This is a genomic window from Micromonospora sp. M71_S20 (genome assembly GCF_003664255.1).
GTDB lineage: Bacteria > Actinomycetota > Actinomycetes > Mycobacteriales > Micromonosporaceae > Micromonospora.
On the sequence record NZ_RCCV01000001.1, the window covers coordinates 1 to 56450 of the forward strand.

Sequence of the window (56450 nt, forward strand, 5' to 3'; positions counted from 1 at the left end):
CGGACCCCGGCGATGGCGCGGTGGTCGATGCGGGTCACCTCCAGTTCCCATCCGTCCACGACGACGCTCTCCCCCGCCACGGTGGGGATGTGGCCGAGGCAGGCGAGCACGAGACCCGCGATGGTGGTGTAGTCGCCGCCGGGGCGGCCGGGCAGTTCGACACCGAGATCGGCCAGGTCGTGCACGGGGAAGGTCCCGGGGAGCCACATCGCGCCGTCCGGTTCGGTGCGCACGGAGCGCACGTCCCGGTCGGTCTCGTCGTAGATCTCCCCGACGATCTCCTCGAGGATGTCCTCCAGGGTGACGATGCCGTCGACGGCGCCCCGCTCGTCCACCACCAGGGCGATGTGCTGGCGTTCGGCCTTGAACTGCCGCAGCGCGTCCACCACCGGCAGGGAGTCCGGCAGCAGCATCGGCGGGCGCGCGCACTCGTCGACCGGCCGGTCTTCGGGGACGCCGACGAGGTCACGCAGGTGGATCACGCCGACCGCGTCGTCGAGGCCGCCGTGCCGGACCACCGGCGCCCGGGAGTGGCCGGTGGCGGCCAGCAACAGCCGCGCGGCCTCCGCCGTGGTGCCGCTGTCGAGCGTGAAGACCTGCAACCGGGGTACGAGCACCGCCCGCAGCTGCCGGTCGGCGATCTCGACGGCGCCGGCGATGATGGTCCGCTGCTCCTTGGTGAAGCCGTGGTTGCCGGCGACGATGTCCCGCAGCTCGTCGGGGCCGATCTCGTCGGGCTCGTGCTTCGGGTTGAGCCCGACCAGGCGTACCACCAGGTCGCTGGTGGCGCCGAGGGCCCAGACGGCCGGCCGGGTCACGGACGCCAGCAGGTCGAGCGGGCGGGCGACCAGCAGCGCCCACCGCTCCGCGGCCTGCATGGCGATCCGCTTCGGGGCGAGCTCGCCGAAGACCAGGGTGACGAAGGTCAACGCGAGGGTGACCACCACGATCGCGACGGTCTCGGCGGCGCCGCCGAGCGCGCTGAGAAGCGGCACGAGGGGCTTGGCCAGCGACACCGCCGCCGCGGCCGACGCCAGGAAGCCGGCGAGGGTGATCCCGATCTGGATGGTGGCCAGGAAGCGGTTCGGGTCCTTGGCGAGCCGGGCCAGCACCCGGCCGGCCCGGCTGGTGCGTTCCAGCCGCTGGATCTGGCTGTCCCGCAGCGAGACCAGTGCCATCTCGCTGCCGGCGAAGACCGCGTTGAGGATGACCAGGACACCGACCAGGGCCAGTTGGGTCCAGATGCTCTGCACGCCCGGCTCTCCTCACGCGGGACAGGTGCCCGCCGGCACGACGGGCACCGCCGGCCGAGGGTCACGGCCGGCGTAGGCCAGTCTGTGCCCACCGGGCCGACCGGCGAATCCTCATCCGGTCCCCGATGTGATCAGGCCCGCCGGGCGACCGGCGGAGCGGGCAGGTCGAGGACGTACGAGCGGCCCTCAGGGCGGAAGCCGAGCCGGTGGTAGTACGGGGCGACCATGCCGGGCGGGGTGATCACCCGGTGGAAGCCGCGGTCGGTGAAGAGGCTGCTGCGCCGGTAGACGAACTCGCCGGGGGTGAAGTCCCGGAACCGTCGGGTCACGTAGTCGAGGTCGACCTGCGCCACGCCGTCGGCCTCGGCGTGCGACAGCACCACGCCGACCACCTCGTCGGCGCGTACGACCAGGAACGCCGAACGCTCGGCGGCGGTGCCGGGGGGCCAGCGGAAGCCGGGGTTGAACCGGGCGATGTCGGCGGCGTGCACACTCAGCGTGTGGGCCAGGAACTGGTCGTCGACCCCGACCTCGACCACCTGGTAGGTGGCCTCGTCGTGGCGGGTGGCGAGCATGGTCCGCAGGTACCAGACGTTGATCACGGCGAGCACGACGTTCAGCCCGACCATGGGCCAGACCTGCACGGCGGCGTTGTAACCGATCAGGATCAGGCAGCCGACCAGGTTCAGGGCACGCAGCCGGAGGATGCGCGTCTGCAGCAGCGACCAGACCAGCAGCGCGGAGCCGGTCCAGCCGATCAGTTCCAGCCAGTTCACCCCGCGAGAGTAGTGCTCGCGCGGACGCGGTGACCCGGCGGGCGGCGGCGGGTCAGTCGCCGGCGAGCTCCAGCACCCATTCCTCCACCTCGGTGCCCCGGCCGTTGGCGTACCCCTTGTCCTCGCCGGTGACGACGAAGCCGCACTTGCGCAGCACGGCGAGCGAGGCGCGGTTGTCCTTGGCGGCGCGGGCGTGCACGGGCCGCTGGGGCAGCTCGCGCAGCAGCGCGGCGAGCGCCGCCGTGGCGTGCCCCCGCCCCCAGCGTCGCGGGTCGATCCAGTAGCTGACCTCGGTCTGCTCGCCGACGGGGAAGGCCACCACGTGGCCGACGACCTCGCCGTCGACGACCACCGTGCGGGGGACGATCCGCTCGTCGGCGCGCACGCGCCGCCAGTGGGCGTCGAACCGCTCCCGGTCGGCCGGGTCCTCCGGCCCGAACGCGGCCATCCAGTTGGCCTCCGCGTCCTGCTCGTGGGCGAAGAAGAGGGGCAGGTCGTCGTCGCGCACGGGACGCAGGTGCAGCTCGGCGGTCACGGGCCCGAGGATAGGACCCACCACCGACAATCGGATCGCGGGTCGGGTGCGCACGATCCGGTCGCACGGCGCCGGCGGTGCGCCGACAATGGCGGGATGGGACGAACGGTACGGAGCGCGCGGGTGGTCGGGACGAGCGCCACCGGGGCGGCGGCGGCGGGCGCGCGGGCGGCGGGGGCGGCGTCGGTCGGGGCGCTGGCCGTGGGGGCGCTGGCCTGTGGTGCCGTCGCCGTCGGCGCGCTCGCGATCGGGCGGCTGGCGATCCGCCGGGCGGTCGTCCGCGAGCTGCGCATCGGCAGGCTGGAGGTCGATGAGCTGGTGGTTGGCGGCCGGCCGGTCGGCGAGGGATGACGGACAGCGTCCACAGTGGCGCGGGCCGGACGGATCAGCCGGCGGGCGGGGCGCCCACCGGGTAGCCGTAGAGGTCGAGCAGCCGGCCCCGGGCCGCGTGCAGCCGGTCCACCACGACGCTCATGAAGCGGGTGGTCAACTGCCGGCCGAGCGCGTCGTCGGACTCCATCAGCCGGCGCACCCCCTCGGCGGTGAACTCCACCGCCGTGCTGCGCTGCGCGGCCACCGCCCCGAACTGCCAGCGGTACGGCGGGAACAGCCACGACCAGCCAAGCACCCCGCCCGCGCCGATCGTCTCGATCTCCACGTCGCCCCGGCCGGGCACCGCGAAGTCGAGCGCGACCCGGCCGGTGCGGACCAGCCAGAAGCGCTCCGCCGGCCCGTCGGCCCGGAACAGCCGGTGCCCGGGGTGCCAGACCACCGGCCGGGCGTGCCCGGCGAGCCGGGGCAGCCACGGCTCGGGCAGCCCGGCGAGGAACGGATGCGCGCGCAGTACGTCCAGAGTGGTCATGCGGTGCCCCTCTCGTCGAACCGGGCCGGCGGTGGCCGGATCCTGCGACGGGTCGTGCCGGCTCCCATCGCACCGCATGCCGGCCGTGGGCGGCAGGGCCGTTGGTCCCGGGTCGCACGGCGCGCCGGCCCGCCGTCACCTGGGCGGCCGCGTCCTGCACCAGCTCAGCGACCCGCTGGTGGCGTTGCTGCTGGCCGCCGCCGTGGTCACCGCCGTGCTGCGCGACTACCCGGACACCGCGGTGATCGTGCTGGTGGTGCTGGTGAACACCGCCATCGGCGTCTTGCAGGAGGTCCGCGCCGACCGGGCGATCGCCGCGTTGGACCAGCTCGCCGCGCCCACCGCCCGGGTCGTCCGGGACGGCCGGGACGTCGTCCTGCCCGCCGCCGACCTCGTCCGTGGTGACCTGGTGCGGGTCGAGGCCGGCGACGTGGTCCCGGCCGACCTGCTGCTCGCCGAGCCCCGGCGGACACCACCTCGGGGGACGCTGCGCCCCGGGACGCGGCCCCACGGCACCGCGGCGGACGCCGCCCCGGGCCTGAGTGCTGCGGCCGGGGTCGGCCGGAGCGGGCGGCGCGCGCCGGGGGCGGATAGCCCGGCCGGTGACCGTCGGTCTGCGATTCGGGACCAAGGTCCCGCTGGTCGGGACGACCGCCTCTGACCGGTAGCGTGCGGATGGAGCATGCTGAACGTGGACGAAGGAGGAGCCGATGACCATCAACACCGGTGCCCCCGTCGTGGTGGGTGTCGACGGCTCGGCCGCCGCGCTCGACGCGGTCCGGGTGGCGGCGCGGGAGGCGGCGCAGCGACAGCGCCCGCTGCGGGTCGTGCACGCCTTCATCTGGCCCCTGACGCGCGCCCCGCTCGGTGCCGCCGAGGGCGCGCCGGCCGGCGCCGGTTTACGCAACCAGGCCGAGCGGTACGTCGCCGAGGCCATCGCCGAGGCCAACAGGACCGCCCCGGACGTGCCGGTGACCGGCGTGGTGGTCGACGGCGCGGCGACCCCCGTCCTGCTCGGGGAGTCCCGGGACGCCGCCCTGCTGGTGCTGGGCCACCGGGGCCTGGGCGGTTTCGTCGGGCTGCTGCTCGGCTCCGTCACCGTGCAGGTCTCCGCCCACGCGCAGGTCCCCGTCCTCGTGGTGCGCGGCGAGCAGCGCGCCGACGGCCCGGTCGTGGTGGGTGTCGACGGCTCCGAGTGTTCCCTCGAGGCCGTCGCGTTCGCCTTCGAGGAGGCGAGCCGCCGGGGTGCCCCGCTGGTCGCGGTGCAGGCCTGGCTCTACCCCACGCCGGTCGGCCCGGGTGACGTCCTGCCCCTGGCGTACGACCTGGACGCCTTCGCCGCGGACGAGGAACGCGCCCTCGCGGAGGCCGTCGCCGGCTTCGCCGAGCGCTACCCCGACGTGCCGGCGCAGCACCGGCTGGTCCGGGGCTCCCCGGGCGGCGTGCTGGTCGAGGAGTCGAAGAACGCCCAGCTGGTGGTCGTGGGGGCGCGCGGCCGGGGCGCGCTGGGCGGGCTGCTGCTCGGCTCGGTCAGCCACGCGGTGCTGCACCACGCGCACTGCCCGCTGGTGATCGTGCGGCACCCGAAGCGGGCCGACGCGTCCTGACCCGGTCACCGCACCGCGACGCCGTCGCGCCGGCCGCTCCCCCGGCCGGCACGACGGCGTCGACGCAAATGCCGGCGGGTCGGCGGTGCCGCGCCGACAATGGCCTGATCGATCTCTGGGAGGGCTGATGAACCGACCCGTGGTGGTGGGTGTGGACGGATCGCCGGCGAGCCTGCTGGCGGCGGAGCACGCCGCGCGGGCCGCCGTGCTGCGGTCCCGCCCCCTGCACCTGGTGCACGGCTACCTGCACCCGCTCGGTTACGGCGTGCCGCTCAACCCGTACGACGTGGGGTTGCCGGCGCCGACCGAGGAGGCGCAGAAGATGTTGGAACGCACGGCCGCCGACCTCGCCGGGCGCTGCCCGGGGCTGACCGTCGAGGTGCGCCAGGTGGCGGGCGGGCCGGGTGCGACGCTGGTCGAGGAGTCCCGGCGGGCCGAGCTGGTGGTGGTGGGCAGCCGAGGGCTGGGCGGCTTCGCCGGGCTGCTGCTCGGCTCGGTCGGCACGCAGGTGGCCGCCCACGCGCACTGCCCCGTGCTGGTGGTGCGCCCCGCCGAGGAGCCGATCCCGGTCGCCGGGCCGGTGCTGGTCGGGGTCGACGGGTCGGAGCCCGCCGAGCTGGCGGTCGGGTACGCGGCCGACGAGGCGGCCCGCCGTGGCGACGGGCTGGTGCTGGTGCACGTCCAGCCGCCGGACGGGGACCGCCCGGCGGCGGACGAGGTGACGGAGACGCAGGCCGCCGCGCACGCGGACTCGGCCGAGCTGCTGGCCACCGCCGCGGCGGCCGTCCGTGGCAGCCACCCGGGGCTGGCCGTCGAGGGGCGGCTGCTCCGGGCACCGAAGGCCGAGCAGGCGCTTGTCGAGGCCAGCGAGGACGCGGCGCTGGTGGTGGTCGGCTCCCGGGGCCGGGGCGGGTTCGCCGGGCTGCTGCTCGGCTCGGTCAGCCAGGCCCTCGTGCAGCACGCGCACTGCCCGGTGCTGGTGGCCCGCCCGTACGGTCACGCCCGCTGACGTGCCCCGACCCGCCGGCCCCGGGCGGGGTCGGCGGGCCGGCGGCGGTCAGTGGTCCCGACCCCCGAGGAGCTCGTCGAAGCTGGTCGTGAGGGCGAAGGGGTCGGCGGGGCCGGTGGACGGCGGGCGTCGGTGGACCTGCTCGGCCAGCTCGCTGCCGGCGCGGACGATCCGCGCCCGCAGCGCACCGTCGGCGGCGCCGGCGGACCAGTCCTCCGGGGCGGCGAAGACCGCGGTGGGGACCACGACCGACCGCAGGTGGGCGAACATCGGCCGGACGGCGTGCTCCAGCGCCAGCGAGTGCCGGGCCGTTCCGCCGGTGGCGCCGGCCAGCACCGGCCGGTCCGCGAGCGCGCCGGATTCGACCAGGTCGAAGAACGACTTGAACAGCCCGTTGTACGAGGCGTGGAAGATCGGCGTGACGGCGATCAGCCCGTCGGCGCCGGTGACCGTGTCGAGCACCTCCCGCAGCGCGGGCGACGGGAAGCCGGTCAGCAGGTGGTTGACGATGTCGTGGGCGTGCTCGCGCAGCTCGACGGGGCGTACGTCGACGTCGTCGCCGCGCCGGGCCAGCTCGTCGCGGGCGGCCGCGGCGAGCTGGTCGGCGAGCAGCCGGGTCGACGAGGGCCGCCCCAGCCCGGCCGACACCACGGCGAGGGTGCGGCGGGTCATCGGCCGGCCTCCGCCCCGGCCCGGTCGGCGGGGGTCCCGGCGGCGTCGCGCAGGGACGCGTGGGTGGGCGCGGCGGGCACGTGCGCCGGGCGCAGCGACTCGAACTCCTTGCGCAGCACGGGTACGACCTCCTCGCCGAGCAGGTCGAGCTGCTCCAGCACGGTCTTCAGGGGCAGGCCGGCGTGGTCCATGAGGAACAGCTGGCGCTGGTAGTCGCCGACGTAGTCGCGGAAGCCCAGCGTGCGGTCGATGACCTGCTGCGGGCTGCCCACGGTCAGCGGGGTCTGCGCGGTGAACTCCTCCAGCGACGGGCCGTGCCCGTAGACCGGGGCGTTGTCGAAGTACGGCCGGAACTCCCGCACCGCGTCCTGCGAGTTGCGCCGCATGAACACCTGCCCGCCGAGGCCCACGATGGCCTGGTCGGCGGAGCCGTGCCCGTAGTGCGCGAAGCGCTGCCGGTAGAGCCCGACCATCCGCTGCGTGTGCTCCTTGGGCCAGAAGATGTGGTTGGCGAAGAAGCCGTCGCCGTAGTAGGCGGCCTGCTCGGCGATCTCGGGGCTGCGGATCGAGCCGTGCCAGACGAACGGCGGCACGCCGTCGAGCGGACGCGGCGTCGACGTGAACGACTGCAACGGGGTGCGGAAGCGGCCCTTCCAGTCGACCACGTCCTCGCGCCAGAGCCGGTGCAGCAGGTCGTAGTTCTCGATGGCAAGGGGGATGCCGTTGCGGATGTCCTGGCCGAACCACGGGTAGACCGGCCCGGTGTTGCCGCGTCCCATCATCAGGTCCACCCGGCCGTCGGCGAGGTGCTGGAGCATCGCGTACTCCTCGGCGATCTTCACCGGGTCGTTGGTGGTGATCAGCGTGGTGGCGGTGGAGAGCAGCAGGCGCTCGGTGCGGGCCGCGACGAAGCCCAGCATGGTGGTCGGCGACGACGGCACGAACGGCGGGTTGTGGTGCTCGCCGGTGGCGAAGACGTCCAGGCCGACCTCCTCGGCCTTGAGCGCGATGGTGACCATCGCCTTGATCCGCTCATGCTCGGTCGGCTCGCGACCGGTGGTCGGGTCGACCGTGACGTCGCCGACGGTGAAGACTCCGAACTGCATGACCAGCTCCTCGCGTTGTCCCGGCCGGGGCCGCTGCGGCTCCCGGACGCACCGCACAACATATTTGACGAGTCAACTATTCCGCCGCCGGAGGCACCGCCGGTGGCCGCCGTCACGCCCGTCACGCCGTCCGCGTCGATCGCGCGGCGGGTACCCCCGGCCAGGTCAACGGCTACGCGGCACGTGCCGGCGGTAGGCGCTCACGGTCGGGTCGCCGGCGATCCAGAACCGCCACGGCACGTCGTGCGCCCCGGTCACGCCCACCCGGGGCCCGGCGGCGACCGCGTCCGCGGGCACCGGGGCGTCGGCCGGGCCCAGGCGGACGGGGCCGTCGCCGAGCAGCCAGCGGCCGTAGGCGCTCCGGTCGATGCCCAGCGCCGCGCAGAGCCGGGCGGGCCCGCGCGCCAGGTCGACGTTCCGGCGTACGGCGGGGCGCCTCACCCGGGCCGCCTCGACGCCGTCGACCACCTCGCCGGCGCGCAGCAGCACCGCCGAGGCCTCCCCGTCGGGCCCGGTGACGACGTTCATGCACCAGTGCATGCCGTAGGTGAAGTAGACGTAGGCGTGCCCCGCCGGGCCGAACATGACCGCGTTGCGCGGGGTGCGGCCCCGGTGCGCGTGCGAGGCCGGGTCACCGGCCGTCCCGGCGTACGCCTCGACCTCGGTGATCCGGACGGTCACGTCGCCGGCGGTCAGCCGGCAGCCGAGCAGGCCCCGGGCGGCCGGCACCACCGGGCCGGCGAGCAGGTCGGCCAGCCCCGCGAGATCGGCGGGACGGCGGTCGGAGTACGCCACCACGAGCACGACCCTATCCGGCCCCTGGGACGGGGCAACCCGACCCGGATGCGGGCACGGCCGGAATGTTTCACCGGCCCCCGGCTGTGTGGGAGCGGAAGCACGATGCCACGGGCCTCACTCCACGCGGGGGCGGGTCACTCGGGGACCGGCAGCTCCGGCACGTCGGACTTCCTCGCCAGCAGGGGCGAGTGCTTTCGCAGGTGGCGGATCCCCCACTCCAGGTCCAGGGTCGGACGGGTGGGGCCGGCGTCGCCGTGGTGGGCCGCCAGCAGGTCCCTGACCCCGATGAACAGCCACGCCCAGAAGACCGGCCGCACCAGCCTCCACTCGACGTCGGACAGGGGCCGCACCTCGTCGTAGCCGACGAGGACGTCGTCGTGGTATCCGCGCCAGGACAACGCGAAGTCGGCCACCTGGTAGGTGTGGTGGGTCGCCTCGAAGTCGAGCAGGCCGGTCAACCGCCCGTGGTCGTAGAGGAGGTTCCAGGGCGTGAAGTCACCGTGGATCACGCTGTGGGGCACGTCCGGGGCGGGCAGGGCGGCGAGCCACTCCACCGCCGCGTCGCGGCAGGCCCGTAGGATCCGTCCCTCGTCCGGGCGGGCCCGCTCGTGCACCCGTAGCCAGCGGTCCAGCTCCGGGTCGGCCACCAGCTCGGCGGGACCGGTGAACCCGCCCCGCTGGTCGGTGATGCCGGTGGCGGACGCGGACGCGTCCAGCTCGGCGAGCAGCCGCCCACGGGCACGTCCCTCGATGGCCACGTCGGCACCGACCGGCCGCGTGGACCGGCCGGGCAACCGGCGGAACAACACCCACGTGCCGTCGGGCCGCACCAGCGGCTCCTCGACCGGTTCCGGCGTCGGCCAGCCCTGTGCGCGCAGCGCCGCCGCGACCCGCAACGTGTAGGGCCAGTCCGGGAAGGACGGGCCAAAGTGCTTGACCACGAACGCCACATCGTTCCGGGTGACCTGCCACGTTCCGGTCACGCGGTCGCCCAGCACCGGCCCCGGGGTCAGTCGCCAGTGCGCGCACACCTCGCGGTCGGGACCATGGCCGGGCCGGGACCGCTCCGCGCCGGTCGGCGCGCTCGTCGCCGCGTCGGTCACCTGCCGCACTCCCCCGTTGGACCGTCCGGATGGGTCGCGGTCGGCGGCGGCTGACCGCGTCGCGCCACGGCTCATCGTGCCAGAACCGGACGGGCCGCACCGCCCCGGCGAGCGGCGAACCGCCGCAGATGCGCCCTCCGACAGCACGGACGCATCAACGAGTTGTTGACAACTGAACGTTGATGGAATGTACTCGGGGCATGACCGACTCCTTCACCGGTCCCGACCCGAGCCGGGCCAGGGCCCACCGCACCTACGAGGCGCTGCACCGGATCACCGAGCGGCACGCCGGCACCGAGGCGCGCCGCCGCCGGCACACCAACCCCTACATGCCGGACGCCTACGAGGCGGTCGCGCTGGTCACCGCCCTGGCCGCCGGCGGAGCCGAGGCCGAGCCCGACGAGGAGCCCGTCGACGACGCGGACCTCGTCGCGGCGCTCACCCTCGTCCCACACCTGCGCGCCGAGATCGACGTGATGGAGGCGGGGCTGTTCACGCTGGCCCGCAGCCGCGGACTGACCTGGCAGCAGATCGCGTACGGGCTGGGGCTGGGCAGCGCGCAGGCCGCCAAGCAGCGCTTCGAACGGCTCTCCGCCCGCACCGCCACCACCGGATGACGCCGCCGATGGACGAGACTGGGCGCGGGATCGGTGTCGAGGAGGACGCGATGACGCGCGAGGAGATGCTGGCGTACTGCCTGGGGAAGCCGGGGGCCTGGCTGGACCAGCCGTGGGAGGGCGACGAGGTGGTGAAGGTCGGCAGCCGGATCTTCGCCTTCCTCGGCTCCGCCGGCGGCGACGAGCCGACCGTCGGGGTGAAGTGCGGCCCGAGCCGGGAGGTGGCCGACGAGTGGCTGCACCGGCACCCGGGCGACGCGCGGCCGTCGCCGTACATCGGGCGCGCCGGCTGGAACACGCTGCGCCTGGCCGGCGGGATCGACGAGGAGGAGCTGATCGAGGCGGTCGACGGGTCGTACGACGCGGTGGTGGCGAAGCTGCCGAAGCGGGAGCGCCCGGCGGGCTGATCCCCGCGCGACGCCGGCGGCGCCGCGCGGAGATCGGCGACTCAGCGGGGCACGACCCGCTCGGCGGCCCACTCCCGCCAGCCGGCGAGTTTGTCGGCGGCGGTGGCGAGCTGGTCGGCGACCGGCCCGGGACCGGTCGAGCCGGGCGTGATCCGGGCGGCGAGCGCCGAGCGGACCGAGAGCACGTCGCGCACCGACGGGTCGAGGTGCTCGCTGACCGCCGCGAGGTCGTCGTCGCTGACCTCGTCGAGGGCGCAGTCGCGGGCCACGCAGAGCGCCACCAGCTTCCCGGTGATCTCGTGCGCGTCGCGGAACGGCACGTTGCGGCGCACCAGCCAGTCCGCGACCTCGGTGGCGAGGGAGAAGCCGACCGGCGCGGCGGCGACGAGGCGGTCGGCGCGCACGGTCATCGTGGAGATCATCCCGGCGAGCGCCGGCAGCAGCAGCTCCAGGGTGTCGACCGCGTCGAAGGCCGGCTCCTTGTCCTCCTGCATGTCCCGGTCGTAGCTCATGGGCAGGCCCTTGAGCATGGTGAGCACGCTCATCAGCCCGCCGACGAGCCGGCCGGACTTGCCCCGGGCCAGCTCGGCGATGTCCGCGTTCTTCTTCTGCGGCATGATCGACGAACCGGTGGCGAACGCGTCGTCCAGCTCCACCCAGCCGAACTCCTGCGAGGTCCAGAGCACCACCTCCTCGCCGAGGCGGGACAGGTGCACCCCGATCATCGCGGTGACGAACAGGAACTCCGCGACAAAGTCCCGGTCGGCGACCGCGTCCATCGAGTTGGCGAAGGACGTGCGGAAGCCCAGCTCCTTGGAGACGGCCACCGGGTCCAGCGGCAGGCCGGAGCCGGCGAGCGCGCCCGCGCCGAGCGGACTGATCGCCGTGCGGTGGTCCCAGTCGCTCAGCCGCTCCAGGTCGCGCAGCAGCGGCTGCACGTGGGCCAGCAGCCAGTGCCCGAACGTGACCGGCTGGGCGTGCTGCAGGTGCGTCATGCCGGGTGCGGCGGTCTCCACGTGCCGCTCGGCCTGCTCGACCAGGGCCTCGGCCAGCTCGACCAGCCGACCGGCCACGCCCCGGGCGTGGTCGCGCAGGTAGAGCCGCAGGTCGGTGGCGACCTGGTCGTTGCGGGACCGGCCGGCGCGCAGCTTGCCGCCGAGGCTGCCGAGCCGCTCCAGCAGGCCGCGCTCCAGGGCGGTGTGCACGTCCTCGTCGTCGACCGTGGGACGGAACTGCCCGGAGGCGCAGGCGGCCTCCAGGTCGTCGAGGGCGGCGAGGATCCGGCCCAGTTCCTCCGGGTCGAGCAGGCCGGCCCCGGCGAGCACCCGGGCGTGCGCCCGGGACGCCGCGATGTCGTACGGGGCCAGCCGCCAGTCGAACTGCACGCTCACCGACAGTCGGGCCAGGGCCTCGGCGGGGCCACCGGCGAAGCGGCCGCCCCAGAGGCTCGTGCGGTTGGTGGCGGCACTGTTCTCGGTCAGGCTCTTGTCGTCCACGCCGCCCATTGTGGTGCCCATGGTCAGCAGCCTCCCAGCCGGGCGTCCCGCGCGGCGGCCATCTTGCTGGGCAGGCCCCAGAGCTGCACGAAGCCCTTCGCCAGGGACTGGTCGAAGGTGTCCCCCGTGTCGTAGGTGGCCATGCCGAAGTCGTAGAGGCTGGCCTCGGAGCGGCGTCCGGTGACGGTGGCCCGGCCGCCGTGCAGGGTCAGCCGCACCTCGCCGGTGACGTGCCGCTGCGCGTCGTCGATGAACGCGTCCAGCGAGCGCTTCAGCGGCGAGAACCAGAGGCCGTCGTAGACAAGCTCGCCCCAGCGCTGGTCGACGCCACGCTTGAACCGGGCCAGGTCCCGCTCCACGGTCACCGCCTCCAACTCCTGGTGGGCGGTGATCAGCGCGATCGCGCCGGGCGCCTCGTACACCTCGCGGCTCTTGATGCCGACGAGGCGGTCCTCGACCATGTCGAGCCGGCCGACGCCCTGGGCGCCGGCGCGCCGGTTGAGCTCCAGGATCGCCTGGTACGGGGTGACGGTCTCGCCGTCGATCGCCACCGGGACGCCGGCGTCGAAGGTGATCACGACCTCGTCGGCGTCGCGCTCCTGCGTCGGGTCGGAGGTGTACGAGTAGAGGTCCTCGACCGGGCCGTTCCAGATGTCCTCCAGGAAGCCCGTCTCGACGGCGCGGCCCCACAGGTTCTGGTCGATGGAGTACGGGGACTTCGCCGACACGTCGATCGGCAGCCCCTTCTCCTCGGCGAAGGCGATCGCCTTGTCCCGGGTCCAGGCGTAGTCCCGGGCCGGCGCGACGATCTTGAGGTCGGGGGCGAGCGCGCCGAGGCCGACCTCGAAGCGGACCTGGTCGTTGCCCTTGCCGGTGCAGCCGTGCGACACGATGGTGCCGCCGTGCCTGCGGGCCGCGGCCACCAGGTGCTTGACGATCAGCGGCCGGGACAGCGCGGAGACCAGCGGGTAACGGTCCATGTAGAGCGCGTTGGCGCGCACGGCCGGCAGGCAGTACTCGGCGGCGAACTCGTCGCGCGCGTCGACCACCTCGGACTCCACGGCGCCGCAGTCCAGGGCGCGCTGCCGGATCGCGTCGAGGTCCTCGCCGCCCTGGCCGACGTCGACCGCCACCGCGATCACCTCGGCGCCGGTCCGGTCGGCCAGGTACGGGATGGCGACGGAGGTGTCGAGCCCTCCGGAGTAGGCGAGTACGACCCGCTCGGTCATGGCGTGGGGTTCCCTTCGACGTTCTCTTCGCGGCGGGCCCACCCGGCGAGCTTGTCGCCGAGCGCGGCCCCGCCGACGGCCTCGCGGGCCACGACGAGGATGGTGTCGTCGCCGGCGATGGTGCCGACGATCTCGGGCAGGCCCGCCCGGTCCAACGCGCTGGCCAGGTACTGGGCTGCGCCCGGCGGGGTGCGCAGTACGGCGATGTTGCCGCTGGCGTCGACCCCGTTGAGCAGCTCGCGCAGCAGCCGCACCAGCCGGGCCGGGGCCGCCTCGGCGTCGCGCAGCGGCCGGTGGCCGTCCTCGGGGATGTGGTAGACGGCCCGCCCGTCGCCGCCGCGCGCGGTGACCGCGCCCAGCTCCTTCAGGTCCCGGGAGAGGGTGGCCTGGGTGACCTGGATCCCGTCGCCGGAGAGCAGGTCGGCCAGCTCGGTCTGCGAGTGGATCGCCTTGTCGCGGATCAGCTCGACGATGCGGGCGTGCCGGGCGGCGCGGGTCAACGGGGCGGTCATGGTGTCTCCCTGGTCGCGGCGAGGCCCGGCGCCGCCGCGTCCGGGGCGGCGGGCGCGGCCCCGAGGAGGAACGTCAGCAGCGCCTTCTGGGCGTGCAGCCGATTCTCCGCCTGGTCGAACACGACGCTGCGCGGGCCGTCGAGCACCTCGTCGGTGATCTCCTCGCCCCGGTGCGCGGGCAGGCAGTGCAGCACGACGGCGTCGGGCGTGGCGTGGGCGAGCAGCGCGGCGTTGACCTGGTACGGCAGGAACGGGGTGATCCGGTCCAGCCCGTCGTCCTCCTGCCCCATCGAGGTCCAGGTGTCCGTGGCGACCACGTCGGCGCCGGCCACCGCCGCGACCGGGTCGGTCAGCGCCTGCACCGAACCCCCGGTGCCGGCGGCGATCTTCGCGGCCCGGGCGACCACCTCCGGGTCGGGGCCGAAGCCGGCCGGCCCGGCGACCCGGACGTGCATGCCGGCGGTCGCCCCGGCGAGCAGGTACGAGTGGGCGAGGTTGTTCGCCGCGTCGCCGACGTAGGCCAGCGTCCGCCCGGCGGTGCCGCCGCAGTGCTCGCGGACGGTGAGCAGGTCGGCCAGGAGCTGGCAGGGGTGGAAGCCGTCGGTGAGCGCGTTGACCACCGGCACGCTGGCACCGTCGGCCACCTCGGCGATCCGGTCGTCGCCGTGGGTACGCAGCACGATCGCCGCGACGTAGCGGGACAGCACCCGGCCGGCGTCGGCCAGGGTCTCGCCCCGCCCGAAGTGGGTGACCTGGGTGTCCACCACGAGAGGGTGCCCACCCAGCTCGGCGATGCCGACGTCGAACGAGAATCGCGTACGCAGGCTCTGCTTGTCGAACAGCACCGCCACCGACCGGGGCCCGGCCAGCGGCCGGTGACCGAACCGGTCGGCCTTCATCCGCGCCGCGAGGTCAAGCACGGCCGACTGCTCGGCGGGGCTCAGGTCGTCGTCCCGCAGGAAGTGCCGGATCACGCCCCCGCCTCCGTCGTCCTCGGCATCGCCACGGTGGGCGCGGCGGGCGTGGGCGCGGTGGAGGGCGTGGACGCGGCGGACGGCGTGGGCGGCGTGGACGCGGTGGGCGGCGCCGAGATCTTGGTAGATTCCGGCCCCTCCAGGGGCCATTTCCTACCAAGATCCGGCGCGGAGCGGGAAGCGGAGCCGGAGCCGGCGGCGGCCGGGGACGCCGCGTCGAGGGCGGCGGGGAGGGCGGCCAGGAAGTCGTCGGCCTGGGCGGCGGTCAGGATCAGCGGCGGGGCGAGCCGTACCACGCCGGGCTGCACCGGGTTGACCAGGAAGCCGGCCTCCCGCAGTGCCTCGGCGAGGACCTTCGCGACGGGCGCGGCCAGCACCACACCGAGCAGCAGGCCCGCGCCGCGTACCCCGTCGACCAGCGGGTGGCCGAGCGCCTCGATCCCCCGGCGCAGCCGCTCGCCGACCCGCTTGACGTGGTCGAGCAGTCCCTCGCTGGCGATGGTCGACACCACCGCGAGGGCGGCGGCGCAACTCACCGGGTTGCCGCCGAAGGTGGTGCCGTGCGAACCGGGGGCGAGCAGCTCGGCGGCGCGGCCGAAGGCCAGGCAGGCGCCGATGGGCAGCCCGCCGCCGAGCCCCTTGGCCAGGGTCACCACGTCGGGCTCGATCCCCTCGGCCTGGTGCGCGAACCAGTGCCCGGTACGCCCGACACCGGTCTGCACCTCGTCGAGCACCAGCAGCGCGCCGTGCCGGGCGGTGATCCGGCGCGCGGCGGCCAGGTAACCGGCCGGCGGGACCACCACGCCGTTCTCCCCCTGCACCGGTTCCAGGATCACCATCGCGGTGGCGTCGGTGACCGCCGCCTCCAGGGCCGCCACGTCGCCGTAGTCGACGTGGGTCACCTCGCCGGGCAGCGGGCGGAACGGGTCGGCCTTGGCCGGCTGGCCGGTGAGGGCGAGCGCGCCCATCGTCCGGCCGTGGAAGCCGCCCCGGGTGGCGACCACGTGCGAGCGGCCGGTGAGCCGGGAGAGCTTGAACGCCGCCTCGTTGGCCTCCGCGCCCGAGTTGGCGAAGAAGACGCGCCCCGGCCGTCCGGCCAGGGCCAGCAGCAGCTCGGCGAGGGCCACCGGCGGCTCGGCGACGTAGAGGTTGGAGACGTGCCCCAGGGTGGCGACCTGCTTCGACACGGCGGCCACCACGGCCGGGTGGGCGTGACCGAGGGCGTTGACCGCGATGCCGCCGACGAGGTCGACGTACTCCCGGCCGGCGTCGTCGACCACGACGGCGCCGGAGCCGGAGACGAGGGCGAGCGGCGGCGTACCGTAGTTGTCCATCATGGACTGTGCCCAGCGCTCGATGAGCGTGCTCATGACTGCACAGAACCTTCCTCGTTCGCGACTGCGGGGCTTGGTCGCTCCGCTCCCGCACTCCTCGCGCTCACCGCACCCTCTTCGTTCGCGACTGCGGGGCTTGGTCGCTCCGCTCCCGCACTCCTCGCGCTCACGACCATTGTTCCGAATCCTTCCGAGGTGAAGACCTCCAGCAGCGTGGAGTGGGCGACCCGGCCGTCGACGACGTGCGCGGCCGGCACGCCCTGCCGCACCGCCCGCAGGCACGCCTCCATCTTGGGGACCATGCCGCTGGACAGCGACGGCAGCAGCGCCGCCAGCTCGTCGACGGTGATCTCGCTGATCAGGCTGTCGGTGTCGGGCCAGTCGGCGTAGAGACCCGGCACGTCGGTGAGGACGACCAGCTTGCGGGCGTCGAGGGCGACGGCCAGCGCGGCGGCGGCGGTGTCGGCGTTCAGGTTGTGCAGCACGCCGTCGGCGTCGGGCGCCACGGTGGAGATCACCGGGATGCGTCCGGCCCCGATCAGGTCGGTGACCGCCGAGACGTCGACCGACTCCACGTCGCCGACCTGCCCGACGTCGACCGGTTCCCCGTCCACGTACGCGGGCCGCCGCACGGCGGTGAACAGCCCGGCGTCCTCGCCGGAGAGGCCCACCGCGAACGGGCCGTGGGCGTTGATCAGGCCGACCAGTTCCCGGCCGACCTGGCCGACCAGGACCATCCGGACCACGTCCATCGCCTCCGGCGTGGTGACCCGCAGGCCGCCCCGGAACTCGCTGGCGATGCCCAGCCGGCCGAGCATGGCGGAGATCTGCGGGCCGCCCCCGTGCACCACGACCGGCCGCAGGCCGGCGTAGCGCAGGAAGACCATGTCGGCGGCGAAGGCGCGCTGAAGCTCGGGGTCGACCATGGCGTTGCCGCCGTACTTGACCACGACGGTCGAGCCGGAGAAGCGGGCCAGCCAGGGCAGCGCCTCGATCAGCGTGGCCGCCTTGACCTGGGCGCGGGTGAGGTCGGTGGAGAGGTTCATGTCGAGTAGGCCGAGTTCTCGTGCACGTACGCGTGGGACAGGTCGTTGGTCCAGATCGTGGCCTCGGCGGCACCGGCGTGCAGGTCGATCCGGATGGTGACGTCCCGGCCGGTCAGGTCGACCTTCGACCGGTCCTCGGCGGCGGCGCCGGAGCGGCACACCCAGACGCCGTTGACGGCGACGTCGACCGCGTCGGGCTCGAACGCGGCGGCGGTGGTGCCGACGGCGGCGAGGATCCGTCCCCAGTTCGGGTCGTTGCCGAACAGCGCGGTCTTCACCAGGTTGTTGCGGGCCACCGACCGCCCCACCTCGACCGCGTCGCCCTCGCTCGCCGCGCCGACCACGTCGATGGCGATCTGCTTGGTGGCGCCCTCGGCGTCGGCGATGAGCTGCTGGGCCAGGTCGTGGGCGGCGGCGGTGACCGCGGCCGTCAGCTCGGCCTGGGTCGGGGCGATGCCGCTCGCGCCGCTGGCCAGCAGCAGCACCGTGTCGTTGGTCGACATGCAGCCGTCGGAGTCGATCCGGTCGAAGGTGACCCGGCACGCCTCCCGCAGGGCGGCGTCGAGGGCCTCGGGCCCAGCCACCGCGTCCGTGGTCAGCACGCAGAGCATGGTGGCCATCGCCGGGGCGAGCATGCCGGCGCCCTTCGCCATGCCCCCGACGGTCCAGCCGCTCCCCCGGGCCACCGCGGTCTTGGGCCGGGTGTCCGTGGTCATGATGGCCTCGGCGGCCGCCGCGCCGCCGTCGCGCGACAGCCGGCGGATCGCCGAGCGTACGCCGGGGAGCAGCTTCTGCATCGGCAGCCGTTCGCCGATCAGCCCCGTCGAGCAGACCGCCACGTCGGCGGCGCCCAGCATCAGCCGTGCGCTGGCCCCGGTGAGCGCGGCGGCGGTGTGCTCGGCCGTGGCGTGGGTGTCCTGGAAGCCGGCCGGGCCCGTGCAGGCGTTGGCGCCGCCGGAGTTGAGCACCACGGCGCGGGCGACGCCGCCGCGTACCACCTGCTGGGTCCAGAGCACCGGCGCGGCCTTGACCCGGTTGGCGGTGAAAACGCCGGCGACACCGGCGTCCGGGCCGTCGTTGACGACCAGCGCGACGTCGCTCGCGCCGCTGGTCTTGAGCCCGGCGGCCACCCCGGCCGCCCGGAACCCCCGCGGAGTCGTGACACTCACGGCGCTACTCCTTCGTTCGCGACTGCGGGGCTCCGCCGCGCCGCACTCCTCGCGCTCACGGCGCTTACTCCTTCGTTCGCGACTGCGGGGCTCCGCTGCGCTGCACTCCTCGCGCTCACGGCGCCACGCCCCAGACGGACAGGCCCGTCGTCTCCGGCAGGCCGCACATGAGGTTGGCGTTCTGCACGGCCTGGCCGGCGGCGCCCTTGCCGAGGTTGTCCAGCGCGCTCAGCACGATCATCCGGCGGGAGTCGACGTCGACCGTGGCCTGCAGGTGGCAGGAGTTGGAGCCGAGGGTGGCGGCGGTGTGCGGCCAGGCCCCCTCCGGCAGGACGTGCACGAAGGGCGCGTCCGCGTACGCCTCGGCGAGCACCGCCCGCGGGTCGACGCCCCGGGCCGGCACGGCGGTCACCGTGGCGAGGATGCCCCGGGGCATCGGCGCGAGCACCGGCGTCAGCGACAGGCCGGTCGCGCCGGTGGCCTGCTTGATCTCCGGGACGTGCTGGTGGGTGCCCACGCGGTAGGGCGACAGGTCCCCCATCACCTCGCTGCCGAGCAGGTGCGGCTTGGCCGCCTTGCCGGCGCCGGAGGTGCCGGAGGCCGCGACGACCACCACGTCGGCCGGGGAGGCGGCGCCGGCGGCGATCAGCGGGGCGAGGGCCAGGATGATCGCGGCGGCGTAGCAGCCGGTGTTGGCGACCCGGGTGGCGCCGGCGATCAGCTCCCGCTGGCCGGGCAGCTCGGGCAGGCCGTATGTCCACGGCCCGGCGTGCGTGCCGCCGTAGTAGTTGGCCCAGGCGTACGGGTCGGCGAGGCGGTGGTCCGCGCCCAGGTCGACCACGCGCACCTCGGGCGGGAGCTGGGCGGCAAGGGCAGCCGACTGACCGTGCGGCAGGGCCAGGAAGACCAGGTCCGCGTCGGCCAGCGTCGCCGCGTCCGTCTCGCCGAGGACCATGTCCAGGCCGGCGAGCTGCGGGTGTACGACGTCGAGCCGGTGCCCCGCCTGGCTGTGCGCGGTGGCGGCGACCAGGTCGAACTCCGGGTGCCCGGCGACCAGGCGGATCAGCTCGCCCCCGGCGTAGCCGCTCGCCCCGGCGACCGCGACACGGATACTCATCCCCACCTCCGCATGACTATGCAGAGGAGGCTAGCAAGCGACAGCGCCTCCCTGCAAGTTCATACAGCCGACTGCATGAGGATGAGGCGGTGCCCCGTCCGCCCACCACCGATCGATCCGGTCACCGCCCGCGGGAGCCCGGTGACCCGGGACCGGGGAACGACGAGGGCCCCTCCCGCGCCGGCGGAAGGGGCCCTCGTCGTCGCTCAGGCGCCGCGCAGGGTGGCGCCGAAGCGTTCCGCGGCGCGGGCGACCGCCGCGTCCCGGGCGGCCACCGCCTCCTCCACGGTCAGCGTCCGGTCCGGGGCCCGGAAGGTGAGCTTGTACGCCAGCGACCTGCGCCCCGCCCCGAGCTGCTCCGAGGCGTACACGTCGAACAGGCGCACCCCCTCCAGCAGCCCGCCGGCGCCCTCGACGAGGGCCTGCTGCACCTGCGCCGCGGGCACCGAGGAGTCGACGACCAGCGCCACGTCGATCAGCGCCGGGGGGAAGCCCGAGACGACCGGCGCGGACGCCACCGGGGCGGCCGGCAGCGCGTCCAGGTCGAGCTCCATGGCGCTGGTGCGCCGGGGCAGCTCCAGCGCCGCCACGACCGTCGGGTGCAGCTCGCCGGCGTACCCGACCACCGTGCCGTCGACCAGCAGCTCGGCGCAACGGCCGGGATGCCAGGGGGCGTGCTCGGCGGCCCGGACCTCGATCCGGTCCGTCGGGACGTCGGCGGCGGCCAGCACGTCCCGGCCGGCCTCCACGGCGTCGGCCCAGCCGGCCGGGCGGCCCGCGCCCCACCAGCCGGCCGGCTCGGCGTCGCCGGTCAGGACGACGGCGACGTGCCGGGGCTGGTCGGGCACGACCGCGTCGGCGGCGGCGAACTCCTCGTCGGTGGGTCGCCGGTCCACGCCCATCGCCGGCGGGCGGCCGGCGTCGGGACGCGGGTGGAACACCGCGCCGATCTCGTAGAGGGCGAGGTCGCGCTGGCCCCGGCCGAGGTTGCGCTTCACGATGCCGAGCAGCGGGCCGAGCAGCGTGGTGCGCAGCAGCGGCTCCTCCTCCGACAGCGGGTTGGCCAGCCGTACCGCCCGCCGACGCGGGTCGTCGGCGGGCAGGCCGAGCTGGTCGGCCAGCCCGGGGGCGACGAACGGGTGCGCGAGCACCTCCACGTACCCACGCTCGGCGAGCGACCGGGCCACGGCCCGGCGGCGGCGCTGCTGCCAGGTCAGGCCGCGGCCGGGCGGCGCGGTCGGCAGCACGGACGGCACCCGGTCGTAGCCGTCGAGGCGGACCACCTCCTCGACCAGGTCGGCCGGGTCGGTCAGGTCGGGCCGCCAGGTCGGCGGGGTGACGCTGAGCGCGCCGCCGGTGCCGGCGGCCACGCCGACCTCACCCGGGTCCTCGACCAGCCGGTCGGCGCCCCGGGCGACCGCGCAGCCGACCTGCTCCAGCAGGGCGGCCACCCGCGCCGGCGGGTAGCTCACGCCGATCCGCCGGGTCGGCAGGTCGGCCGGCAGGACCACCGGGGTACGCGGCCGGACGTGGTCGATGTCGAGGATCTCGTCACCGGCCGCGCCACCGGCGTGCTCGGTGAGCAGCCGGACCGCCCGCGCGACGGCCACCAGCGGCAGGGCCGGGTCGACGCCCCGCTCCCACCGCTTCGCCGCCTCGCTGAACAGCTTGTGCCGGCGGGCGGTGCGCCCGACCATCACCGGGTCCCAGTGGGCGGCCTCGAAGAGCACGTCCGTGGTCCCGGCGACGACCTCGCTGGTCTCGCCACCCATCACGGCGGCCAGCGAGATCGGGACGCCGGCGCCCTCGCCCGCGAGGGGGTTCGGGAGCCCGGCGTCGCAGATCACCATGTCCTCGGGCGCGAGGGCCCGGGTGACCCCGTCGAGCGTGGTCAGCTTCTCCCCCGCCTCGGCGCGGCGCACCACCAGCGGCCCGGCGATCCGGTCGGCGTCGAAGGCGTGCATCGGCTGGCCCAGCTCGAGCATCACGTAGTTGGTGATGTCGACCGGCAGCGAGATGCTGCGGATGCCGGCGACGGTGAGCCGCCGCTGCATCCAGTCCGGGGTCGGCGCCGTGGGGTCGACGCCGCGTACGAGGCGGGCGGTGAACCGGTCGCAGCCGACGGTGTCGCGCACCTCGACCGGGTACGCCGGCGTGTCGGTGCCGCCGGGCGCGGGCGCCAGGCCCGGGTCGCGGAACGGCACCCCGAGGGCGTGCGACAGCTCCCGGGCCAGGCCGCGGACGCTCATCGCGTACCCCCGGTCGGGGGTGATCTCCACCTCGACCACGACGTCGTCGAGGCCGACGACGGGCCGCGCGTCGTCGCCCGGCTTGGCCGGGGTGTCCCCGGGCAGCACGATGATGCCGTCGTGGTCGTCACCCAGGCCCAGCTCCCGCGCGGAGCAGATCATGCCGTTGGAGTTGCGCCCGTACGTCTTGCGCGCGCCGATGGCGAAGCCGCCGGGCAGCACGCCGCCGGGCAGGATCACCACGACCCGGTCGCCGGGGGCGAAGTTGCGCGCCCCGCAGACGATCTCCTGCGGCTCGCCGGTGCCGTTGGCGTCGCCGACGTCGACGCGGCAGAACCGGATCGGCTTCTTGAAGCCGGTCAGCTCCTCGATCTCGCGGACCTCACCGACGACCAGCGCACCGGTGACGGTCTCCCGCAGGTCCACCACGGACTCGACCTCGATGCCGAGGCCGACCAGGGCCTGCTCCAGGTCGCCGGTGGGCAGGTCGGCGGGGAGGTCGACGTACTCCCGCAGCCAACTGACAGAAACTCGCATGACTCAGACCACCGTCTCCGTAACTCGTACCCGCATCGCCTACGCCCCGGCCCCGAACGCGCGGGTGAACCGCACGTCGCCCTCGGCCATGTCCCGCATGTCGCTGACCCCGTGCCGGAACATCACCGTCCGGTCGATGCCCATGCCGAACGCGAATCCCGAGTAGACCTCGGGGTCGATGCCGCAGGCGCGAAGCACCCGCGGGTTGACCATGCCGCAACCGCCCCACTCGACCCAACGCGGGCCGTCGCGGTGCTCGGGGAACCAGACGTCGAACTCGGCGGACGGCTCGGTGAACGGGAAGTAGTGCGGCCGGAAACGGGTCTTCGCGCCCTCGCCGAACATCGCCCGGGCGAAGTGGTCCAGGGTGCCGCGCAGGTGCGCCATGGTGATGCCCCGGTCGACGACGAGACCCTCCACCTGGTGGAAGACCGGCGCGTGGGTGGCGTCCAGCTCGTCGGTGCGGTAGACCCGGCCCGGCACGATCACGTAGATCGGCGGCTTGCGGGTCAGCATGGTGCGCGCCTGCACCGGCGAGGTGTGCGTACGCAGGACGAGCCCGGAGCCCGCCGCTTCGGCGGAGCCGTCGGCGGGGGCGACGTGGAAGGTGTCCATCAGGCCGCGCGCCGGGTGGTCGGCGGGGATGTTCAGGGCGTCGAAGTTGGTCCACTCCAGCTCGACCTCGGGCCCCTCGGCCACCTCGTAGCCCATGCCGACGAACAGGTCGCTGATCTGCTCCATCAGGGTGCTGATGGGGTGCCGGGCGCCCCGGGGCCGCCGGTCGTGGGGCAGCGTCACGTCGACGCGCTCCTCCACCAGCACCCGTTGCGCCTGCTCCCGGTCCAGGACCTCCTGGCGGGCCGCGTACGCGGCGTCGATGGCGCGGCGGGCCTCGTTGACCCGCTTGCCGGCGTCGGACTTCGCGGCCGGCGGCAGCGCGCCGATCTCGCGGCGGGCCAGCGAGACCGGGGACCGGTCGCCGAGGTGCGCCGGGCGCAGCGCGGTCAGCGCGTCCGGGTCACCGGCCTCGGCGAACGCCTTCTCGGCGGCGGCGACGGCCTCGGCCAGGGCGGCCGGGTCGAGCAGGGCGACCTGCTTCGGGTCGTACGGATCGTTGCGGTAGCTCATGGCGTACGGGCACTCCCTCACGGCGGCGCCAGCCCTCACGGGCGGCGAAGCGAGTCTACGGACGCGCGGCTGTGCCGCAGCCCGCCGGTGGGAGTTGTGCGGAGAGCAGGTCAGGCCCGCCGCCCGCCGACACCGGCGGGCTGGCTAAACGAACGCCGTGGCGCGTTCATGGGCGGACGCTCTCCCCTGCGGTCTGTGCCTCGGGCGGCCGGGTCACGGCCGCCGCTGTGCTCTCGCCGAAGCGTACAGGCAGACGGCGGCGGCCGCAGCCAGGTTCAGGCTCTCGGCGCGCCCGTGCAGGGGCACCCGGACCCGGGCGTCGGCGGCGGCGGTGAGCGCCTCGGGCAGGCCGTGCGCCTCCGAGCCGAAGAGCCAGGCGGTGGGGGCGGCGAGCCGCCCGTCGTCGGCGAGGTCGTCGAGGTCGTCCTCGCCGTAGCCGGTGGTGGCGAGGACGGTGAGCCCGGCGGCGCGCAGCGCCGCGACGACGTCCACCGGGTCGGGCGCGCGGACCACGTCGACGTGGAAGAGGCTGCCGGCCGAGGCCCGCACGCACTTGCCGTTGTACGGGTCGACGGCCTCGCCGGCGAAGACCACCGCACCGGCGCCCGCGGCGTCGGCGGTGCGCAGCACGGTGCCGGCGTTGCCCGGGTCGCGGATTCCGGCGAGCACGGCCACCAGGCGGGGCCCGTCGGCCAGGGCCCGCTCCAGCGGCACGTCGAGGTGGCGGCAGACGGCGACGAGGCCCTGCGGGGCGACCGTCTCGGCCAGCGCGGCGAGCGCCTCGTCGGTCGCCTCGGAGACGGGCACGTCGGCGCGGGCCGCGACGGCGGCCAGGTCGGCGTGCCGGTCCAGGGCGGCGGGCGTACCGAAGAGTTCGGTGACCACCCCCGGGCGGGCCAGTGCCTCGCGGACCGCCTGCGGCCCCTCGGCCAGGAAGCGGCCGGCGGCCTCGCGGTCCCGGCGGCGCTGCAACCGGCGGGCAGCGACCACCCTGGGGGTACGCGGGGTGAAGGGGCCGGAGACAGCGTCGAGGCGTCTCCCGCGCGATGGTGACTGCATGGGAGACGCCTCGATCTGCTGGTGCGCGGGGATCAGGCGGCCTGGGCCGCCGCGCCGCCGGTGCCCTCGGCCGCGACCGCGGCCCGGGCCAGCTCGACGATCGCCGCGAAGGCGGCGGCGTCGTTGACGGCCAGGTCGGCCAGGATCTTGCGGTCGACCTCGATGCCGGCCAGGCGCAGGCCCTGGATCAGGCGGTTGTAGGTCATCCCGTTGGCGCGGGCGCCCGCGTTGATCCGCTGGATCCACAGCTGCCGGAAGTCGCCCTTGCGGTCGCGACGGTCCCGGTAGGCGTACTGCATCGAGTGCAGCACCTGCTCCTTGGCCTTGCGGTAGAGGCGGGAGCGCTGACCGCGGTAGCCGCTCGCGGTCTCCAGCAGGGTACGACGCTTCTTCTGGGCGTTCACAGCCCGCTTGACGCGTGCCATCTCAACTCCTAATTACGTAAGGTGGCGCGCGTCAGCGGCCGAGCAGCTTCTTGATGCGCTTGACATCGGCCTTGGCCAGCACCACGGTGCCGGTCAGCCGACGGGTCTGGGTGGAGGGCTTCTTCTCCAGGTTGTGCCGGAGGCCGGCCTGCTGGGCAACGATCTTGCCCTTGCCGGTCACCTTGACCCGCTTGCCCATTCCCGTGTGGCTCTTCATCTTCGGCATGTGGAACGTCTCTCCCCTGTTACTCGCCGCTGTTGTCGGCGACGGTGCCGGTGTCACCGGCCGCTGCGGGCTCGTCGGCCGGGGCGCCCTCGGCGTCCCGCTCCCTGGGCCCGCCCCGGGTGGCCGTGGCGGCGACCGCGGCGGCCTTGGTGGCGCGGTGCGGCGCGAGCACCATGATCATGTTTCGACCGTCCTGCTTCGGAGCGGCCTCGACGTACCCCAGCTCCGAGATCTCCGACTCGAGCCGGCGCAGGAGCCGGTAACCCAGCTCCGGACGGCTCTGCTCGCGACCGCGGAACATGATCGTCACCTTGACCTTGTCGCCCGCCTTGAGGAACCGCACCACGTGACCCTTCTTGGTCTCGTAGTCGTGCGGGTCGATCTTCGGCCGGAGCTTCATCTCCTTGATGACGGTCTGCTGCTGGTTACGCCGCGCTTCGCGCGCCTTCAGTGCGCTCTCGTACTTGAACTTGCCGAAGTCCATGAGCTTGCACACCGGCGGGCGCGCCATCGGCGCAACCTCGACCAGGTCCAGGTCGACGTCCGCGGCCAGCTGAAGGGCGCGCTCCAGCGGGACGATGCCCACCTGCTCGCCCTCGGGGCCGACCAGTCGGACCTCACGTGCCCGGATCTGCTCGTTCACGCGTGGTTCGACGCTGATGGGGCCTCCTCGAGTCGGAATCTCTACGTGGCCGACCCTCGCGGCTCCCGGGTGGGAGCCGACCTGGAAAGCAGAAGGCCCCGGCGCATGCCAGGGCCCGCTCGACCGGTCGGCACGATCACATGATCGCGCATCCGGTGCCGGGACGTGCCCGGAACCGGTGACCGGACCCGGCCACCGTGGTGGCGACTCGGGTGGGAGCAGGCGCTCCTCTTTCAAGACCGCACGGGTGGGCGCGATGCGCACACACGAAGACAGCCTGGTCGACTTCGTAACACTACACCCTCGCCCGGACACCGTCCCAACCGGGCACCCGGCTCAGCGGCCGGTGGCGCCCTCGGTGAGCCGGGCCTGGTGCGCCTGGTGCAGCCGGCGCAGGGCGCGGACCCCCTCGACGGCCCGCTCCTTGTCGGCGGCCTGCAGGGCGACCATCGGCAGCAGGTCGTCGTCGTGCAACTCCAGGCTCGCCCAGGGCGCGCCCCGGTCGAAGCGGACCCCCCGGACGACCTCCCACGGCAGCTCGTACGAGCCGACGACGTTGCGCACGCGCACCCCCGACGCGTTCGCGTCGACCCGGGGCCGGGTGAAGATCAGGAAGGCGAGCGCGCCGAGGACGCCGAGCCCGACCATCGCGATCTGGTCGCCCCGCTGGAAGCTGCCGTAGCCGTTGCCCGTCGCGCCGCTCAGCGAGGTGGCCAGCAGGCTGAACACCACGAACAGCACGGCCGCGCAGGCCCAGCAGACCACTCGGATGCGGCGCGGGCGGAGGTGGACGGACTCGATTTCGCTCACCCCACCAGTCTGCCACCCGATGCGGGCCGTTCCGGTGCCGCCACACGTTCCACGGGCGGGACGGCCTCCCCGGGACCCCGCCGGCCGCGCCCCCGGCCGGCGACCAGGGCGGCCGCCAGGGTGAGCAGCGCCCCGGCGAGCACCGGCAGCCGCAGGCCGGGGCCGCCCGGCAGCAGCGCGTCCAGCAGCAGGGCGCCGCCCAACTGGCCGGCGACGAGGGCGAGCCCGGTGCGCAGCACGCCGACCGCCGGGACGCCGACCAGCAGGGCGGCCACGATGACGACGCCGAGCAGGCCGCCGGTGTAGAGGTACCAGTCGTCCGGCCAGGTCGGGCCCGGCCCGGTGAGGGCGCCGGCCAGCGCCGCGACCAGCAGCACGACGGGCGTGGCCGTGGCGAAGTTGACCACCATCCCGGCGGCGGCCGAGCTGGCGGCGGAGACCCGCGCGTTCAGCGCGGACTGGAGCGCGACGCCCAGCCCGCCGGCCACGGCGAGCAGGACCAGGCCGAGGGCGAGATCGCCGACGGGCTGGCCGAGCTGGGCCAGCGTCACGGCGGTCACGCCGAGCAGCGCGCCGGCCACGCGTGGCGGGGTGAGCGCCAGCCGCCCCACCGGCGCCAGCCCGGCCCGGTCGACGGCAAGCCCGCCGAGGCTGCCCCCGGCGACCTGGGCGATGGTGAAGACCGCCACCCCGAGCACCGGCACGATGTACGCGCCGGCCAGCACGATGCCCGCGCCGCCAAGCCCGCCCAGGTACGCCCACCAGGGCAGCCCTGCCCGGCGCAGCGCGGCCAGGCCGGTGCGCGCCGACGGCAGCGCCAAGACCCCGAGGCCGACCAGCAGCGCCCCGCCGAGGTTGTTGACCACCGCCCCCAGGGTCGCGTTGCCGGCCCGCTCGCCGAGCTCGGCGTTGATCGCGCCCTGGGCCGCCGAGGCGACGCCGGCGAGGGTGACCAGGGTCAGCGCCGCCCACGGCGGCAGTCCCGACGCGGTGGGCGAGTGCCCCGGCACCGTCCCCGGCGTGGCCGGGCGTCTCACAGCCGGCAGGCGTGGATGTTCGTGACCAGGATCGCGCGGGCGCCGAGCTCGTACAGCTCGTCCATGATCCGGTGCACGTCGTCGCGGAGCACCATCGCCTGCACCGCCACCCAGCCCTCGCGGTGCAGCGGGGAGACGGTCGGCGACTCGATGCCCGGGGTCAGCGAGCTGGCCCGGTCCAGCAGGCCGGCCGGCACGTCGTAGGCGAGCATCACGTAGCGGCGGGCGACCAGCACCCCGTGCAGCCGGCGCAGCAGCTGCGCGGCCTGCGGGTGGGTCGCGGCGTCGGCGCGGCGGACCAGCACCGCCGACGAGCGCAGCAGCGGCTCGCCGAAGACCACCAGGCCGGCCTGGCGCAGCGTGGCGCCCGTCTCCACCACGTCGGCGACCACGTCGGCGACGCCGAGCCGGACGGCGTTCTCCACCGCGCCGTCGAGGCGGATCACCTCGGCCTTGAGCCCGAGCTCCGCGAGGTGCCGCTCCACGAGCCCCGGGTACGCGGTGGCGATCCGGTGCCCGCCCAGCTCCCGCACCGAGGCGATGTCGTCGGGGCGGGCGGCGAAGCGGAAGGTGGCCCGGCCGAAGGCGAGGTCGACGACCTCCTCGGCGGGGGCACCGGAGTCGATCAACAGGTCCCGGCCGGTGATGCCCAGGTCCAGGTCGCCGGAGCCGACGTAGGTGGCGATGTCCTTCGGGCGCAGGTAGAAGAATTCGACGTCGTTGGCCTCGTCCCGGCAGACCAGGTCCTTCGGGTCGGTGCGCTGGCGGTAGCCCGCCTCGCGCAGCATCTGGGCGGCCGGCTCGGCCAGGGTGCCCTTGTTCGGAATGGCGACACGCAGCATGACGGAGTGCTCCTTCGATCGAAACTGATCAACGACGGGGCGCACTCACAGATGTCGGTAGACGTCCTTCAGGTCGAGACCGCTGGCCAGCATCAGCACCTGGACCTGGTAGAGCAGCTGGGAGATCTCCTCGGCTGTGCGTTCCGGCCCCTCGTGCTCGGCGGCCATCCACGACTCGGCCGCCTCCTCGACGACCTTCTTGCCGATGAAGTGCACGCCCTTCTCGAGCGCGGCGACCGTGCCCGAGCCGGGGGTGCCCGCAGCGGCCTTGGCCTGCAGCTCGGCGAACAACTCCTCGAACGTCTTCACGCCGCGATTCTTCCAGCCGCCCCGACCGCCCCGACGCGCCGGGTCAGGCCCCGCTCACCGACCGGGAACGCCCGCACGACGGGTGCGTCCCCGCGCCGGGAACGGGTCAGCCGCCGAAGCCGACCCGGTGGCCGTTGCTGGCGAGGGCGCGGATGGCCAGGGCGGCGTCGAGGGCGGCGACGGTGGCCGCCCAGCCCTTGTCCTCCGCCGAGCCGGGCAGCCCGGCCCGGTCCCGGGCCTGCGCGAGGGTGTCGACGGTGAGGACGCCGTGCGCGACGGGCTTGCCCTCGTCCAGCGCCACCCGGGTCAGCCCGTCGGTGACCGAGCGGCAGACGTAGTCGAAGTGGGCGGTGGCGCCGCGGACCACCACACCCAGCGCGACCACGACGTCGCAGCGCCGCGCGAGGGCCTGCGCCACCACGGGCAACTCGACCGAGCCGGCCACCCGGGCGGTGACCGCCCGGGCGCCGCACGCCTCGGCGGCGGCGACCGCCCGGTCGAGCATGTGGTCGGTCAGCTCGCCGTGCCAGCGCGCGGCGACCACGCCGACGGTCATCCCGGCGGCGTCCACCGCCGTCACGCCCGGTTCACCGAAACCCGCCATGCCTACGCTCCGATCTCGTCGCCGAGGACCGGGCGGCCCATCGGCGCCTCGGTCACCTCGTCCAGCTCGTCCAGCAGGTGCCCCATCCGGTCCCGCTTGGTGCGCAGGTAGCGCACGTTCTCCGGGTGCGGGCGCACCGGCAGCCCCTCGCGGCCGGTGACAGTCAGCCCGTAGCCCTCCAGGCCGGCGCGCTTGGCCGGGTTGTTGGTGAGCAGCCGCATCGAGCGCACCCCGATGTCGTAGAGGATCTGCGCGCCGGTGCCGTAGTCGCGGGCGTCGGCCGGCAGGCCCAGGTCGAGGTTGGCGTCGACCGTGTCGCGGCCCTGGTCCTGGAGCTGGTACGCCTGGAGCTTGTGCAGCAGCCCGATGCCGCGCCCCTCGTGGCCGCGTACGTAGAGCACCACGCCCCGGCCCTCCCGGGCGACCCGGTCCAGGGCGGCGTCGAGCTGCGGGCCGCAGTCGCAGCGCACCGAGCCGAACACGTCCCCGGTGAGGCACTCGGAGTGCACCCGCACCAGCACGTCGCGCCCGTCGCCGATCTCACCCGCGACCAGGGCGACATGCTCGGCCGAGTCGTGCTCGCTGCGGTAGCCCAGGGCCCGGAACACGCCGTGCCGGGTGGGCATCCGGGCGTCGGCGACCCGCTCGACCTGCTTCTCGGTCCGCCGCCGGTACGCGACCAGGTCGGCGATGGTGATCAGGGTCAGGGAGTGCTCGGCGCAGAACTTCTCCAGGTCCGGCACCCGCATCATGGTGCCGTCGTCGTTGACCAGCTCGCAGAGCACGCCGGCGGGACGCAGCCCGGCCAGCCGGGTCAGGTCGACCGCGGCCTCCGTGTGGCCGGGCCGGCGCAGCACGCCGCCCTCGCGGGCCCGCAGCGGCACCACGTGCCCGGGCCGCGCCAGGTCTGCCGGGCCGGTGCCGGGGTCGGCGAGCAGCCGGATGGTGTGCGCCCGGTCGGCGGCGGAGATGCCGGTGCTGACGCCCTCCCGGGCGTCCACGGTCACCGTGTAGGCGGTGCCGCGCCGGTCCTGGTTGGTGTGGTGCTGCGGCGGCAGGTCCAGCCGGTCGCACTCGCTCTCGGTCAGCGGCGCGCAGATGTAGCCGGACGTGTGGCGCACCATGAAGGCGAGCAGCTCGGGCGTCGCCAGCTCGGCGGCGAAGATCAGGTCGCCCTCGTTCTCCCGGTCGGCGTCGTCGACCACGACGACGGGCCGGCCGGCGGCGACGTCCGCCACCGCCTGCTCGATGCTGCCAAAGGTGCTCATGCCGGCACTCCGCTTCGCTCCGTGCCGCCATGAGGCACCACCGCACTGAGCCTGATGATTCGCTCGCTTCGTTTGCTCATGCCGGCACTCCGCTTCGCTCCGTGCCGCCATGAGGCACCACCGCACTGAGCCTGATGATTCGCTCGCTTCGCTCGCTCATGCCACGGCCTCCGAGTAGGTCGACGGGATCGGCGCGGGCGCCGGGCGGGCGGCCCGCGAGGTGCGCCACCAGGCGACCAGGCCCCAGGCGCAGAAGGCGCCGTAGACGAGGTACATGGCGGCCGAGGGGTAGAAGCCGCCCCGCAGCAGCAGCGGCACGCCGACCGCGTCGACGGCGATCCAGATGAGCCAGAAGTCCACCCAGCCGCGGGCCATGCCGTAGGTGGCGAGCAGGCTGCCGGTGAGGATCCAGGCGTCCGGCAGCGGCCCCCAGGAGCCGAGGGCGGCGAGCAGCGGGTACGCGGCGGCGGTGCCGATCACGGCCGCGAGCAGCAGGCCGAGCCGTTCCCGGCCGGTGGCCCAGCGGGGCGCCACCGCCGTCCGGTCGCCGTCGACGCCCCGGCGGCGGTGCTGCGACCAGCGCCACCAGCCGTAGACGCTGACCGAGAAGAAGAAGACCTGCCGGCCCGCCTGCCCGTAGAGGTCGTGCGCCTGCGGGGTGGCGAAGACACCGCCCAGGAAGACGGTGAACAGCAACGCGTTGCCGATCATGCCGACGGGCCAGGCCCAGACCAGCCGGCGCAGGCCGAACACCGCCGACGCCAGCCCGAAGCCGTTGCCGACGATCTCGCGGACCAGCACGGGCGAGCCGGCGATGTCGACCTGTGCGTCGAGCAACCACCCGAGCGGGCCCATCAGGCCACCCCACCCGGTGCGGCGGCACCCGGCAGGGTGACCGGCAGCCCGTCGGGCGGGCCGGCGTCCGGGCGGGCGGGGTCGGCCAGCCGGGCGCCGAGCAGCCGCTCGACGTACTTGGCGAGCACGTCCACCTCGAGGTTGACCGGGTCGCCGACGCGCCGGGCGCCGAGGGTGGTCAGCTTCAGCGTGGTCGGGATCAGGCCGACCGCGAACCAGTCCGGGCCGACCTCGGCGACGGTCAGCGAGACGCCGTCGACCGTGATCGAGCCCTTCTCCACCACGTACCGGGCCAGGGCGGCGGGCAGCCGGAACCGGACGGTCTCCCACTGCGCGGCCGGCTCGCGGGCGACGACCTCGCCGACGCCGTCGACGTGCCCCTGCACGAGGTGCCCGCCGAGGCGGCTGCCCAGCGCGGCGGCCCGCTCCAGGTTGACCGGGTCGCCGGCCCGCAGCGCGCCCAGCGCGGAGCGGCGCAGCGTCTCCCCCATCACGTCCGCGGTGAAGGTCCCGTTCTCGACGTCGACCACGGTCAGGCAGACGCCGTTGACCGCGATCGAGTCGCCGTGCCGGGCGTCCGAGGTGACCAGCGGGCCGCGGACCGCGACCAGCGCCGAGTCACCCGCCGTCTCGGTGATCCGGACGACCTCACCCAACTCCTCGACGATGCCGGTGAACATGTCAGCCCTCCCTCTTCCGGGGCAGCGCGGTGATCCGCAGGTCGGGTCCGACCTGCGTAACGTCGACGTACTCCAGGTCGATGGCCTCGGCGATGGTGTTCACACCCGCGTCGACCAGGGCCGTCGGGCCGGCGCCGAGCAGCCGGGGCGCGACGTAGCCGACGATCTTGTCGACCAGGCCGGCGGCCAGGAAGGCCCCGGCCAGCTTCGGGCCGCCCTCCAGCAGCGCGGCGCGGACCCCGCGCTGGTGCAGCGCGGCGAGCAGCGCCGGCAGGTCGACGCGGCCGTCGGGCCCGGTGCCGACCTCCGCCGCGGTGGCGATCCACGTGCGCGCCGCGCCGTCGCGGACCCGGGCGTCGGCCGGCGTACGCCCGTCGGTGTCCACCACGACCCGCAGCGGCTGCCGGATGGCGAGCGTGCCGTCGCGCAGGTTGCGGGCGGTGAGCCGGGGGTCGTCGGCGAGGACCGTGCCCACGCCGGCGAGCACCGCGTCGACGGTGCCGCGCAGCGCGTGCACGTCCATCCGGGCGGCCTCGGAGGTGATCCACATGCTGGTGCCGTCGGCCGCCGCCGACCGGCCGTCCAGCGTCGCGGCGAACTTCCAGATCACGTACGGCCAGCCCCGGCGCATGGAGGTGAGCCAGGCGACGTTGCCGGCCTCCGCCTCGCACGCGCGTACCCCCGTGTCGACCTGGATCCCGGCGGCGCGCAGCGTGGCGGCGCCCCCGGTGGCGAGCGGGTTGGGGTCGGGCACGGCGACGACGACCCGGGCGACGCCGGCGCGCACCAGCGCGGTGCTGCAGGGGCCGGTGCGGCCGGTGTGGTCGCAGGGTTCCAGGGTGACCACGGCGGTGCCGCCGCGGGCCCGCTCCCCGGCCTGGGCGAGCGCGACGATCTCGGCGTGCGGCCCTCCGGCGTAGGCGTGGAACCCCTCGCCGACCACCTGCCCGTCGGCGTCGAGCAGCACGCAGCCGACCACCGGGTTGGGGCTGGTCGTGCCGAGACCGCGCGCGGCGAGTTCCACCGCGCGACGCATCGCCTCGTCGACGGAGACGCCGGCCATGCCCTGCCCTCTCACTCGCCGGTCGACGCGCGGGCGGTCACGGGAGGCAACGGCATGGGGCCGCGAGCGTGCGGCGGCGGAGATCCGGGTACGGCGGGGCCGCCCCGGGGGGCGCGCACGGCACGCTGAACTCAGCGGCCGGGCAGGGCCCGTCCGTCCCGCGCGCTGTCTCCCATCCGGACTGTCTGGGGGCGGGGTTTCCCGCTCCCAACCGTCGGCCCCGGATTCTCACCAGGTCCACCGGGCGGCACGAGGCCGACCGGGTCGCGGGCTTACCACGGTCACACCGTGGATCACCGCCGGTTCGGAATTACACCGAGTCCCGCCAGCGCGTGGTGGGTACACGGGAAGTGTTACACGCCGGACGGGGGGTCGCGCCACCCGGGCGTGGTACTTCACAGCAACAGCGCACGAATCAGGTGACCCCGCGCCGGCGGTCCACCGCCACGTACGAGCCGGGTTGGCTCTTGGCCACCGTCTTCATCTCGGAGGCGACCGCGATCGCCTCCAGCGGGTCGGTGAACCGCTTGCCGGAGTCGGAGAGGGACACGCCGATCGAGAGGGTGACCAGGGCGGCCCGCCGGATGTTGCCCCGGCGGTCCTTCAGCTCCACGTAGCCGCGCGCGGCGTCGACCGGGTCGTAGAGCGAGTCGGCGGCCTTCTCGAAGTCTGCGGAGACCCGGGAGGTGAGCGGCCGGACCTGTTCCGGGGCGCAGACGATGACGAAGTCGTCCCCGCCGACGTGCCCCAGAAAGGCCGGCGGCAGCCCGACCGAGACCACCGCCCGGTGCAGGCTGCGGGCCAGGGCCGAGATGAAGTCGTCGCCGCGGACGAAGCCGTACCGGTCGTTGACGCTCTTGAACCGGTCGATGTCGATGTAGCCGACGGCGTAGTCGACCCCGCTGCGGACGCGGTCGGAGATCTCCCGGCGGATCCGGCTGTTGCCGGGCAGCCCGGTCAGCGGCGAGACCTCGCGGAACTCCTTGTTGCGGCGCAGCGTGGAGCTGACCCGGGCGACCAGTTCGGCGGTGTCGAAGGGCTTGACCAGGTAGTCGTCGGCGCCGGCGCTGAGCCCGTGCACCTTGTCCACCGTCATGCCCTTGGCGGTCAGCATGATCACCGGCAGGGCGGAGGTCATCGGGTCGGCGCGCAGCCGCCGGGTCAGCTCCAGCCCGTCGATGCGCGGCATCATCAGGTCGACCACCGCCAGGTCGGGGCGCTGGCGCTCGATCACCTCGAGCGCCTCCTGCCCGTCGCTGGCGTGGATCACCTCGAAGCCGTGCAGCCGGAGGTTGAACGCGACGAAACGCGCGATGTCCTCGTCGTCGTCGACGACGAGGATGACGTCCGGACGGTCCCCGGCCGGTTCCACGTCAGGCCCCGGGGGCGGCGCGCTCCGCGAGTGCCCGCAGCTTCCGGACGGCCTCGGCGGGGTCGTCGGCGCCGTAGACGGCGGTGCCGGCGACGAACGCGTCGGCACCCGCCTCGGAAGCCTGGGCGATGGTGTCGGCGGCGATGCCGCCGTCGACCTCGATGCGCAGTTCGAGGTGGCCGGCGTCGACGTGCCGGCGGGCCGTACGCACCTTGTCCAGCAGCTGCGGGATGAACCGCTGCCCGCCGAAGCCGGCCTTGATGGTCATGATCAGCAGCGTGTCGAAGCTCGGCAGCAGCTCCAGGTACGGCTCGATCGGGGTGTCCCGGTCGATCGCCAGCCCGGCCTTGGCCCCCGCCGAGCGCAGGTCCTTGGCCAGGGCCACCGGGTCGTCGCACGCCTCGGCGTGGAAGGTGACGTTGTACGCCCCGGCGTCGGCGTACCCGGGCGCCCACCGGCGCGGGTCCTCGATCATCAGGTGCACGTCGAAGGGCAGCTCGGTGGCGGCCCGCAGGCTCTGCACCACGGGCAGCCCGATGGTCAGGTTGGGCACGAAGTGGTTGTCCATGACATCCACGTGCAGCCAGTCCGCGGCGTTCTCGACGGCACGGACCTCCTCGGCGAGGCGGGCGAAATCGGCGGCGAGGATGCTGGGCGCGACGATCGGCGGCGGTACGGTCACGGGGCCAGTGTACGAACGCGGCCGACGACCACCCGCAGCGCGCCACCAACCGGGACACCCGGTGACCCGGCGGTGACCAGTGGTGCAGAATTGGTCCTCCCGGGTCAGCGAAACCGGACGAAGGGCCATCCGCGACTGGCCGGACGACGGAAACGCGGCAAGACTCCATCAGGGACGGTGACGGCCGCGCGGTGGCCCGGCGGCGGTCGACGCGTCAGCTCCCGGAAAGGGCGGACGATGCGACGGTGGCTCGCGGCGCTGGCGCTGGCCGGCACGCTGACGGTCCTGCTGTCCGGCTGCGTACGACCGGGCGGCTCCGACGGCGACCTCACCGACGACTGGCCGGCGCTGCGGGCGCCGCAGCTGTTCGTGCCGGCCACGGACGCCTGCCTGCCCCGGATCACCGCCGTCGTGCAGGCGCGCACCTACGAGGCGGTGGACTGCTCCCGCAACCACCTGGCCGAGACCGTGCACGTGGGCAGCTTCGCCGGCCCGGCCGCCGACGGCGACCGGCCCGAACCGGGATCCGCGACCCTGCGTCCCGCCCGCGCCGAGTGCGACCAGCGGGCCCGCGAGGTGCTCGGCGGCGACTGGCACGCCGCCCGCATCACGCTCACCGTCGCGCTGCCCTCCGCCCCCGCGTGGCGCGGGGGCGCCCGCTGGTTCCGCTGCGACCTGAGCGAGACCGGCAGCATCGACAACACCCGGCCGGTGAACCGCACGGGCAGCCTGCGGGGCGCGATGATCGGCGACTCCCCGCTGCTGCACCGCTGCTTCGACCCGAAGCTGATCGGCGACAACCTGAACTACATGGCACCGGTGCTGTGCACCGAGCCGCACCGCGCCGAGTTCGTCGGCGTCTACCTGGAGCGGGACGTCACCTGGGCCGAGTTCGGCCGGTCCCACCGGCAGGCGCACACGCGCTGCATGGCGCTCATCGCCGCCTTCGCCGAGGTGCCCAACAACAGCGACCTGCCGTACCGGGCGGGCTCGATCTTCTATCCCCCGTCGCAGCGGGAGTGGCAGGAGGGCGACCGGGGGGTGCGGTGTTTCCTGTGGAGCGACGACCGGAAGCTGACCCGCTCCATGCGGGGCGCCGGCCCGCAAGGGTTGCCCGCGAGCTGAGCGAGGGTGCCGTATGCTGCCGCACCGTGGCGTGTCCGGCCGCCTCCGCGCCGGCGGGACCGCCGCGCTGGCCGCCGCCGGGTGCGGCCCACGAACGGCGGGAGGTCGGGATGCGACGGTGGTGGACGGCGGCCACGGTGGGCGCGGTGGCGGCCCTGGCGCTCACCGGTTGCGGCACCCCGGCCGGCACCGACCGTGACCTGACCGACGACTGGCCGGCGCCCGCCGCGCCGCAGGCGTTCGTGCCCGCCGCCGGGGTCTGCCACGCCGGCGTGCAGGACGTCGGCTACCTCACCGCCTACCACCCCGTCGACTGCGCGGCGTCACACCGCACGGAGACCGTGCACGTCGGCACGCTGACCGGGGCGGGGGCCGACCGGGTCACGCCCCCGCCGGCCGGCTCGGCCGGCATGCGCGCCGCCCGCGCCGAGTGCGACGCGAAGGTCAACCAGGTGGTCGGCGGCGACTGGCGGGCCGGCCGGCTCGGGCTGAGCGTGGTGCTGCCGTCGCCGCAGGCGTGGGGCGGCGGCGCCCGCTGGTTCCGCTGCGACCTGAGCGAGCAGACCAGCCTCGACGAGGCCGCCGCGAAGGCCCGCACGGGCAGCCTGAAGGGCGCCCTGAGCGGCGCCGCCCCGCTCGCCCACCGCTGCTTCAACCCGAAGACGCGGGCCGACGAGGTGCGGGAGATGGTGCCGGTGGCCTGCACCAGCAAGCACCGCGCCGAGTTCGTCGGCGTGTGGCAGGCCCCCGACACCAGCTACGACGACTTCAGCCGGGACACCCGGAAGGTGCACCGGGCGTGCCGGACGCTGATCGCGAAGTACGCCAGGGTGCCGGACAACGGCGACCTGCAGTACCGGGCCGGCTCGATCTACTACCACCCGTTCGAGCGGGAGTGGCGCAACGGCAACCGGGGCGTGCAGTGCTTCCTGTGGGTCAGCGACCGCAACCTCACCAGGTCGGTGAAGGGCGCCGGCACGAGGGGCCTGCCGGTCACCTGAGGCCCGGGGCGGCCAACGCGGACGGCCGCCCCGGCCCCTGCCGCGCCTAGCTGGCCTGGAGCGTCACGTCGTCGACGACGAAGCTGGTCTGCAACGAGGCGTCCTCCGTGCCGGTGAACTTCAGCGTCACCGTCTGTCCCGCGTACCCGGCCACGTTGAACGACCGCTGCGTGTAGCCCGCCGCCGCGTTCAGGTTCGAGTACGTCGCCAGCGTGGCCGTCCCCACCTGCACGACCAACCGGTCGTACGCGGTGCTCGTCGTCGTCTCCGCCGTGTCGACGTGCAGCCAGAACGACAGCGTGTAGCTCGCACAGCCCGCCGGGATCGTCACCGACTGCGACAACGTCTCGGTCCGCGTCGAGCCGTACCCCAGCAGCCACGCCTTGTACGAACCCGTCCGCGCCGGCTGGCGGGTGTCGTTCGTGATGACACCCGACGAGGCGGTCCACGGCGACGACCCGCTTTCGAACCCACCGTTGCCGATGAGCTGTCCGCCGGCGCAACCGCCACCCCCACCGACGGTCAGGGTGTAGCTGGCCGAGCGCGAGACGCCGCCGGAGCCCGCGCCGGTGACCGTGAGGGTGTACGTGCCCACCGGGGCCGAGGCCGACGCGCTGACCGTCATGGTGGCGGAGCCGCCGGAGGCGACCGACGACGGGCTGAAGGACACGGTGACACCCGCCGGGGCGCCGGTCGCCAACAGGCTGACCGTCTGTGCGGTGCCGCCGGTGGTGGCCGTGGCGACCGTCGCCGTGGTGGACGCGCCCCGCTGCACCGAACCCGACGTCGGGCTCACCGCGACCGAGAAGTCGTTGGTTCCCGTGCCCACAGCGAGCTGCCAGACGGCGTACGCGATCCCGTCGGCGCTGCGGTTGAGCACCGTGGCGCTGACGTTCGAGGTGGTGTCGCAGGACCGGTGGTAGCACGGGTCGTACGCCGAGCCGGACGTGCCGCCCCACTTGGCGGCCTGCGCCGAGGTCTTCCGGGCGCTGGCGCCGGCAGCGTACCCGGAGGTCGGGATGCCGGCCTGCTGGAACGAGTAGTCGTCGGAGCGTCCCTGGCCCTCGACGTTCTCCTCGGGCTGGATGTTCAGCGAGTCCCAGTACGCCTTCAGCGGGGCGGCGGTGGTGGAGGTGATCCGGTTGATGAAGTAGCCGCCGTTGGTGGAGCCCACCATGTCGAAGTTGTAGTAGCCCTTGACGTATCCCCGCTGGGTGGCGCTGAGGGAACGCACGTAGAAGTCCGAGCCGTTGAGGCCCTGCTCCTCGTCGGTCCACCAGGCGAACCGGACCCGCTTGGTCATCGTCGGGTTCTGCCGGGCCAGCACCAGCGCGTTCTCCAGCAGCGCGGCCGAGCCGGTGGCGTTGTCGTTGATGCCCGGGCCGGCGGAGACGCCGTCGAGGTGCGCGCCGAACATGACGACCTGGTCGGCGGGGCCGCCCGGCCACTCGGCGATCAGGTTGTTCGACCGGTAGGTGCAGTCGGTGCAGACCTGCTCGGTCACCGTGTACCCGGCGGCCTGGAGCTTCGTCTTGACGTACGCGACGGAGGCCGTGTAGCCGGCGGAGCCGGCCCGCCGGTTGCCGCCGTTCTGGGTGGCGATGCTCTGGAACTGCGTCAGGTGGGCCTGGACGTCGGCGATCGCGATGTCCGGCGCGGCCAGGGCCTGCGCGGCGGGCGCGAGCACGCCGGCGGCCGGGGCCGCCGACGCCGGCGCGGCGGTCGGCGCCGCCATGCCGCCGGTGACGACGGCGAGCGCGAGGCCGGCGGTCAGGATTCTTCGTTTCATGGACGCTCCTCGATAGGTGGCCGCCTGATGATGCCACCGTGGAGCGCGATCGTGGAAGCAGACGAAAGGGCGGCGCTGCCCGCCGCGCCCGCGTACCGCCGACGGACCGACGGGCGTGGTGTCGTACCGGTGGGCAATCATGTGTCGACGCCCGACGGAGGGGGGAGGAACGATGATCGGCACCTTGTGGACCGTCGCCCTGGACACCCGTGACATCGCCGGTCTGGCGAGGTTCTACCAGGAGCTGGCCGGGTGGCGGCAGATCCATGCCGAGGACGACTGGATCACGATGACCACCAACGACGGCTGGCGGGTGGCGGCCCAGCTCGCGCCGGACCACGTGGCACCGCGGTGGCCGGATCCCGCCCGCCCCCAGCAGGCCCATCTCGACCTGCGGGTGCCCGACCTGGCGGCGGCCACCGCCCGGGCGCAGGAGCTGGGCGCGACGCTGCTGCGTCGCAACGAGCGGTGGCACACCCTGGCCGACCCCGCCGGGCACCCGTTCGACCTGTGCCTCAACGCCGACGACCCGCGCACCACGCTGGCGGGCGTGATGCTGGACTGCCCCGACGCCAGGGCGCTCAGCGTGTTCTACGCGGAACTGCTCGGCAAGCCGGTGACCTACGAGGGCGACGGCATGGCGATGATCGGCGAGGACGGCGCCCAACCGGTGCTGTTCCAGCAGGTGGCCGACTACTCGCCGCCGCGCTGGCCCGACCCGGCCCACCCGCAGCAGATCCACCTCGACGTGCGGGTCGACGACGTGGCGGCGGCCGAGTCGGCGGCGCTCGCGCTCGGCGCCACCCGCCTGCCCGGCGAGGGGGACAACTGGCGGGTGTACGCCGATCCCGCCGGCAAGCCCTTCTGCTTCGTCTGGGACCTCGACCAGGGGTGACGGGTGCCCTTCAGGTCCCGCCGGTCACCGTGCGCGGACCACGGCGCGGCACGCCCCGTGAGCGTGCCGCGCCGTGGTCCTCCGCGTCGCGGCCGGACGAGCCCGTGGGACCCCCCGCTCAGGTGCGGCGGAGCATCGCGAGGAACATCGCGTCGGTGCCGTGCCGGTGCGGCCACAGCTGCACCGTCGGCCCGTCGCCGAGGCCGGGCATGCCCGCCGGCAGCAGGGGCCGGGCGTCGACGAAGTCGACCGGCACGCCGGAGCGGCGGGCCGCCTCGGTCACCGTCACGTGCGTCTCCACGGTGTGCGGGGAGCACGTCACGTAGGCGACCAGCCCACCCGGGCGGGTCGCGCGCAGCGCCGCGGCCAGCAGCTCGCGCTGCAACCGGGTCAGCGGCGGCAGGTCCGAGGGCTGGCGCCGCCAGCGGGACTCCGGGCGACGGCGCAGCGACCCGAGCCCCGTGCAGGGCGCGTCGACGAGCACCCGGTCGAAGTGCGCCTCCGGCAGCTTCGGGTCCGCGCCGACGGTGCGGCCGTCGGTGTGCAGCACGGTCACCGGCAGGCCGCGGGTGGCCTGTTCGACCAGCCGGGCCCGGTGCTCGGAGACCTCGACCGCGGTCAGCCGCGCGTCCCGCTGGGCGGCCAGGGCGCCGAGCAGGCCGGACTTGCCGCCCGGGCCGGCGCACAGGTCCAGCCAGCGCCCGTCCGGGCCGTCGAGCGGGGCCACCGCCAGGGCGTTGGCCACCAGCTGGGAGCCCTCGTCCTGCACGTGGGCACGCCCCTGCGCGAGCGCCGGCAGGTCGCCGGGCGCGCCGCCGGAGAGATAGACCGCGTACGGGGAGAAGGCCCCCGGTGCGCCGCCGGCCTCGTCGGCCAGCTCCGCCGCATCGGCCAGCCCGGGCCGGGCGCACAGGTGCACCGGCGGGCGCTCGTTGTCCTCGATGAGCAGCCGGGTGGTCTCGCCGAGGTCGCCGCCGAGCGCCTCGGCGAAGGCCCGCACGATCCACTGCGGATGGCTGTACGCCAGGGCCAGGTGCCCGACCGGGTCGCTCTCCGCCGACGGGGCCAGCTTGGCCACCCAGGCATCGGCGTCACGGCCGGCGACCTCGCGCAGCACCGCGTTGGCGAAGCCCGTCGCGCCGGGGCCCACCGCCCGGACCAGGTCGACGGTCGAGGAGACCGCGGCGTGCGCCGGCACCCGCGTGTGCAGCAGCTGGTACGCCCCGAGCCGCAGCGCGTCGCGCACCGGCGGGTCGATGCGCTGCACGTCCCGCCCGGCGGCGTCGCTGAGGATCGCGTCGAGGGTGCCGAGGTGGCGCAGCGTGCCGTAGGTCAGTTCGGTGGCGAAGGCGGCGTCGCGGCCGACCAGCCCCGCGTCGCGCAGGAGTGACGGGAGCACCAGGTTGGCGTACGCGTCGTCCCGGTGCACCGCCGCGACCGCCTCGTAGGCCACCTGGCGGGGCAGGTCGACCGTCGGGCGGGCAGGGGGGCGCCGGCCGCCGTCGCGGCGGTCGCCGCCGGCTCGGGCACCCCACTGGCCGCCCCGTGCCGGCCGCTCGCCGCGCTGGCCGCCCGCGGGACGCTGCTCGCGCCCGCCGGAGCGCTCACCGCCGAAACGCCCGCTGTCGGAGCGCTCACCGCGTCGTTCGCCGTCGGAGCGCTCACCGCGCCGTTCGCCGGAGAGCCGGTCGCCCGAGGGCCCTTCCGAAGTGCCCGTCACGCGACTTCCTCCCCTGCGGCGACCCGGACGCCCCGCGCCCAGTCGGTCGCCGGCATCGCCCGCTTGCCCGCCGCCCGGACCTCGCCGAGCCGCACCGGGGTGGTGGCCGTGCCGGCCAGCACCCGGGACTTCTCCACCAGCAGCTCGCCCGGCTTCAACTCCGGGCCGTCGGGCACCGGGGTGACCGGGCCCAGCTTGACGCGCTCGCCCCGGAACGTCGTCCACGGGCCGGGCGCCGGGGTGCAGGCCCGGATCCGCCGGTCCACCGCGAAGGCGGGATCGGACCAGCGCACCCGGGCGTCCTCCACGGTCAGCTTCGGCGCCAGCGACACCCCGTCGGCGGGCTGCGGCTCGGCCCGGGCCGTGCCGTCGTCGATCGCGTCGAGGACGGCCACCAGCAGGCCGGCGCCGGAGTGGGCCAGCCGCTCCAGCAGGTCGCCGGACGTGTCGGTCGGACGGATCTCGTCGGTCAGCGTGCCGTAGACCGGACCGGTGTCCAGCCCTTCCTCCAGTTGGAACACACTCGCCCCGGTCAGCTCGTCGCCGTGCAGCACGGCGTGCTGCACCGGCGCGGCCCCACGCCAGGCGGGCAGCAGCGAGAAGTGCAGGTTGATCCAGCCGTGGCGGGGGATCTCCAGGGCGGCCGGCGGCACCAGCGCGCCGTACGCGACCACGGGGACGCAGTCGGGGGCCAGCTCACGCAGCCGGTCCTGGAACTCCGGCTCACGCGGCCGGGCGGGGGTGAGCACCTCGATCCCGTGCTCGTCGGCCCACGCCCCCACCGGGGAGCGGACCAGCCCGCGGCCGCGCCCCGCGGGGGCGTCCGGCCGGGTGACCACGGCGAGGAGTTCGTGACGGGAGGCCGCCACGGCGGCCAGGGCGGGAACGGCGACGGCCGGCGTACCGGCGAAGATCACACGCACCGGCTCACCGACCCAGGCCGAAGGGGCTGCCGGAGGCGTGCGGGTTGAGCTTGACCGTCGGCGGGGTGGCCGGGTCGTACCACTCCGCCTGGCGGATCGCCTTCATCGCCTCCTTGCGCCCGGCCGGGTCCAGCCGGTCCACGAAGAGCACCCCGTCGAGGTGGTCGGTCTCGTGCTGCACGCAGCGCGCCATCAGACCGGTGCCGACGATCTGCATCGGGTCGCCGTAGCCGTTGAAGCCCTTGGCGATCACGTTCTGCCGGCGCTTGGTGTCGAAGTAGAGGCCGGGGATGGACAGGCAGCCCTCGGGACCGTCCTGCTCCTCGGCGTCGGGGAACTCCAGCACCGGGTTGACCAGGTGGCCGACCACGTCGTCGACGTCGAAGGTGAACACCCGCAGGCCCACACCGAGCTGCGGCGCGGCGAGACCGGCGCCGTTCTGCTCACGCATCGTGTCGGTCAGGTCGGCGACGAGCTTGCGCAGCTCGACGTCGAAGTCGACCACCGGATCGGCCGGCGTGCGCAGCACCGGATCCCCGAACAGACGGATGGGCTGGACGGTCACTCGGCATGGCTCCTTCGGCGGGCGGACTGGTGCCGTACCAGTCTACGGAGTGCCGTCGGCCGCCCCGGCCGGCGTGCCGCGAAGCGGCGCGGACCGTTGCGTGTCGATGGTCACGGGGAGGCTCTCGTAGCCGCGCAGGACCAGCCGGGACCGGTGCCGCGGCGGGGCGGCCAGGGCGAGCCCGGGCAGCCGGCGCAGCAGCAGCGGGAAGGCGACCTGCGCCTCCAGCCGGGCCAGGCCGGCCCCGAGACAGTAGTGCGGACCGGCGCCGAAGGACAGCGGATGGCTCTGGGCCCGCCACGGGTCGAAGCGTTCCGGCTCGGGGTAACGCCGGGGATCCCGGTTGGCCGCGGCGAGCAGCAGCAGGACCCAGCCGCCGGCGGGCACCTCGACGCCGCCCACGGTGACCGCCGCGCTGCTCAGCCGGGTGGTGAGCTGCACCGGTGGGTCGTAGCGGAGCAGTTCCTCGACGTACGCCGGGGCGAGCTGCGGATGCCCGCGCAACGCGTCGGCCGCGCGCGGGTGCGCCAGCAGCACGGCCAGGCCGTTGCCGAGCAGGTTGGTGGTCGTCTCGAAGCCGGCGACCAGCAGCACCACCAGGTTGGCCAGCAGCTCGTCGCCGGAGAGCCGCTCACCGTCGGTGTCGTGCACCTGCACCAGCGCGGTGGTCAGGTCGTCGGCCGGCGTACGTCGGCGGGCTGCGACCAGCTCGGCGAAGTAGTCGCGCAGCTCGATCGCGCCCCGGTCGGCCACGGCCAGCTCGTCCGGCGTGATCACCGGCTCCAGCACCCCGGTCAGGTCGGCCGCCCAGCGCCGGAACAGCGGCCGGTCCGCCGCCGGCACGCCGAGCAGCGCGCAGATCACCCCGACCGGCAGCGGGTACGCGAACTCTGCCAGGAAGTCGACGGGCTCGCCGTCCGCGCCCCGCTCCGCCATGGCGTCGACCAGCTCCTCGGCCTGGGCCGCCACCACGTCCCGCATGGCGGCGATCCGGCGGGGGGTGAAGGCCCCCGCCGCCAGCCGGCGCATCCGGCTGTGGTCGGGCGGGTTGGTGCGCAGCATCGACCGGGAGATCGACGCGATCGCGGGGCTGTCCCGCCAGCCCGGCATGAACCGGTCGCGCAGCGCGTCGTCGAGCACCCCGACCCGGGGGTCACGCAGCAGCTCGTCGGCCTCGGCGTAGCCGGTGACCGCGTACATCGCCGGACCGGCCTGGACCACCGGCCCGAGGGCGCGCAGCCGCTCGTACGTCGGGTAGGGGTCGATCCGCCCTCCCGGCGACATGAGCAGCGCGACGGCGTCGGCAGCGTCCATGGTCAGCCTCCCGTCCGTGGCCGAGAGACCTCATCATGCCCCGTGCGGCGACACCCGGCTGCCCCGCCGGGGCGGGTGGCGTACCGGCCTCACGGGGAACGGCGGCGGCGCTCCCCGGCCCCGGGCGGCCCGGGGCGCGCTCGGCTCAGACGCCGGTGCCCGGCTCCCCGGCCAGGACCGCGTCGCCGCCGAGCAGGGCGTGCTCGGGCAGCGGCAGCTCGATCTTGTGGGCGGCCTCCCAGTCGTGGATCAGGCCGGGCCGGGCCTGGGCGGCGAAGTAGTCGACCGCGCTCATCCCGCCGACCACCGGCTCGTCCACCTCGGCGACGAGCTGGGCCGGCACCAGGCGGAAGCCGTTCTGCAGGGCCGCGCTGAGGCGGCGGTGCCCGTCGACGACGAAGAAGTACTCGCCGGTGTAGCCGATCCGCAAGGGCTCCAGCGCCTCGTCGCCGGTGGCGGCCACCTCGCCGACGAACTCCGAGTCCCACAGGTCACGCAGGTGGGCGATGTCCTCGGTCGGGTAGACGCGGGCCGGGTCGAGCAGCAGCAGCGGCGGCGCGTCGCGCAGCACGTCCGCGCACAGCCGGCCCTCGTACGCGTCGATGATGTGCTCGATGACCTCGGAGGCCGAGGCGCGGGTGGTGTCGCAGATCAGGTCGTAGTTGCGCAGCCGGGCCTTGTCCACCCCGTAGCGGACGATGAACCGGCCCCGCTCGCTCTCGCTACGCTCGCGCAGCTTGGCCTTGGCCTCCTCCATCGAGGCGTAGCTCTCGGCCGGGCCGGAGGGGCGGGCGAGCACCCGTCGGGCCGCCTCGCCCGGCTCGGTGATCATGTGCACCTTGAGCGCGTCCGTGAAGAAGTGCCAGGCCAGCCGGGAGTCCATGACGAGCCGCTCGCCCGAGGCCGCGATGTCCCGCTGGAGCTGGTCGACGTAGCCGTCGACGGCCTGGTCCAGCTCCGCGTGCAGGTTGAGCTGGAGCGCGGTCATCTGCCGCTCCTGCGCCATCTGGCGGTAGAGGTCGCCGACGCTGACCCGGCGCAGGCCGAGCCGCTCGGCGATGACCACGGAGACGGTGCTCTTGCCGCTGCCGAGGTCACCATTGAAGACGATCGACTGACGAACGGTCACGACTGGTCCACCCCTGATCACCGGCTGTTTGGAATCATCGACACCGCGCCGAAACCGACGCGCTCCCGCCATCGTCGCGCGATCCTGCGACGACCCCGGCTCGGCGCGTCCGGCGCCGCGCCGCGACCTGGAGCCGTCGTACGCCCGGGCATGACGGGCGATGCTATCACCCGCGTGTCGACACGCCGCCGGACACGGCGTGCGACGACGGCCAGGTCGGGCGGTGGGAGCGGCGCCGGCCCGGCCGGACCGCCGGTCAGAAGAGGGCCAGCGGGTCGACCTGGAGGCGGACCGGCTCGGCGGCCTTGCGGGCGGTGCGCACCCCCGCCGCCGAGTGCAGCGCGCCGGCCAGCGCGCCGGCGCGGGCCCGGGGGACCCGGACCAGCATCCGCTCCCGTTCCCCGTCGGCCGGCACCGGCCCGAGCAGCTCGGCCTCCGCCGGCAGCCGGGCCTCGGCCAGCAGGTCGGCCACCGCGGCCGGCAGACCGGTGACGCTGGCCATCCGCACCGCCGGCGGGAAGCCCAGTTCCCGCCGTTCGGCCAGCTCTCGGGCGGCGAACCAGCCGGCGTCCCAGCGCAGCAGCGCCTGCACCGGGGCGAGGGCCCCGTCGGCGACCACCACCACCCGCCCGCCGGCGGAGGCGGGACGGGCCAGCGCGGCGGCCGCCAGCCAGCGGCGCAGCGCCTCCTCCCCCGCCCGCAGGTCGGCCCGGGTGAGCAGGGCCCACGAGTCGAGCAGCAGCACCGCCCCGAAGCCGCCCTCGGCGACCGGCTCAGCGCCGGGGGTGGCGATGACCAGGCCGGCGCCGCCCGGGACCGCGGCCAGCACCTCCTCCCGCCCGGACGTGCGCACCGGCACGCCGGGGAAGGCCCGGCCCAGCTCCTCGGCGGTGCGCCGGGCGCCGGTGACGGAGGCGCGCAGCCGCCGCCCGCCGCACTCGGGGCAGGCGTACGCGGCGGCGACCCGCCCGCACCAGCGGCAGGCCGGGGTGCCCTCGGCGGAGGGCAGCGCGAGCGGGCCGGCGCAGTGCGGACACCGGGCCGGGGTGCGGCACTCGGCGCAGGCCACCGAGGGCAGGTAGCCGCGACGGGGCACCTGGACCAGCACCGGCAGGTCCGCCCGCAGCGATTCCCGGGCGGTGGTCCAGGCCAGGCTGGGCAGCCGGGCGGTGGCCGCCCCTGGGTCCCGGGCCAGCTGCGGGTCGTCGCCCGTGGGCGCGATCGCCGGCATCCGGGCCCGGACGGTCGCCCGATCGGCCACCACCTCGCGGGCCCACCCGGTCTCCACCAGCAGCTGCGCCTCGGCGGTGCGGGTGTACCCGCCCACCAGCGCTGCGGTGTCGCCGAGCTGGGCGCGGGTGAGCAGCACCTCGCGGGCGTGCGGATAGGGGGCCCGGGGCTCGGCGTGCAGGTCGTCGCCGTCGTCCCAGATCGCCACCAGCCCGAGCCGGGCGACCGGGGCGAACATCGCGGCCCGGGTGCCGACCACCACCGCCGCGTCGCCGCGCCGGGCGGCGAGGAACGCCCGGTAGCGCCGGGCGGGACCGAGCGCGGCGGAGAGGCAGACGTGCCGCCCGGGGCCCAGGGCGTCGTGCAGGGCGGCGTCGAGACGGTCCAGGTCGCGGTTGTCGGCGACGACCACCACCGCGCCCCGGCCGCCGGCCACGGTGGCGGCGACGGCCTCGGCGTACCGGGCGGGCCAGTCCTCCCCCGGCAGCGCCGACCAGACCGCCCGGGGGGCCCGCCCGTCGGCGAGCGCCCGCAGCAGGGCCGGCCCGGCCGGATAGTCCCGCCACGCGTCGGGGCCCACGTCGGGAACGGCGGGACCCACGTCGGGAACGGCGGAGTCTACGCCGGGAACGGCGGAGTCCACGTCGGGAACGGCGGAGTCCACGCCGGGGGCGGCGGCGGAGTCCACGTCGGGAACGGCGGAGTCCACGCCGGGGGCGGCGGCGCGGGCGCGGACGTCCTTCTCCACCCGGGCGTGCCGGGGCGGAACGGCGAGGCGGAGCACGTCGGCGAGGCTGCCGGCGTAGCGGTCCGCGACCGCCCGGGCCAGCCGGGCGACCTCCGGCGCGAGCACCGGCTCGGGCGAGACGACCTTCTCCAGGTACGCCAGCCGGCCGGTGTGCCCCGAGTCGTCGGCCCGCTCCAGCAGCCAGCCGTCGACGAGCTGCCCCGCGAAGCGGACCTTCACGCGTACGCCGGGGACGGCGTCGGCGTCCAACTCGGCCGGGACGAGGTAGTCGAACGGGCGGTCCAGGTGGGCCAGGGGGACGTCGACGCAGACACGAGCGACCGGCGACCCGTCCGCGGGTCGCCGGTCGCTGCGCCTGGTGCCGGTCAGGCTCCCGCGGCCGACTTGAGGTCGGCGGCCCGGTCGGTGCTCTCCCAGGTCAGGTCCGGCAGCTCCCGGCCGAAGTGGCCGTAGGCGGCGGTCTGCTGGTAGATCGGGCGGAGCAGGTTCAGGTCCCGGATGATGGCGGCCGGGCGCAGGTCGAAGACCTCGGAGACGGCCTTCTCGATCGAGGCGACCGGCACGGTCTCGGTGCCGAACGTCTCGACGAAGAGGCTGACCGGGTGGGCCTTGCCGATCGCGTACGCGACCTGGACCTCGCACCGCTCGGCCAGGCCGGCGGCGACCACGTTCTTGGCCACCCAGCGCGTCGCGTACGCCGCCGAGCGGTCCACCTTCGACGGGTCCTTGCCGGAGAACGCGCCGCCGCCGTGCCGGGCGTAGCCGCCGTAGGTGTCGACGATGATCTTGCGCCCGGTGAGGCCGGCGTCGCCCATCGGCCCGCCGATCTCGAACCGGCCGGTCGGGTTCACCAGCAGCCGGTAGCCCTCGGTGTCCAGCCCGAGGCTCTCCAGCTCCGGGGCGATGACGTGCTCGCGCACGTCGGGGGTGAGCAGCGAGTCCAGCGAGATGTCCGCGGCGTGCTGGCTGGAGACGACCACCGTGTTGAGCCGGACGGGGCGCAGCCCCTCGTACTCGATCGTGACCTGGGTCTTGCCGTCGGGGCGCAGGTACGGGATCGTGCCGTCCTTGCGCACCTGGGAGAGCCGCCGGGCCAGCCGGTGCGCCAGGGCGATCGGCAGCGGCATCAGCTCCGGCGTCTCGGAGCAGGCGAAGCCGAACATCATGCCCTGGTCGCCGGCGCCCTGCGCGTCCAGCGCGCTCTCCGACGCCCCGGTCCGCAGCTCGAAGGCGTTGTCGACGCCCTGCGCGATGTCCTCCGACTGCGCGCCGATGGAGACGCTCACGCCGCAGGAGGCGCCGTCGAAGCCCTTCTTCGACGAGTCGTAGCCGATGTCGAGGATGGTCCGGCGGACGATCGTGGGGATGTCGGCGTACGCCTTGGTGGTCACCTCGCCCGCGATGTGCACCTGACCGGTGGTGATCAGGGTCTCCACCGCGACGCGGCTGCGCGGGTCCTCGGTGAGCAGGGCGTCGAGGATGCCGTCGCTGATCTGGTCGGCGATCTTGTCCGGGTGGCCTTCCGTGACCGATTCGGAAGTGAAGAGGCGGCGTGTCACGGCACTCCTAAATTGTGGAAGTCGTTCCGCGGCAGTTTAATCATCCGCGTCAGAGCCTGGCCCCTTCGGTCGTGCCCGGTTCCAGCCGTCAGGAACGGCCGGGCAACCGGGCCACCACGAGATCCCAGACGCCGTCGGCGAGATCCTCCTTGGACCGTTCGGGCATCCGGCTGACCGAACCGTCCGCGCCGATGACGGTCGCCGCGTTGGTCTCGGCGCCGAAGACCTTGTCGTGCCCGACCTCGTTGATCACGACGAGGTCCGCCCGCTTGCGGGCGAGCTTGGCCCGGCCGTTGGCCTCGGCGTCGCCCGTCTCCGCGGCGAACACCACCAGCACCTGCTCCGGGCGACGACGCCGGCCCAGCTCGGCAGCGATGTCCGGGTTGGTGACGAGCTCGATGGTGGGCGCGCTGCCGTCGTCCGACTTCTTGATTTTGCCAGGCGCGTAGGTCGCGGGACGGAAATCGGCCGGAGCCGCCGCCATCACCACCGCGTCGGCCTCGGCCGCCGCCGCCAGCGTGGCGTCGCGCAGCTCGCTCGTGGTGCCGACCCGGACCAGGTCGACGCCGGCGGGGTCGGGCAGCGAGACGTTGGCCGAGATCAGCGTGACGCGGGCGCCCCGGGCCACCGCGCAGCGGGCGAAGGCGTAGCCCTGCTTGCCCGAGGAGCGGTTGCCCAGGAAGCGGACCGGGTCGAGGGGCTCGCGGGTGCCGCCGGCGGTCACCACCACGTGCCGCCCGGTCAAATCGGCGGGCGCCCCGACGCCCCGGGCCAGCGCCCGGCGGGCGACCGCGAAGATCTCCGCCGGGTCGGGCAGCCGGCCCTTGCCGGTGTCGGCGCCGGTGAGCCGGCCGACGGCGGGCTCGACGACGCGCACGCCCCGGGAGCGCAGCGTCGCGACGTTGGCGACGGTGGCCGGGTGCTCCCACATCTCGGTGTGCATGGCCGGGGCCAGCACGACCGGGCAGCGGGCGGTCAGCAGCGTGTTGGTGAGCAGGTCGTCGGCGAGGCCATGGGCGGCCTTGGCCAGCAGGTCGGCGGTGGCCGGCGCGACCACCACCAGGTCGGCCTGCTGACCGAGCCGGACGTGCGGCACCTCGTGCACGTCAGACCAGACGTCGTCGGCGACGGGCTGGCCGGAGAGCGCGGCCCAGGTCGGGGCCCCGACGAAGCGCAACGCCGACGCGGTCGGCACGACCCGGACCTGGTGGCCCGACTCGGTGAAGAGCCGCAGCAGCTCGCACGCCTTGTAGGCGGCGATGCCGCCGCCGACCCCGAGGACGATCCGGGGGGACATCGACGCGGGGCGGATTACGGCTGGTCGGTCGGCTCGGCGGTGAGCAGGCCCGCGTTGATCTCGCGCATGGCGATGGAGAGGGGCTTCTCCTGCGGCGTGGTCTCGACCAGCGGGCCGACGTATTCCAGCAGACCCTCACCGAGCTGGCTGTAGTAGGCGTTGACCTGGCGCGCGCGCTTGGCGGCGAAGATCACCAGCGCGTACTTCGAGGTCGTCTTCTCGAGGAGCTCGTCGATCGGCGGGTTGGTGATGCCTTCGGGGTTTGCGATGGATCCCACGAATTAACCTCTGCGTCTATCGCACCGCGTGGCGGTGCTGGCGGTCAACCGCGCGTGTGCGGTGGCGCCGGAGCCAGGAAAGAAGAACCGGACAAGCCTACCAGCTCGTCGACGACCCGCCCGGTGAGGTCGTGCGCGAGGGTGTGTTCGAACGCGGCCGGGGTGACCTGCGGGGGGAGGTTCCCCGGCGGGTGCAGCAGCACCAGCCGGGCGTCGGGCAGCACCGCCCGGACCAGCAGCGCGCCGGCCAGGTCGAGGCCGATCAGCACCGGCTGACCGGCGGCGAGCCGGGAGCGCAACGGTTCGAGGGGGGTGCCGCGCCGGTGGGGCCCGGCCCGGCTCCACTCCAGCAGCTCCCCGGCGGCGACCATCCGGTCGAACTCGGCGGGGGTCAGGAAGAGCCGGTCGACGCCGTCCAGCTCGCCCTCCCGGCGGGATCGCGTGGTGGCCGGCACCGGAACCCACACGGACGGAGAACGCGCCCGGACGCGCTCGACGACACTCTCCGTGCCGGAGCCCGAGGGCCCCGTCAGGACAGTGAGCCGAGCCGCCGGGCGCGCCTCGTCATCCGTGCTCACTGCTTGTTTCTACACGCAGCCAGGCTCAGTTGGCGGCGAACTCTCCAAGCAGTGCCTTGCGCTGCTGCTCGCCGAGGCCACGCAGGCGACGGCTGTCGGCGATCTTGAGCTTCTCCATGATCTGGGTGGCCCGGATCTTGCCGATACCCGGCATCGCCTGCAGCACGGCGGAGACCTTGAGCTTGCCGACGACGTCGTCGGACTCGGCACGCTCGAGGACGGCTCCGAGGGTGGTCTTGCCCTGCTTGAAGCTGCTCCTTCAGCTCAGCACGGGCCTTGCGGATCTCCGCGGCCTTCTCCAGCGCGGCAGCGCGCTGTTCGGGGGTCAGTGACGGGAGCGGCACCAGTTCTCCTCAGGTCCCTATCGCGACGGGCGGGACGCACCGCCGCATCTGTGAAACGTGGTGTCGCTGTGAACCAAGGGGTCCATGGTTCCCAGCGCGGGGAAAACTAGCGGTCGACGGCGCATTCGGCAACGTGGACGCGCGATGATCTTTACAAAGGTGACCGAGCCGTCAGTCAGTCACCAGCGGCGAGGGCGGCCCGACAGCCGGTCAGGGCACGGTCGGCGGCGGCCCGCAGCGCGTCCGGATCCGGGCCCGCGCCCAGCACCTCGCGGGAGTACGAGGGCAGCACCGCGGGCAGCGCGGAGCCGAAGACGACGCGCAGATCGGCCGCGGTGGCGCCCTGCGCCCCGAGGCCCGGGGCGAGCAGCGGACCGTTCACGGCGGAGAGGTCGTGACCGGTGTCACCGATGGTCGCGCCGACCACCAGCCCGACGCTGCCGAGCGGCTGCGCACCCGCGTTGAGCTGGGAAATCTCGTCGATGACGGCCTGCGCGACGGTGCGTCCGTCGGCGGTGCGCGCGCGCTGCACGGCGGCGCCCTCGGGGTTGGAGGTGAGCGCCAGCACGAAGACCCCGCCGCCGTGCTCGGCGGCCAGTTCGAACATCGGCGCGAGCGCGCCGACGCCGAGGTACGGGCTCGCGGTCAGCGCGTCCACATGGACCGGGCTGGATGGGTCGAGGTACGCCGAGGCGTACGCGGCGACGGTCGAGCCGATGTCGCCGCGCTTGACGTCCAGCAGAACGAGCGAGCCGGCTTCGCGCAACTGTCGGATAGTTGACTCAAGAATCGCGATACCTTTCGAGCCGAACCGCTCGAAAAAGGCCGACTGCGGCTTGATCACCGCGACCCGGTCACCGAGGGCTTCCGTGATCGTCCGGGCGAACCGGTCAAGCCCCCGGACATCGTCGTCGAGCCCCCAGCGGGCCAGCAGCCCCGGGTGCGGGTCGATGCCGACGCAGAGCGGACCCCGCTCGGTGACGGCCCGGTGCAGGCGGGCGCCGAAGCTCTCCATCCGGTTTTCTCCCTCTCCTCGGCACCCCGGGGCGTCCGCCGCCGGGGCACGCTCCTGTCGCGGACGGCGCGCGCCGCCCGCGTACTCCCGCCGGATCGTGACCGGCGGCTCAGCCGGCCCGCACCGCGGCGGCGACCCCGGCGGCGATCCGGGCCACGTCGGCGTCGTCGGTGACGTACGGCGGCATGGTGTAGACCAGGTCGCGGAACGGCCGCAGCCAGACCCCCTCGGCGACCGCCGCGGCGGTGGCGGCGGGCAGGTCCACCTCGTGGTCCAGCTGGACCACGCCGATCGCCCCGAGCACCCGCACGTCGGCCACCCCCGGCGCACCGCGCAACGGCTCCAGGCCGGCCCGCAGGCCCGCCTGCACCCGTGCCACCTGCCCCGCCCAGTCCCCGTCCCGCAGCAGGCCGAGGGAGGCGTTGGCGACCGCACAGGCCAGCGGGTTGCCCATGAAGGTCGGGCCGTGCGCCAGCACCCCGCCGGCGGAGATGCCCCGGGCGACCTCCGCGGTGCAGAGCGTGGCGGCCAGCGTCAGGTACCCGCCGGTGAGCGCCTTGCCCACGCACATCACGTCGGGCGCCACCCCGGCGTGCTCGGCGGCGAACATCGCGCCCGTGCGGCCGAAGCCGGTGGCGATCTCGTCGAAGATCAGCAGCACCCCGTGCGCCCGGGTCACCTCGCGCAGCACCCGCAGGTAGTGCGGGTGGTGGAAGCGCATGCCGCCGGCGCCCTGGACCACCGGCTCCACGACGACCGCGGCCAGCTCGTGGGCGTGCCGCTCGACCGCCTCGACCAGGGCCGCCTCGTAGGCCGGCTCGGGCGGGGTGTCGAAGCCGCCGGGCGGCACGGGGGCGAAGACCTGCCGGGGCAGCACGTCGCCCCAGAGGTGGTGCATTCCGCCCTCCGGGTCGCAGACGCTCATCGGGTGGAACGTGTCGCCGTGGTAGCCGCCCCGCCAGGTGCCCAGCCGGCGGCGCTCCGGCCGGCCAATGGCCCGCTGGTACTGCAGGCACATCTTGATCGCCACCTCGACGCCGACCGAGCCGGAGTCGGCCAGGAAGACGTGCTCCAGCCCGTCCGGGGCCAGCTCGACCAGGGTGGCCGCCAGGCGGACCGCCGGGGCGTGGGTGAGCCCGCCGAACATCACGTGGCTCATCCGGCCGAGCTGGTCGGTCACCGCCGCGTCGAGCACCGGGTGCCGGTAGCCGTGGATCGCCGCCCACCACGACGACATCCCGTCGACCAGCTCCCGGCCGTCGGCCAGCCGCAGCCGTACGCCCGCCGCGCCCTCCACCACGTAGGGCGCGCTCGCCGGCGGCAGGGCCGCGTACGGGTGCCACACGTGCGCCCGGTCGGCGGCCAGGACCTCCTCGGGGGTCACCCGCCCGTCCCCGTGGCCCGGACGGCGGCGCGGACCAGGGCCGGGCCACGGTAGATGAAGCCGGTGTAGAGCTGCACCAGGACGGCGCCGGCGTCGAACATCCGGGCCGCCGCGTCCGGGTCCACGACGCCCCCGACACCGATCACCGGCAGCCGGCTGCCGGCCTCCCGGTGCACGAAGGCGACCACCTCGCGGGCGCGGTCGGCGAGCGGGCGACCCGACAGGCCGCCGGTCTCCGCGCCGCGCGCCCGGTCGGCCGGGGCGAGGCCGTCGCGGGCCAGCGTGGTGTTCGTGGCGATCACCCCGGCGGCGCCCCGGGCCAGGCAGACCTCCAGCAGCTCGGCGATCGCCGGCTCGGTGAGGTCCGGGGCGATCTTCACCAGCACCGGCTTCTCCCCCACCAGCGCCGCCAGGATGGCGTCCAGGTGCGCCCGGTCCTGCAGCGAGCGCAGCCCCGGGGTGTTCGGCGAGGAGACGTTGACCGCGAAGTAGTCACCGTGCCCGCGCAGCGCGCGGTACGAGGCGAGGTAGTCCTCCACCGCCTCGTCCAGCGGGGTCACCTTGGACTTGCCCAGCGAGATGCCCAGCGGCACCCCGATCGGGCGGGGCAGCGCCGCGAGCCGGGCCGCGAGGGCCTCGGCTCCGGCGTTGTTGAAGCCCATCCGGTTCACCACGGCCTCGCTGTCGCGCAGCCGGAACAGCCGCGGCCGGGGGTTGCCCGGCTGCGGGTGCGCGGTGACCGTGCCGACCTCGACGAAGCCGAAGCCCAGCGCCGGCCAGGCCGGCAGCGCCACGCCGTCCTTGTCCATCCCGGCGGCGAGCCCGACCGGGTTGGGGAACTCGACGCCGAACACCGTGCGCGGCGCGCGGACGGCGTAGCGGGCCCGCAGCACGGCCAGCGCCGCCGGCCGCCCGGACAGCTCCGCCAGCCGGCGCAGCGTCCACTCGTGCGCGGCCTCGGCGTCCCCGCCGCCGATCCGGAACAGCCCGGGCCGCACGATCCGCTCGAACATCACCGCGCGCTCGCCGGGGCGGTCACTCGGCGGCCCGCAGGGCGGCGTGCAGCTCCTGGAGCGGGCGGACCTGCATGTCGCCCCGGATCCGCGCCTCGATGCCCATCACCGCCGCCGCCGCGCCCGGCACCGTGGTGATGCACGGGATGTCCGCCGTGACGGCGGCGCTGCGGATCTCGTAGCCGTCCGAGCGGGCGCTCGCGCCCGAGCCCTGCGGAGTGTTGATCACCAGCGCCACGTCGCCGCCGAGGATCAGCGACACCGCGTCCTCGCCCCCGCCGGACTCGTAGTGCTTGCGGATCTGCTCGCAGGCGATGCCGTGCCGGCGCAGCACCTCCGCCGTGCCGGTGGTGGCGACGATCTCGAACCCGAGGTCGGCCAGGCGCTTGATCGGGAAGATCATGCCGCGCTTGTCCCGGTTGGCGACCGAGACGAAGATCTTCCCGGCGGTCGGCAGCGAGCCGTACGCGGCCGACTGCGACTTGGCGAAGGCGTGCCCGAATGCGGTGTCGATGCCCATCACCTCGCCCGTGGACTTCATCTCCGGGCCGAGCAGCGAGTCCACGCCCTTGCCGGTGGGGGTGCGGAACCGCTTGAACGGCAGCACCGCCTCCTTGACCGCGATCGGGGCGCCGGCCGGCAGCGAGCCGCCGTCCCCGGTCGCCGGGAGCAGCCCCTCGGCGCGCAGCTCGGCGATGGTCGCGCCCAGCGCGATCCGGGCCGCCGCCTTGGCCAGCGGCACCGCCGTCGCCTTCGAGACGAAGGGCACCGTCCGGGACGCGCGGGGGTTCGCCTCCAGCACGTAGAGCATGTCGTCCTTCAGCGCGTACTGCACGTTGAGCAGGCCCCGCACGCCCACGCCCCGGGCGATCGCCTCGGTGTAGCGGCGCACCTGGGCCACGTGCGAGCCCGCCAGGGTGATCGGCGGCAGCGCGCAGGACGAGTCGCCGGAGTGGATCCCGGCCTCCTCGATGTGCTCCATCACCCCGCCGAGGTAGACCTCGCCGTCGGCGTCGCAGAGCGCGTCCACGTCGATCTCGATGGCGTCGTCGAGGAAGCGGTCCACCAGCACCGGGTGGTCCGGTGAGATCTCGGTGGCCCGGCCGATGTAGTCACGCAGCGTGGCGTCGTC

57 protein-coding genes and 1 pseudogene (1 of these 58 running past the window's edge) are annotated in these 56450 nt (G+C 74.7%); 9 read left to right on the plus strand and 49 right to left on the minus strand.

Going from position 1 to position 56450, the window contains the following annotated elements; genetic code table 11:
* The 3 genes from DER29_RS00005 to DER29_RS00015 form a co-directional block, all read right to left on the minus strand.
* On the minus strand, nucleotides 1-1253 hold a 1253-nt coding region (locus DER29_RS00005), incomplete at its 3' end, for a hemolysin family protein (protein WP_148709955.1).
* A 131-nt stretch (nucleotides 1254-1384) separates the two neighbouring features.
* On the minus strand, nucleotides 1385-2029 hold the full coding sequence (locus DER29_RS00010) for a hypothetical protein (RefSeq protein WP_121395150.1): 645 nt from the start codon (nucleotides 2027-2029) through the stop codon (nucleotides 1385-1387).
* A gap of 52 nt (nucleotides 2030-2081) precedes the next feature.
* Entirely contained in the window at nucleotides 2082-2564 is a 483-nt protein-coding gene (locus DER29_RS00015) for a GNAT family N-acetyltransferase (RefSeq protein WP_121395152.1), read from the minus strand.
* A 96-nt stretch (nucleotides 2565-2660) separates the two neighbouring features.
* Here DER29_RS00015 and DER29_RS00020 point away from each other — a divergent pair, with 96 nt between their 5' ends.
* Nucleotides 2661-2915, plus strand: coding sequence for a hypothetical protein (locus tag DER29_RS00020; protein WP_121395154.1), 255 nt, complete (start codon nucleotides 2661-2663; stop codon nucleotides 2913-2915).
* Between the two features lie 34 nt (nucleotides 2916-2949).
* Here the strand turns inward: DER29_RS00020 and DER29_RS00025 are convergent, their stop codons facing one another.
* Nucleotides 2950-3426 (minus strand): cyclic nucleotide-binding domain-containing protein, encoded by a 477-nt coding sequence (locus tag DER29_RS00025; RefSeq protein ID WP_121395156.1) that lies wholly within the window; start codon nucleotides 3424-3426, stop codon nucleotides 2950-2952.
* A gap of 76 nt (nucleotides 3427-3502) precedes the next feature.
* Here DER29_RS00025 and DER29_RS00030 point away from each other — a divergent pair, with 76 nt between their 5' ends.
* From DER29_RS00030 to DER29_RS00040, 3 genes are all read left to right on the plus strand, one after another.
* Nucleotides 3503-4087, plus strand: a complete 585-nt coding sequence (locus DER29_RS00030) for a hypothetical protein (RefSeq protein WP_233599594.1) — start codon at nucleotides 3503-3505, stop codon at nucleotides 4085-4087.
* A 49-nt stretch (nucleotides 4088-4136) separates the two neighbouring features.
* Entirely contained in the window at nucleotides 4137-5033 is an 897-nt protein-coding gene (locus tag DER29_RS00035) for a universal stress protein (RefSeq protein ID WP_121395158.1), read from the plus strand.
* A 127-nt stretch (nucleotides 5034-5160) separates the two neighbouring features.
* Nucleotides 5161-6042, plus strand: a complete 882-nt coding sequence (locus DER29_RS00040; RefSeq protein ID WP_121395160.1) for a universal stress protein — start codon at nucleotides 5161-5163, stop codon at nucleotides 6040-6042.
* 48 nt (nucleotides 6043-6090) lie between these two features.
* Here DER29_RS00040 and DER29_RS00045 read toward each other — a convergent pair whose 3' ends face one another.
* The 4 genes from DER29_RS00045 to DER29_RS00060 form a co-directional block, all read right to left on the minus strand.
* Nucleotides 6091-6714 carry a CE1759 family FMN reductase gene (locus DER29_RS00045; protein ID WP_121395162.1) on the minus strand — a complete coding sequence of 208 codons (624 nt, stop codon included), beginning with the start codon at nucleotides 6712-6714 and terminating at the stop codon, nucleotides 6091-6093.
* Entirely contained in the window at nucleotides 6711-7820 is a 1110-nt protein-coding gene (locus DER29_RS00050; RefSeq protein ID WP_121395164.1) for an LLM class flavin-dependent oxidoreductase, read from the minus strand. Before DER29_RS00050 ends, DER29_RS00045 begins: the two co-directional genes overlap by 4 nt.
* Nucleotides 7821-7985: 165 nt before the next feature.
* Nucleotides 7986-8615, minus strand: coding sequence for a DNA-3-methyladenine glycosylase (locus DER29_RS00055; RefSeq protein ID WP_370040231.1), 630 nt, complete (start codon nucleotides 8613-8615; stop codon nucleotides 7986-7988).
* Nucleotides 8616-8752: 137 nt separating this feature from the next.
* Nucleotides 8753-9721: a phosphotransferase enzyme family protein gene (locus DER29_RS00060; protein ID WP_158618948.1), complete on the minus strand. Its 969-nt coding sequence runs from the start codon at nucleotides 9719-9721 to the stop codon at nucleotides 8753-8755.
* A gap of 200 nt (nucleotides 9722-9921) precedes the next feature.
* On the opposite strand from DER29_RS00060, the gene DER29_RS00065 reads away from it, so the two are divergent.
* Both DER29_RS00065 and DER29_RS00070 read left to right on the plus strand, forming a co-directional pair.
* On the plus strand, nucleotides 9922-10338 hold the full coding sequence (locus DER29_RS00065; protein WP_121395168.1) for a DNA-binding protein: 417 nt from the start codon (nucleotides 9922-9924) through the stop codon (nucleotides 10336-10338).
* Between the two features lie 50 nt (nucleotides 10339-10388).
* Complete coding sequence (locus tag DER29_RS00070; protein ID WP_121398845.1) at nucleotides 10389-10745, plus strand: MmcQ/YjbR family DNA-binding protein; 357 nt, start codon at nucleotides 10389-10391, stop codon at nucleotides 10743-10745.
* Nucleotides 10746-10786: 41 nt separating this feature from the next.
* Here DER29_RS00070 and argH read toward each other — a convergent pair whose 3' ends face one another.
* The 25 genes from argH to rpe form a co-directional block, all read right to left on the minus strand.
* Nucleotides 10787-12250 carry an argininosuccinate lyase gene (gene argH, locus DER29_RS00075; RefSeq protein WP_121395170.1) on the minus strand — a complete coding sequence of 488 codons (1464 nt, stop codon included), beginning with the start codon at nucleotides 12248-12250 and terminating at the stop codon, nucleotides 10787-10789.
* A gap of 14 nt (nucleotides 12251-12264) precedes the next feature.
* Nucleotides 12265-13470 (minus strand): argininosuccinate synthase, encoded by a 1206-nt coding sequence (locus DER29_RS00080; RefSeq protein WP_121395172.1) that lies wholly within the window; start codon nucleotides 13468-13470, stop codon nucleotides 12265-12267.
* The gene (locus DER29_RS00085; RefSeq protein ID WP_121395174.1) at nucleotides 13467-13982 is read right to left on the minus strand and encodes an arginine repressor; all 516 of its coding nucleotides are present in this window, start codon (nucleotides 13980-13982) and stop codon (nucleotides 13467-13469) included. Before DER29_RS00085 ends, DER29_RS00080 begins: the two co-directional genes overlap by 4 nt.
* Complete coding sequence (gene argF / locus DER29_RS00090) at nucleotides 13979-14956, minus strand: ornithine carbamoyltransferase (protein ID WP_121395176.1); 978 nt, start codon at nucleotides 14954-14956, stop codon at nucleotides 13979-13981. The genes DER29_RS00085 and argF overlap by 4 nt, the downstream gene beginning before the upstream one ends.
* Nucleotides 14953-16326, minus strand: a complete 1374-nt coding sequence (locus DER29_RS00095) for an acetylornithine transaminase (RefSeq protein ID WP_121395177.1) — start codon at nucleotides 16324-16326, stop codon at nucleotides 14953-14955. The genes argF and DER29_RS00095 overlap by 4 nt, the downstream gene beginning before the upstream one ends.
* Complete coding sequence (gene argB, locus DER29_RS00100) at nucleotides 16323-17336, minus strand: acetylglutamate kinase (protein WP_121395179.1); 1014 nt, start codon at nucleotides 17334-17336, stop codon at nucleotides 16323-16325. The genes DER29_RS00095 and argB overlap by 4 nt, the downstream gene beginning before the upstream one ends.
* Complete coding sequence (gene argJ / locus DER29_RS00105) at nucleotides 17333-18505, minus strand: bifunctional glutamate N-acetyltransferase/amino-acid acetyltransferase ArgJ (protein WP_121395181.1); 1173 nt, start codon at nucleotides 18503-18505, stop codon at nucleotides 17333-17335. Before argJ ends, argB begins: the two co-directional genes overlap by 4 nt.
* Before the next feature lie 115 nt (nucleotides 18506-18620).
* Nucleotides 18621-19622 carry an N-acetyl-gamma-glutamyl-phosphate reductase gene (gene argC, locus DER29_RS00110; protein WP_121395183.1) on the minus strand — a complete coding sequence of 334 codons (1002 nt, stop codon included), beginning with the start codon at nucleotides 19620-19622 and terminating at the stop codon, nucleotides 18621-18623.
* Between the two features lie 206 nt (nucleotides 19623-19828).
* Nucleotides 19829-22408 carry a phenylalanine--tRNA ligase subunit beta gene (gene pheT / locus DER29_RS00115; protein WP_121395185.1) on the minus strand — a complete coding sequence of 860 codons (2580 nt, stop codon included), beginning with the start codon at nucleotides 22406-22408 and terminating at the stop codon, nucleotides 19829-19831.
* A 39-nt stretch (nucleotides 22409-22447) separates the two neighbouring features.
* The gene (pheS, locus tag DER29_RS00120; protein ID WP_121395186.1) at nucleotides 22448-23536 is read right to left on the minus strand and encodes a phenylalanine--tRNA ligase subunit alpha; all 1089 of its coding nucleotides are present in this window, start codon (nucleotides 23534-23536) and stop codon (nucleotides 22448-22450) included.
* A 213-nt stretch (nucleotides 23537-23749) separates the two neighbouring features.
* Nucleotides 23750-24595 (minus strand): RNA methyltransferase, encoded by an 846-nt coding sequence (locus DER29_RS00125; RefSeq protein WP_121395188.1) that lies wholly within the window; start codon nucleotides 24593-24595, stop codon nucleotides 23750-23752.
* A gap of 32 nt (nucleotides 24596-24627) precedes the next feature.
* Nucleotides 24628-25020 carry a 50S ribosomal protein L20 gene (rplT, locus tag DER29_RS00130; protein WP_030335718.1) on the minus strand — a complete coding sequence of 131 codons (393 nt, stop codon included), beginning with the start codon at nucleotides 25018-25020 and terminating at the stop codon, nucleotides 24628-24630.
* A gap of 31 nt (nucleotides 25021-25051) precedes the next feature.
* Nucleotides 25052-25246 (minus strand): 50S ribosomal protein L35, encoded by a 195-nt coding sequence (gene rpmI, locus DER29_RS00135; protein ID WP_007458415.1) that lies wholly within the window; start codon nucleotides 25244-25246, stop codon nucleotides 25052-25054.
* Nucleotides 25247-25265: 19 nt separating this feature from the next.
* Nucleotides 25266-25889 (minus strand): translation initiation factor IF-3, encoded by a 624-nt coding sequence (gene infC / locus DER29_RS00140; RefSeq protein ID WP_121395190.1) that lies wholly within the window; start codon nucleotides 25887-25889, stop codon nucleotides 25266-25268.
* A 336-nt stretch (nucleotides 25890-26225) separates the two neighbouring features.
* Entirely contained in the window at nucleotides 26226-26699 is a 474-nt protein-coding gene (locus DER29_RS00145; protein WP_121395191.1) for a PH domain-containing protein, read from the minus strand.
* Nucleotides 26696-27736: a DMT family transporter gene (locus DER29_RS00150; protein ID WP_305036113.1), complete on the minus strand. Its 1041-nt coding sequence runs from the start codon at nucleotides 27734-27736 to the stop codon at nucleotides 26696-26698. Before DER29_RS00150 ends, DER29_RS00145 begins: the two co-directional genes overlap by 4 nt.
* Nucleotides 27733-28578: an ATP phosphoribosyltransferase gene (hisG, locus tag DER29_RS00155; RefSeq protein WP_121395193.1), complete on the minus strand. Its 846-nt coding sequence runs from the start codon at nucleotides 28576-28578 to the stop codon at nucleotides 27733-27735. Before hisG ends, DER29_RS00150 begins: the two co-directional genes overlap by 4 nt.
* 45 nt (nucleotides 28579-28623) lie before the next feature.
* Nucleotides 28624-28887, minus strand: coding sequence for a phosphoribosyl-ATP diphosphatase (locus tag DER29_RS00160; RefSeq protein ID WP_088947482.1), 264 nt, complete (start codon nucleotides 28885-28887; stop codon nucleotides 28624-28626).
* A gap of 106 nt (nucleotides 28888-28993) precedes the next feature.
* Nucleotides 28994-29491: a 6,7-dimethyl-8-ribityllumazine synthase gene (gene ribH, locus DER29_RS00165; RefSeq protein WP_121395195.1), complete on the minus strand. Its 498-nt coding sequence runs from the start codon at nucleotides 29489-29491 to the stop codon at nucleotides 28994-28996.
* A 2-nt stretch (nucleotides 29492-29493) separates the two neighbouring features.
* A complete protein-coding gene (locus DER29_RS00170) occupies nucleotides 29494-30759 on the minus strand; it encodes a bifunctional 3,4-dihydroxy-2-butanone-4-phosphate synthase/GTP cyclohydrolase II (RefSeq protein ID WP_121395197.1) in 1266 nt (421 codons plus the stop codon).
* A 156-nt stretch (nucleotides 30760-30915) separates the two neighbouring features.
* On the minus strand, nucleotides 30916-31614 hold the full coding sequence (gene pnuC, locus DER29_RS00175) for a nicotinamide riboside transporter PnuC (protein ID WP_121395199.1): 699 nt from the start codon (nucleotides 31612-31614) through the stop codon (nucleotides 30916-30918).
* Complete coding sequence (locus DER29_RS00180; protein WP_121395201.1) at nucleotides 31614-32294, minus strand: riboflavin synthase; 681 nt, start codon at nucleotides 32292-32294, stop codon at nucleotides 31614-31616. Before DER29_RS00180 ends, pnuC begins: the two co-directional genes overlap by 1 nt.
* 1 nt (nucleotide 32295) lies before the next feature.
* Nucleotides 32296-33357 (minus strand): bifunctional diaminohydroxyphosphoribosylaminopyrimidine deaminase/5-amino-6-(5-phosphoribosylamino)uracil reductase RibD, encoded by a 1062-nt coding sequence (gene ribD, locus DER29_RS00185; protein ID WP_121395203.1) that lies wholly within the window; start codon nucleotides 33355-33357, stop codon nucleotides 32296-32298.
* 415 nt (nucleotides 33358-33772) lie between these two features.
* Nucleotides 33773-34729, minus strand: coding sequence for a response regulator (locus DER29_RS00190; protein ID WP_121395205.1), 957 nt, complete (start codon nucleotides 34727-34729; stop codon nucleotides 33773-33775).
* 1 nt (nucleotide 34730) lies between these two features.
* The gene (rpe, locus tag DER29_RS00195; RefSeq protein ID WP_121395207.1) at nucleotides 34731-35411 is read right to left on the minus strand and encodes a ribulose-phosphate 3-epimerase; all 681 of its coding nucleotides are present in this window, start codon (nucleotides 35409-35411) and stop codon (nucleotides 34731-34733) included.
* Between the two features lie 237 nt (nucleotides 35412-35648).
* Here rpe and DER29_RS00200 point away from each other — a divergent pair, with 237 nt between their 5' ends.
* Nucleotides 35649-36536 carry a septum formation family protein gene (locus tag DER29_RS00200; protein ID WP_121395209.1) on the plus strand — a complete coding sequence of 296 codons (888 nt, stop codon included), beginning with the start codon at nucleotides 35649-35651 and terminating at the stop codon, nucleotides 36534-36536.
* Between the two features lie 110 nt (nucleotides 36537-36646).
* Nucleotides 36647-37537 (plus strand): septum formation family protein, encoded by an 891-nt coding sequence (locus DER29_RS00205; protein WP_121395211.1) that lies wholly within the window; start codon nucleotides 36647-36649, stop codon nucleotides 37535-37537.
* Between the two features lie 46 nt (nucleotides 37538-37583).
* On the opposite strand, the gene DER29_RS00210 is transcribed toward DER29_RS00205, so the two are convergent.
* Entirely contained in the window at nucleotides 37584-39326 is a 1743-nt protein-coding gene (locus tag DER29_RS00210) for a M28 family peptidase (protein WP_121395213.1), read from the minus strand.
* A 172-nt stretch (nucleotides 39327-39498) separates the two neighbouring features.
* On the opposite strand from DER29_RS00210, the gene DER29_RS00215 reads away from it, so the two are divergent.
* Nucleotides 39499-40221: a VOC family protein gene (locus tag DER29_RS00215; RefSeq protein ID WP_121395215.1), complete on the plus strand. Its 723-nt coding sequence runs from the start codon at nucleotides 39499-39501 to the stop codon at nucleotides 40219-40221.
* Between the two features lie 118 nt (nucleotides 40222-40339).
* Here the strand turns inward: DER29_RS00215 and DER29_RS00220 are convergent, their stop codons facing one another.
* From DER29_RS00220 to carB, 15 genes and pseudogenes are all read right to left on the minus strand, one after another.
* A complete protein-coding gene (locus tag DER29_RS00220) occupies nucleotides 40340-41941 on the minus strand; it encodes an RsmB/NOP family class I SAM-dependent RNA methyltransferase (RefSeq protein ID WP_121395217.1) in 1602 nt (533 codons plus the stop codon).
* Entirely contained in the window at nucleotides 41938-42864 is a 927-nt protein-coding gene (fmt, locus tag DER29_RS00225; protein WP_121395219.1) for a methionyl-tRNA formyltransferase, read from the minus strand. Before fmt ends, DER29_RS00220 begins: the two co-directional genes overlap by 4 nt.
* 4 nt (nucleotides 42865-42868) lie before the next feature.
* A complete protein-coding gene (gene def, locus DER29_RS00230) occupies nucleotides 42869-43429 on the minus strand; it encodes a peptide deformylase (RefSeq protein ID WP_121395221.1) in 561 nt (186 codons plus the stop codon).
* 42 nt (nucleotides 43430-43471) lie between these two features.
* A complete protein-coding gene (locus DER29_RS00235) occupies nucleotides 43472-44743 on the minus strand; it encodes a cytochrome P450 (RefSeq protein WP_121395223.1) in 1272 nt (423 codons plus the stop codon).
* Nucleotides 44744-44888: 145 nt separating this feature from the next.
* Nucleotides 44889-45872, minus strand: a complete 984-nt coding sequence (locus DER29_RS00240; protein WP_121395225.1) for an AAA family ATPase — start codon at nucleotides 45870-45872, stop codon at nucleotides 44889-44891.
* A gap of 256 nt (nucleotides 45873-46128) precedes the next feature.
* Nucleotides 46129-48219 carry a primosomal protein N' gene (locus DER29_RS00245; protein WP_121398849.1) on the minus strand — a complete coding sequence of 697 codons (2091 nt, stop codon included), beginning with the start codon at nucleotides 48217-48219 and terminating at the stop codon, nucleotides 46129-46131.
* Entirely contained in the window at nucleotides 48216-49409 is a 1194-nt protein-coding gene (metK, locus tag DER29_RS00250; RefSeq protein WP_121395227.1) for a methionine adenosyltransferase, read from the minus strand. The genes DER29_RS00245 and metK overlap by 4 nt, the downstream gene beginning before the upstream one ends.
* Before the next feature lie 88 nt (nucleotides 49410-49497).
* Entirely contained in the window at nucleotides 49498-50706 is a 1209-nt protein-coding gene (coaBC, locus tag DER29_RS00255) for a bifunctional phosphopantothenoylcysteine decarboxylase/phosphopantothenate--cysteine ligase CoaBC (protein WP_121395229.1), read from the minus strand.
* 14 nt (nucleotides 50707-50720) lie between these two features.
* A complete protein-coding gene (rpoZ, locus tag DER29_RS00260; RefSeq protein WP_007075826.1) occupies nucleotides 50721-50984 on the minus strand; it encodes a DNA-directed RNA polymerase subunit omega in 264 nt (87 codons plus the stop codon).
* 44 nt (nucleotides 50985-51028) lie between these two features.
* Nucleotides 51029-51562 (minus strand): guanylate kinase, encoded by a 534-nt coding sequence (locus tag DER29_RS00265; protein WP_121395231.1) that lies wholly within the window; start codon nucleotides 51560-51562, stop codon nucleotides 51029-51031.
* Between the two features lie 25 nt (nucleotides 51563-51587).
* Nucleotides 51588-51906 (minus strand): annotated as a pseudogene (mihF, locus tag DER29_RS00270) (integration host factor, actinobacterial type).
* Between the two features lie 175 nt (nucleotides 51907-52081).
* The gene (gene pyrF / locus DER29_RS00275) at nucleotides 52082-52921 is read right to left on the minus strand and encodes an orotidine-5'-phosphate decarboxylase (RefSeq protein ID WP_121395233.1); all 840 of its coding nucleotides are present in this window, start codon (nucleotides 52919-52921) and stop codon (nucleotides 52082-52084) included.
* A gap of 109 nt (nucleotides 52922-53030) precedes the next feature.
* Nucleotides 53031-54305 (minus strand): adenosylmethionine--8-amino-7-oxononanoate transaminase, encoded by a 1275-nt coding sequence (locus tag DER29_RS00280; RefSeq protein ID WP_121395235.1) that lies wholly within the window; start codon nucleotides 54303-54305, stop codon nucleotides 53031-53033.
* Nucleotides 54302-55321, minus strand: a complete 1020-nt coding sequence (locus tag DER29_RS00285) for a quinone-dependent dihydroorotate dehydrogenase (RefSeq protein WP_121395237.1) — start codon at nucleotides 55319-55321, stop codon at nucleotides 54302-54304. Before DER29_RS00285 ends, DER29_RS00280 begins: the two co-directional genes overlap by 4 nt.
* Before the next feature lie 19 nt (nucleotides 55322-55340).
* Nucleotides 55341-56450 carry the 3' portion of a carbamoyl-phosphate synthase large subunit gene (gene carB / locus DER29_RS00290; protein ID WP_121395239.1) on the minus strand. 2262 nt of this gene lie beyond the right edge of the window, so the window shows 1110 of its 3372 coding nt (coding positions 2263-3372); its start codon lies off the right edge, out of view; its stop codon occupies nucleotides 55341-55343.

Coding starts and splice junctions, on each gene's coding strand:
- ribH (WP_121395195.1), bottom strand. CDS start 29,491: ATGGCGGGTTTCGGTGAACCGGGCGTGACGGCGGTGGACGCCGCCGGG.
- argB (WP_121395179.1), bottom strand. CDS start 17,336: ATGAACCTCTCCACCGACCTCACCCGCGCCCAGGTCAAGGCGGCCACG.
- DER29_RS00215 (WP_121395215.1), top strand. CDS start 39,499: ATGATCGGCACCTTGTGGACCGTCGCCCTGGACACCCGTGACATCGCC.
- DER29_RS00095 (WP_121395177.1), bottom strand. CDS start 16,326: ATGAGCACGCTCATCGAGCGCTGGGCACAGTCCATGATGGACAACTAC.
- DER29_RS00210 (WP_121395213.1), bottom strand. CDS start 39,326: ATGAAACGAAGAATCCTGACCGCCGGCCTCGCGCTCGCCGTCGTCACC.
- DER29_RS00035 (WP_121395158.1), top strand. CDS start 4,137: ATGACCATCAACACCGGTGCCCCCGTCGTGGTGGGTGTCGACGGCTCG.
- argH (WP_121395170.1), bottom strand. CDS start 12,250: ATGGGCGGCGTGGACGACAAGAGCCTGACCGAGAACAGTGCCGCCACC.
- argC (WP_121395183.1), bottom strand. CDS start 19,622: ATGAGTATCCGTGTCGCGGTCGCCGGGGCGAGCGGCTACGCCGGGGGC.
- DER29_RS00180 (WP_121395201.1), bottom strand. CDS start 32,294: ATGTTCACCGGCATCGTCGAGGAGTTGGGTGAGGTCGTCCGGATCACC.
- rpmI (WP_007458415.1), bottom strand. CDS start 25,246: ATGCCGAAGATGAAGAGCCACACGGGAATGGGCAAGCGGGTCAAGGTG.
- ribD (WP_121395203.1), bottom strand. CDS start 33,357: ATGGCCGGCGTCTCCGTCGACGAGGCGATGCGTCGCGCGGTGGAACTC.
- DER29_RS00205 (WP_121395211.1), top strand. CDS start 36,647: ATGCGACGGTGGTGGACGGCGGCCACGGTGGGCGCGGTGGCGGCCCTG.
- DER29_RS00170 (WP_121395197.1), bottom strand. CDS start 30,759: ATGAGCACCTTTGGCAGCATCGAGCAGGCGGTGGCGGACGTCGCCGCC.
- DER29_RS00020 (WP_121395154.1), top strand. CDS start 2,661: ATGGGACGAACGGTACGGAGCGCGCGGGTGGTCGGGACGAGCGCCACC.
- DER29_RS00050 (WP_121395164.1), bottom strand. CDS start 7,820: ATGCAGTTCGGAGTCTTCACCGTCGGCGACGTCACGGTCGACCCGACC.
- DER29_RS00080 (WP_121395172.1), bottom strand. CDS start 13,470: ATGACCGAGCGGGTCGTACTCGCCTACTCCGGAGGGCTCGACACCTCC.
- pheS (WP_121395186.1), bottom strand. CDS start 23,536: ATGAGCTACCGCAACGATCCGTACGACCCGAAGCAGGTCGCCCTGCTC.
- DER29_RS00070 (WP_121398845.1), top strand. CDS start 10,389: ATGACGCGCGAGGAGATGCTGGCGTACTGCCTGGGGAAGCCGGGGGCC.
- DER29_RS00200 (WP_121395209.1), top strand. CDS start 35,649: ATGCGACGGTGGCTCGCGGCGCTGGCGCTGGCCGGCACGCTGACGGTC.
- hisG (WP_121395193.1), bottom strand. CDS start 28,578: ATGCTGCGTGTCGCCATTCCGAACAAGGGCACCCTGGCCGAGCCGGCC.
- pnuC (WP_121395199.1), bottom strand. CDS start 31,614: ATGGGCCCGCTCGGGTGGTTGCTCGACGCACAGGTCGACATCGCCGGC.
- pyrF (WP_121395233.1), bottom strand. CDS start 52,921: ATGGAGAGCTTCGGCGCCCGCCTGCACCGGGCCGTCACCGAGCGGGGT.
- rplT (WP_030335718.1), bottom strand. CDS start 25,020: ATGGCACGCGTCAAGCGGGCTGTGAACGCCCAGAAGAAGCGTCGTACC.
- DER29_RS00065 (WP_121395168.1), top strand. CDS start 9,922: ATGACCGACTCCTTCACCGGTCCCGACCCGAGCCGGGCCAGGGCCCAC.
- DER29_RS00085 (WP_121395174.1), bottom strand. CDS start 13,982: ATGACCGCCCCGTTGACCCGCGCCGCCCGGCACGCCCGCATCGTCGAG.
- DER29_RS00040 (WP_121395160.1), top strand. CDS start 5,161: ATGAACCGACCCGTGGTGGTGGGTGTGGACGGATCGCCGGCGAGCCTG.
- pheT (WP_121395185.1), bottom strand. CDS start 22,408: ATGCGAGTTTCTGTCAGTTGGCTGCGGGAGTACGTCGACCTCCCCGCC.
- DER29_RS00045 (WP_121395162.1), bottom strand. CDS start 6,714: ATGACCCGCCGCACCCTCGCCGTGGTGTCGGCCGGGCTGGGGCGGCCC.
- coaBC (WP_121395229.1), bottom strand. CDS start 50,706: ATGTCCCCCCGGATCGTCCTCGGGGTCGGCGGCGGCATCGCCGCCTAC.
- DER29_RS00125 (WP_121395188.1), bottom strand. CDS start 24,595: ATGCAGTCACCATCGCGCGGGAGACGCCTCGACGCTGTCTCCGGCCCC.
- DER29_RS00235 (WP_121395223.1), bottom strand. CDS start 44,743: ATGGACGCTGCCGACGCCGTCGCGCTGCTCATGTCGCCGGGAGGGCGG.
- DER29_RS00025 (WP_121395156.1), bottom strand. CDS start 3,426: ATGACCACTCTGGACGTACTGCGCGCGCATCCGTTCCTCGCCGGGCTG.
- DER29_RS00030 (WP_233599594.1), top strand. CDS start 3,503: ATGCCGGCCGTGGGCGGCAGGGCCGTTGGTCCCGGGTCGCACGGCGCG.